This window comes from Janthinobacterium sp. BCJ23, from assembly GCF_059617945.1.
In genome coordinates this window covers 910,436-968,106 of sequence record NZ_JCAQAW010000001.1, presented here as the reverse complement: position 1 = coordinate 968,106, position 57,671 = coordinate 910,436, and the positions used below count along the sequence as shown (strand labels likewise).

Sequence of the window (57,671 nt, the reverse complement as noted above, 5' to 3'; positions counted from 1 at the left end):
ACGAGGATATCTTCGAGCGCTTCCGCATTGCTGGCGGGGTGGCCGAAGATGCCGGGAGAAATCAAACCATAGCCGGCCCACAATAATTCCTTGCGCAGCGCTCCCCGCTCGGCCGCGCCGATGCTGCCGGCCGGTCCGATCACCAGGGTCCAGCTGCCATCCCAATGCACGACCAGCGGCGCATAGATGCGGCGGTAGGCGCGTTCGAAGCGGGCCAGCGCCTCCGGGCGTATCGTATAGGCGCTGCGGCGGCCGTCGCGCTGCGAGCTGAGCCAGCCTTCCTGCGCCAGGCGGAACACGCTGGTGCGCAATAGCCGGTCATTGACGCCGAAAGGCGCCAGCAGTTCGATCAGGCTGCCCAGCCAGATGGCACCGCCGCGCGGCACGATGGCGTCGCCAAAGATGGTCATCACCAGGGACTTCGAGCGCGGTGGGTCGCTTTCCAGGAAATCGGCTATCCATGCCGTGCAGCGGGTGTTCTTCATGTGGTTCCGGTCTGGCCGTGTTGCGGTCGAATCAATAAAAGCAGCAGTTTACTTGGCTGCGCGGGTAGCGCGGCAATAATTTGCCGGAAGCGCTGGTGGCGCTCCATAGTGTTTTCTCATAAGCAATATCATACGCACAAAAAAGCTGCACAAGATACGAAATTTTAAAATGATTCATATCAAGTGTATGCAAATCGTTTTTTGTATCGTATTATCTGTTCATCGCACCGCGTTGCTGCGCAAAATCAAAGACATGGGAGACACATCATGTACGCACAAATGGTTGAAACCGGCCTCAAGAACGTCCGTTCCCTCGACGACATGGGTCAAGAAGAGCGCGCTTTTCAGGCGCGCATCGACGAAGGCATCAAGATCGAGGCCAAGGACTGGATGCCGGATGCCTACCGCAAGACCCTGATCCGCCAGATTTCGCAGCACGCGCACTCGGAAATCGTCGGCCAATTGCCCGAAGGTAACTGGGTCACGCGCGCCCCGACCCTGAAACGCAAGTCCATCTTGCTGGCGAAGATCCAGGACGAAGCGGGCCATGGCCTGTACCTGTACAGCGCTGCGGAAACGTTAGGCGTGTCGCGCGACGACTTGCTGGCCGCCTTGCACTCGGGCAAAGCCAAATATTCGAGCATCTTCAACTATCCTACCCTGTCGTGGGCCGACATGGGCGCCATCGGCTGGCTCGTCGACGGCTCGGCCATCATCAACCAGATTCCCCTGTGCCGCTGCTCATACGGTCCATATGCGCGAGCCATGATTCGCGTCTGCAAGGAAGAATCGTTCCATGCGCGCCAGGGCTACGACATCATGATGTCGCTGTGCAAGGGCACGCCCGAGCAGAAAGCCATGGCGCAGGATGCGCTGAACCGCTGGTGGTGGCCATCCTTGATGATGTTCGGCCCGTCCGACGCCGCCTCCGTCAACAGCGCCCAGTCGGCGCAATGGCGCATCAAGCTGTTCTCGAACGACGAACTGCGCCAGCGCATGGTCGACCAGACCGTGCCGCAAATCGAATACCTGGGCTTGACCGTGCCCGATCCCGACCTGAAGTTCAATGCGGAAACGGGCCACTATGAATTCGGCGAGATCGACTGGTCCGAGTTCAACAATGTCCTGAAGGGCAATGGCCCATGCAACCGCGAACGCCTGCAAACGCGCGTCAAAGCGTATGAAGACGGCGCATGGTTCCGCGATGCCTTGGTCGCGTATGCAGACAAGCAAGCTGCTAACAAAGCGGCAGCGTAATTACATAAGACAGATAGGGGATAGCAACATGAGCAAAGAATGGCCATTGTGGGAAGTTTTCATCCGCAGCCAGCACGGCCTGGCGCACAAGCATGTGGGCAGCCTGCACGCTTCCGACGCCACCATGGCGGTCAACCATGCGCGCGACGTCTACACGCGCCGCAATGAAGGCGTGAGCATCTGGGTGGTGCGTGCGGCCGATATCGTCGCCAGCAGCCCCGGCGACAAGGGCGCCCTGTTCGAGCCGTCGAACAGCAAGGTGTACCGCCATCCCACCTTCTTCCCGATGCCGGAAGAAGTCAAGAACCTGTGATGGGAGCGCCTGCAATGGATGACAAGGTCAACTACCTCTTGCGCCTGGGCGACAACGCCCTGATCCTCAGCCAGCAGCTGTCGCAGCTGTGCGGCAAGGGGCCGGCGCTGGAAGAAGACATGGCGCTGACCAATGTGGCGCTGGACTTGCTGGGCCAGACGCGCTTGTGGTTCAGCTATGCGGCCGAACTGGAAAACGCGGGCCGCGACGAGGACGACATCGCCTTTTTGCGCGACGCCCACGACTTCAAGAACTGCCTGCTGGCCGAACAGCCGAACGGCAATTACGCCGACACCATGATGCGCCAGTTCTTCTTCGACAGCTGGCATTACTTCCAGCTGCTGGAACTGACGAAATCGGCGGATGCACGCATCGTCGAAGTGGCGCAAAAGTCGATCAAGGAAGTGACGTATCACTTGCGCCGCAGCGGCGACCTGATCGTGCGCCTCGGCGACGGTACGGCCGACAGCCACGCGAAAACGCAGGCCGCCGCCGACAAGCTGTGGATGTACACGGGCGAGATGTTCACGTACGACGCCGTCGACCAGGCCATGGTCGCCGCCGGCATCGCGCCGCCATCGGACGTGCTGCGCCGCGCTTTCCTCGAACACGTGGCCGAGATCTTCGCCGAAGCCACCTTGACCATGCCGGCGCCCGACGCCTGGATGCAAAAGGGCGGCAAGCAGGGCACGCACACGGAGCACCTGGGCTTTATCCTGGCCGAGATGCAGTTCCTGCAGCGCGCCTATCCCGGGGCGGAGTGGTAATGAACACGGTCGCTGGCGCCGCGGCGCTGGATGCCGCCCAGGTCTGGGCCTGGCTCGGCGACGTGCCGGACCCGGAAATCCCCGTCATTTCGGTGGTGGACCTGGGCATCGTGCGCGCCGTCGATGTGGTGGCTGGCGACGAATGCATCGTGACGATCACGCCCACGTATTCGGGCTGTCCAGCCATGCAGGTGATCGCCGACGCCGTCACGGAGGCCTTGCGCAGCCATGGCGTGGCCAAGGTGACCTTGGTGAACCAGCTGGCGCCCGCGTGGACGACGGATTGGATGAGCGAATCGGGCAAGGCCAAGCTGAAAGGCTATGGCATCGCCCCGCCGCAGCAGCAGGTGATCGATATCAGCGGCCTGCGTGGCGGCGTCAAGCGCCAGGCGATGCCCAAGCTGGACGTGATCTGCCCGAACTGCGGCTCGACGCACACGCAGCTGACCAGCCAGTTCGGCTCCACGCCGTGCAAGGCCCTGTACAAATGCATCGATTGCCGCGAACCGTTTGACTACTTCAAGTGCCACTAAAAAAATCAGGCACACGTTCCGAAGAAACTGGAGATGAAGCATGAGTAAATTTTATCCGCTGTGCGTAGCGAACGTGCGCAACGAAACGCGCGACACTATCGCCGTCACGTTCGACGTGCCATTTGAATTGCAGCAGCAGTTCCGCTTCCAGCAAGGCCAGCACCTGACCCTGCGCGCCAATATCAATGCGGAAGACGTGCGTCGCTCGTATTCGATCTGTTCGGCGGTGCAGGACGGCACCCTGCGCGTGGCCATCAAGCGCACGCCGGGCGGCGCTTTCTCTACCTGGGCGAACGACACCCTGAAGGCGGGCGCCACCATCGACGTGATGCCGCCCATGGGCCATTTCAACGTGCCGCTCGACTGCGTCAACCGCAAGCACTACCTGGCCTTTGCGGCAGGCAGCGGCATCACGCCCATCCTCTCCATCATCAAGACGACCCTGCTGACGGAACCCCTGAGCCGCTTCACTTTGTTCTACGGTAACCGCGCCTCGTCGTCCGTCATCTTCAAGGAAGAATTGACGGACTTGAAAGACGTGTACCTGGAGCGCCTGAACCTCGTCTACGTGATGAGCCGCGAGCAGCAGGACATCGAATTGTTCAACGGCCGCATCACCCAGGAAAAATGCGAGCAATTCCTGCAGCACTGGATCAAGGTCGAAGACTACGACAATGCGTTTATCTGCGGCCCGGAAGACATGATGCTGGGCGTCTCCGCCGCCCTGCAGGCGGCCGGCATGCCCAAGCAGAACATCAAGATCGAACTGTTCGCCGCCAGCATCCCGAAAAATGCCCACAAGCCGCGCGCCCAGTTGGCCGCCGACGCCGTGCAGGAAACGGAAGTGACCGTCATCATGGACGGCAACCACACCACCTTCACGATGGACAAGGACAAGGAATCCATCCTCGACGCGGGCCTGCGCGCCGGGCTGGACATGCGCTACTCGTGCAAGGGCGGCGTATGCTCGACCTGCCGCTGCAAGATCCTCGACGGCAAGGTCGAAATGGACGTCAACTACGCGCTGGAAGACTACGAAGTGGCGCGCGGTTTTGTCCTCAGCTGCCAGAGTTTTCCTGTCACCGACAAGGTGATTGTCGATTTCGACCAGGCTGAATAAATGCCGGGGTCAGACCCGCCGGGTCTGACCCCAGATTTCCGCTGCGGGCCAATAAATAAAATAGCGAGACACGCCATGACCTACCAAAACATCCTCTTCACCATCGAGCAGGGCATCGCCACGTTGACCCTGAACCGTCCCGACAAGCTCAATAGCTTTACGCAAGCCATGCACGAGGAAGTGCGCGACGCGATCGCCAAGGTGAACGCCGACAGCACCGTACGCGTCTTCGTGCTGACGGGCGCGGGCCGCGGCTTTTGCGCGGGTCAGGATTTGTCCGACCGCGCCGTGGAGCCGGGTTCGAAGGGCGTGGACCTGGGCGAATCGGTGGAAAAGAACTATGCGCCGCTGGTGCTGGCCTTGAAGGCTTTGCCCATGCCCGTGATTTGCGCCGTCAACGGCGTGGCTGCCGGCGCGGGCGCCAACCTGGCGCTGGCCTGCGACATCGTCATCGCCGGCAAGTCGGCCAGTTTCGTCGAAGTGTTCTGCAAGCTGGGCCTGATCCCGGACACGGGCGGCACCTTCTTCCTGCCACGTTTGATCGGTTCGGCGCGCGCCATGGGACTGGCCATGCTCGGTGAAAAACTGACGGCGGAAAAAGCGGAAGACTGGGGCCTGATCTGGAAATGCGTCGAGGATGCAGAACTGGCGCAGGAAACGCGCAAGCTGGCCGTGCACTTTTCCACGGCGCCGACCAAGGGCCTGGCCTACACCAAGCAGGCGCTGGCCGCCAGCGGCGCCAATACCTTGCCGCAGCAGCTGGCGCTGGAAGCGCGCATGATGAGCGATCTCGGTAACAGCGACGATTACCGCGAAGGCGTGGCCGCCTTCATGGAAAAGCGCGCACCGCAATTCAAGGGACATTGATATGGCAGCTCTGGACAACAACAGTATCGTCGCCGTCATCGGCAGCGGCGCCATGGGCGCCGGCATCGCGCAGGTGGCGGCCGCCGCCGGCTACCGCGTCAAACTGTACGATACGCGCGCGGAAGCCGTCAGCAAGGCCTTGCTCGACATCGGCAAGATGTACGCGAAGCTGGCCGAGAAGGGGCGCATGACGGCAGACGAAGCCACGGCCGCCACGGCGCGCCTGCAGGCGGCCGGCAGCCTGGCCGATGTGAGCGATTGCGCCCTGGTGGTGGAAGCCATCGTGGAAAACCTCGACGTCAAACGCGGCCTGTTCGCCGAACTCGAAGCGCTGGTCGGCGACGACTGCATCCTGGCGACGAACACGTCGTCGATTTCCGTCACGGCGATTGCCGCCAAACTGCGCCGCCCGGAACGCCTGGTCGGCATGCATTTCTTTAATCCCGTGCCCCTGATGGCGCTGGTCGAAGTGATCAGTGGCCTGGCCACCAGCGAGCAGGTGGCCGCCACCGTCTACGACACCTCGCTTGCCTGGGGCAAGAACCCCGTGCATGCGAAATCGACACCGGGCTTCATCGTCAACCGCGTCGCCCGTCCGTTCTACGCGGAAGGCTGGCGCCTGCTGAACGAGCAGGCGGGCGACGCCGCCACCATCGACACGGTGCTGCGCGAAGCGGGCGGTTTCCGCATGGGGCCCTTTGAATTGATGGACCTGATTGGCCATGACGTGAATTTCTCCGTCACGCAATCCGTGTTCGGCGCCTATTTCAACGACCCGCGTTTCACGCCATCCGTGCTGCAACAGGAAATGGTCAACGCTGGTTTCCTCGGCCGCAAATCGGGCCGCGGCTTCTACCCGTATGGCGAAGGCGCCAGCGCGCCTGTGGCGCAGGCGGAAGGCGCGCAGCCGACACCGGAATTCGTCGCCTTGTCGGCCGCCATCGGCGGCGATGGCCGTGGCCACAGCGGCATCATCCACAGCCTGGTGCAGCGCCTGGAGCAGGCCGGCATCACCGTCAGCCGCCGCGTGACGCAGGAAGGGCAATCGCACGACGAAGCGCCGGCCCTGCATTGCCATGGCGCCGCGATTTATCTGACCGATGGCCGCAGCGCCACCCAGCGTGCGCACGACAACCAGCATCCGGATACGGTGCTGTTCGACCTGGCGCTCGATTACGCCGGCGCCAAACGCATCGCCGTGGCCCGTGCCGACCAGTGCAGCGACGCCGCCTACGCGGCCGTCGTCGGCCTGTTCCAGGCGGCCGGTTTCATCGTCACGCGCCTGGACGACGTGCCTGGCCTGGCCGTCATGCGCACGGTCGCCATGCTGGCCAACGAAGCGGCCGACGCCGTCAACCAGGGCGTATGCACGGTGGCCGCCGTCGATATCGCCATGCAGAAGGGCGTCAACTATCCGCGCGGACCGCTGGCCTGGGCCGATGCCGTCGGCGTCCAGCACATCGTCACCGTATTGCAGCATCTGGCGCTGGGCTATGGCGAAGACCGCTACCGGGTCTCGCCGCTGCTGCGCCGCAAACTCGCCAATGGAGCACCGTTTCATGCCGAATGATATGTCAAATAAGGACCACAACATGACCGCGCAAGCCCTGGCCGAAGCGGCCGCCGCCTCCATGCTGTCGCGCGATAACGCCACCGCCGCCATGGGCATCGCCCTGGCCGATGTAGGCCCCGGTCATGCGCGCATGACGATGACGGTGCGCGCCGACATGCTCAACGGCCACCAGACCTGCCACGGCGGTTTCATCTTCGCTCTGGCCGACAGCGCTTTCGCCTTTGCCTGCAACAGCTACAACATGAATACCGTGGGCGCCGGCTGCACCATCGACTACCTGGCGCCGGGCCGCGAAGGCGACGTGCTGACGGCGCATGCCGTCGAGCAGGCGCTGGCGGGCAAGAGCGGCGTCTATGACGTCAAGGTCAGCAATCAGGAAGGCCGCGCCATTGCGCTCTTCCGCGGCAAGTCGATCCGGGTGGCCGGCGAAGTTATTAGCGTTTGAAATTACAAGAGCAGGTTTGAACTGCCGGTACAAATTACACAGTGATAGAAACGATTCAGGAGACAATGATGGTCCAACGTACGCCTTCCCCGAATGACCTCGAGCCGATCGAGCGCGCCAGCAAGGATGAACTGCAGGCGCTGCAGCTCGAACGCATGAAATGGACGCTCAAGCACGCGTATGACAACGTGCCCCATTACCGCGCCGCTTTTGACGAAGCGGGCGTGCATCCGGACGACCTCAAATCCCTGGCGGACCTGGCCAAATTCCCGTTCACCGATAAGAAGGTCTTGCGCGACAATTACCCGTTCGGCCTGTTCGCCGTGCCGCGTGAGCAAGTGGTGCGTATCCACGCGTCGAGCGGCACCACGGGCAAGGCCACGGTGGTCGGCTACACGCAGAACGACATCGACACCTGGGCCAACGTGGTGGCGCGCTCGATCCGTGCAGGCGGCGGGCGCGCCGGTGACATGGTCCATATCTCGTACGGCTACGGCCTGTTCACGGGCGGCCTGGGTGCGCACTATGGCGCCGAGCGTTTGGGCTGCACGGTCATCCCGATGTCGGGCGGGCAGACGGAAAAGCAGGTGCAGCTGATCCAGGATTTCAAGCCTTCGATCATCATGGTCACGCCATCGTACATGCTCAACATCATCGAGGAATTCACGCGTCAGGGCCTGGACCCGGCGGAATCGTCGCTGAAGGTGGGCATCTTCGGCGCCGAGCCGTGGACGGACGCCATGCGTTCGGAGATCGAAGCGCGCGCCGGCATCGACGCCGTCGATATCTACGGCCTGTCCGAAGTGATGGGTCCTGGCGTGGCATCCGAGTGCATCGAAAGCAAGGACGGTCCCGTCATCTGGGAAGACCATTTTTACCCGGAGATCATCGACCCGGAAACGGGCGAAGTGCTGCCGGACGGCGAAGAGGGCGAGCTGGTGTTTACCTCGCTGTCGAAAGAGGCGCTGCCCATCATCCGCTACCGCACGCGCGACCTGACCCGTTTGCTGCCGCCGACGTCGCGCTCGATGCGCCGCATCGGCAAGATCACGGGCCGTTCCGACGACATGCTGATCATCCGCGGCGTGAACGTCTTCCCCACGCAGATCGAAGAGCTGATCCTCAAGATGCCGCGCCTGGCGCCGCAATACCAGCTGGTGGTAACGCGCGACGGCCACCTCGACAAACTGGAAGTGATCGCCGAGCTGCGTATCGACCTGACCGCCACTATCTCGGCCAGCGAAACGGACGCGCTGGCGCGCGAACTGGAACACCGCATCAAGACCCACGTGGGCGTGAGCACCCGCGTGCGCCTGGTGGCCGCCGCCGGCATCGAGCGCACCTTGACGGGCAAGGCCCGCCGCGTGGTCGACCAGCGCCCGAAGATTTTCTCCTGATAGCCCGAACAAGGAAGCAGACATGAACGAAGCCTTTATCTGTGACGCCGTACGTACCCCGTTTGGCCGCTACGGCGGCGCGCTGTCCAGCGTACGCGCGGACGACCTGGGCGCGCTGCCGATCGCGGCGCTGATCGCCCGCAACCCGTCCGTCGACTGGTCCGCCATCGACGACGTGTTCTACGGCTGCGCCAACCAGGCGGGCGAAGACAACCGCAACGTGGGCCGCATGGCCGCGCTGCTGGCCGGCTTGCCGGTCGACGTGCCGGCCAATACCATCAATCGCCTGTGCGGCTCCAGCCTGGATGCCGTGGGCCTGGCGGCGCGCTCGATCAAGGCGGGCGAAGCTGAGCTGATCATCGCCGGCGGCGTGGAAAGCATGACGCGCGCGCCGTTCGTGATGGGCAAGGCCGACAGCGCGTTTTCGCGCGCGGCGAAAATCGAAGACACGACCCTGGGCTGGCGTTTTGTGAACGGCAAGATGAAGGCGCAGTACGGTATCGACACCATGCCGGAAACGGCGGAAAACGTGGCCGTGGAATTTGGCATCAGCCGCGCCGACCAGGATGGTCTGGCCTTGCGCAGCCAGCAGCGCTGGGCCGCCGCCCATGCTGCCGGCGTGTTCGAGCGCGAAATCGTGCCCGTCGCCGTGCCGCAGAAAAAGGGCGATCCTAAGATGGTCACCAGTGACGAACATCCGCGTCCCGATACCTCGCTGGAGATGCTGGCAAAGCTCAAGGGCGTGGTCAAGCCGGATGGCACGGTCACGGCCGGCAATGCCTCGGGCTTGAACGACGGCGCTTGCGCCATCCTGCTGGCGTCCGCCGCCGCCGTCGACAAATACAAGCTGACGCCGCGTGCAAAAGTGCTGGGCATGGCCACGGCCGGCCTGGCGCCGCGCATCATGGGCTTTGGCCCTTCGCCCGCGTCGCGCAAGGTGCTGGCGCAGACGGGATTGACCATAGAGCAGATGGACGTCATCGAACTCAATGAAGCGTTTGCGGCGCAGGCCCTGGCCGTCACGCGCGACCTGGGTCTGGCTGACGATGCGGCCCACGTGAATCCGAATGGCGGCGCGATCGCCATCGGCCACCCGTTGGGCGCATCGGGCGCTCGTCTGGTGATGGCGGCGCTGAACCAGCTGGAACGCACAGGTGGGCGTTATGCGCTGTGCACCATGTGCATCGGCGTGGGGCAGGGGATTGCCGTCGTGATTGAACGCGTATAACAAAGTAAAAACAAAAAAGGCGCTGGCTTGTAAAAAAAGCGCCAACCAAAATTGACCGTAGTGCCAACCTGGTGGAGACCATAATGATTGCCAATATCTTCAAGAAAACCCTGATCGCCGGCGTGCTGGCCATGTCCGCCACGGGCGCGTACGCGGCCGATAACATCAAGATCGGTTCCGTGCTGTCCGTCACGGGACCGGCCGCCTTCCTGGGCGACCCTGAACTGAAAACCCTGCAGCTGTACATCGAGAAGATCAACGCAGCCGGCGGCGTCCTGGGACGCAAGCTGGAACTCGTGCATTACGACGACGGCAGCGATGCTGCCAAGGCCAACGGCTTTACCAAGCGGTTGATCGAGTCCGACAAGGTCGATGTGCTGATCGGCGGCACGACCACGGGTGCGACGATGGCGATGGCGCCGCTGGTGGAGCGCGCCAGCATGCCGTTCATCTCGCTGGCGGGCGCCGTGGTGATCATCGACCCGGTCAAGAAATGGGTGTTCAAGACGCCGCACACGGACCGCATGGCGGCCGAGAAGGTGTTCGAGGACATGAAGAAGCGCGGCATCAGCAAGGTGGGCCTGCTGTCGGAAACGAGCGGCTTTGGCGCCTCGGGCCGCAAGGAATCGCAAATCGTCGCCTCCAAATACGGCATCACCCTGGTGGCCGATGAAACCTACGGCCCGAAAGACACGGACATCACGGCGCAGCTCACGCGCATCAAGAATACCAAGGGTGTGCAAGCCGTCTTCGTTTTCGGCCTGGGCCAGGGGCCGGCCGTCGTGACGAAGAACTATGGCCAGCTGGGCATGGCCGCGCTGCCGCTGTACCAGTCGCATGGCGTGGCGTCCGACGAATACCTGAAACTGTCGGGCAAGTCAGCAGAAGGCGTGCGCCTGCCAACACCGGCCCTGTTGATCGGTGCCATGCTGCCGGACAGCGATGCCCAGAAGGCCGTCGTCGTTGGCTACGACAAGACGTATAAAGACCGCTACAAGATCGATCCATCGACCTTTGGCGGCTATGCGCTCGACGCCCTGAACCTGTCGGTCGACGCCATCAAGCGTGCCGGCGGCACGGACCGCGAAAAAGTGCGCGCGGCGCTGGAATCGACCAAGGGTTTTGTGGGCACCACCGGTGTCTTCAACATGTCGGCCAAAGACCACATGGGCCTGGACCTGTCGGCGTTCCGCATGGTCGAAGTGAAGAACGGCGAATGGCAATTGTCGAAGTGATGTTCGAAACAAGGTAAGCCAGAAGTACCTGCGCGAGGCCGCCCTCGAAGGCGGCCCGCGCATCGCCGAACATATTGGAGACACCATGGAAGTCGCACAATTTCTACAATTTCTGTATTCCGGGATGACGGTCGGTTCCGCCTATGCGCTGGCGGCGCTGGGCTTTACCATCATCTACAACACCAGCGGCGTGATCAACTTCGCCCAGGGCGAATTCATCATGCTGGGCGGGATGCTGGCCGCCGTGATGTCGGCCGCCGGCGTGCCGCTGCCGCTGGCCATCATCGTGGCCGTCATCGCCACCGGTATCGTTGGCCTGCTGATGGAAAAAACCGTGATCGAGCCGGCGCAAAATGCGCAGGTCATCACGCTGCTGATCATCACCATCGGCGCCTCGCTCGTGTTGCGCGGCCTCGTGCAAATCTGGCTGGGCAAGGATACGCACTCGCTGCCAGCGTTTTCCGGCGACGCGCCGATCGAATTTTTGGGCGCCAGCCTGCTGCCACAAAGCCTGTGGGTGCTGGGCGTGACGGTCGTCATCGTGCTGGTGCTGGGCTGGTTCTTCGGCCGCACCTTGATGGGCAAGGCCATGCTGGCCACCTCGCACAACAAGCTGGCCGCGCAACTGGTGGGCATCAACACGCGCAAGGTACTGCTGTTCTCGTTCGGCTTGTCGGCCCTGCTGGGTGCTGCCGGCGGCATCCTCGTCGCACCGATCACTTACACGTCCTACGACGCGGGCATCATGCTGGGCCTGAAAGGCTTTGTCGCCGCTGTTCTCGGTGGCCTCGGTGGCGGCGCGGGCGCGATTGCCGGTGGCCTGATCCTCGGCATCGCCGAAGCCATGACGGCTGGCTACATCTCGTCGGCCTACAAAGATGCGGTGCCTTTCGTGCTGATCCTGCTGATCCTGTTCTTCCTGCCGCAAGGCTTGTTTGGCGCTAAAAATTCGGAGCGTGTATGAAGAATTTATTTACCCGCTCGCGCCATTGCGGCCTGCTGGTGCTGGCGCTGATCCTGGCCATCCTGCCTCTGTTCCTCACCAACGCGTTCTACTATGACGTGGCGATCCGCATTGCGCTGAACGCCATCGTCGTCATCGGCCTCAATCTGCTGATGGGCTACACGGGCCAGATCAGCCTCGGTCACGCGGGTTTCTATGGCCTGGGCGCGTATGCGTCGGCCGTGCTGACCACGCACTATGGCTGGCCGCCGCTGGCCGCCCTGGCCGCCGGTGCCGTCGCGACTGGTCTGCTGGCACTGCTGCTGGCCCGCCCCGTCTTGAAGCTCAAGGGCCATACGCTGGCCATGGCGACCCTGGGCCTGGGCATCATCATTTCCATCGTCATCAACAACGAGACGCAGTGGACGGGTGGCCCGGACGGCATCGGCGTGTCCGCCTTCAGTGTCGCCGGCCTGGAAATCGCCGGTGAAAAATCGTGGTACCTGGTGTGCGCCGTGCTGCTGTTGCTGGTCACCTGGCTGGCCCTGAACCTGATCGACTCGCCCGTCGGCCGCGCGCTGCAGGCGATCCATGGTTCGGAAGTGGCAGCCCGCGTGGTCGGCGTCGATACGACGCGCTTCAAGGTGCGCGTGTTCGTGCTGTCGGCCGTCATTGCCAGCATCGCGGGCAGTATCAGCGCCCATTACATCGGTTTCATCACGCCCAACCTGGCCGGCTTCTTCCACTCGATCGAGCTGGTGACGATGGTGGTGGTGGGCGGCATGGCGTCGATCTTCGGTTCCATCATCGGTGCGGCACTGCTGACGATTCTGCCGCAGCTGCTGTCCAGTTTCGAGGGCTGGGAAACGGTGGTGTTTGGCGTGATCCTGATGGCCACCATGATCTTCATGCCGAAAGGCCTGGTGCCGAGCCTGGCCAGCCGTTCGCGCAAGCGGGCAGCCACGCCGAAAGCACCGCCTAAATCTGCACAGGAGGTCTGAGATGCTGACAATTAACAAGCTGAGCAAGAGCTTCGGCGGCGTGCACGCGGTGCAGGACGTCAGTTTTACGGTCAAGAAAGGCAATATCCACTCCGTGATCGGGCCGAACGGCGCAGGCAAGACGACTCTGTTCAACCTGATCACCGGTGTCTACACGCCAACAAAGGGCGAGATTTTGCTCAATGGCGAGAACGTGGCCGCCATGTCGCCCGATGCGCTGGCGCGGCGCGGCATGAGCCGCACCTTCCAGAACCTGCAAGTGTGCATGAACATGACGGCCATCGACAACGTGATGGTGGGCGCGCACCTGCGCCTGAACCAGAACCTGTTCGCTTCCATGCTGCGTTTGCCATCCGTGCGCCGCGCCGATGCGGCCTGCCGCGATGAGGCGGCGGGCCTGATGGAATTTGTCGGCGTGGGCCGGCATATCGATGACGAAGCGGGGCAGATGTCGTATGGCGCATTAAAACGCCTGGAAATCGCCCGCGCGCTGGCGGCCAAGCCGAAGGTGCTGCTGCTCGATGAACCGGCGGCGGGCTTGAACCACACGGAGACAGGCGAGATCGAAGCCCTGATCCGCAAGGTGGCGCAATCGGGCGTGACGGTGGTGCTGGTCGAGCATGACATGAAACTGGTGATGAATCTGTCGGACCATATCCTGGTGCTCGACTATGGCAAGAAGCTGGCCGAAGGGACTGCCGCCGAAGTGCGCGCGAACCCCGACGTGGTGGCGGCGTATCTGGGAGTGGCGGCATGATGAAGATGGAAAAACCCCAGGCACCGCTGGTGCTCGATATCGCCGGCTTGACCAGCCATTACGGCCGCATCCAGGCCTTGCACGGCATCGACCTGCAGGTGCGCCAGGGCCAGCTGGTGGCGCTGGTGGGCGCGAACGGCGCCGGCAAGACGACCCTGCTGCGGGCGATCTCCGGCGTGCAGCCGATCAGCGCCGGCAGCATCACCTTCGCCGGCCAGGACGTCAGCCGCATGAGCGCCGACAAGCGCGTGCGCAGCGGCATCTGCCAGGTGCCGGAAGGGCGCCAAGTGTTCGGCCCCATGACGGTGGAAGACAACCTGCGCCTCGGCGCGTTTACACGTCCGCCGCAAGACGTGGCCGGTGACATGGAGCGCATGTACGGCCTGTTCCCGATCCTGAAGGAAAAGCGCTTGCTGCTGGCCGGGACCTTATCGGGCGGACAGCAGCAGATGCTGGCCATGGCGCGCGCGCTGATGGGCCGTCCGCAACTGCTGCTGCTCGACGAACCGAGCATGGGCCTGGCGCCGCTCCTGATCGCGGAAATCTTCCGCATCGTGGCCGAACTGCGCGACCAGGGCATCACCATCTTCCTCGTCGAGCAGAACGCCCATGCGGCCCTGTCGATTGCCGACGTGGGTTATGTGATCGAGACGGGCGCCATCACTTTGTCCGGTCCCGGGCCCGAATTGCTGCATAACGAGCAGGTGCAAAGCGCCTACTTGGGTATGTGATGACGTAGGTCGGATTAGCGCTTGCGCGTAATCCGACATCAGCCGCTACGGCTGGCAATAATGTTTTGGAGAGCAATATGGTCAAAGTCTACGAAATCAACGGCATCATCCCCGTCGTCCACCCCAGCGCCTACGTGCATCCGTCGGCGGTGCTGATCGGCGACGTGATCATCGGGCCGCGCTGCTATATCGGCCCGCTGGCATCGATCCGCGGCGACTTCGGCCGCCTGATCCTGGAAGAAGGTGCGAACCTGCAGGACACCTGCGTCATGCACGGCTTTCCCGGCTGCGACACGGTGGTCGAAGTCGACGGCCATGTCGGCCACGGCGCCGTGCTGCACGGCTGCCGCATCGGTCGCAATGCGCTCGTCGGCATGAACGCCGTGGTGATGGACAACGCCGTCATCGGCGAGGAATCCATCGTCGCCGCCATGAGTTTCGTCAAGGCGGGCATGATCGTCGCGCCGCGCAGCATGGTCGTCGGCACGCCCGCCAAGATCATCCGCGCACTGACCGACGATGAAATCAAATGGAAAAGCTCGGGCACGGGCCAGTACCACGAACTGGCCGTGCGCTCCATGCAGACGATGCGCGAAGTGGAAGCCCTGACGCAAGTCGAGGCGAACCGCCAGCGCCTGAATTTCGAATCCGCCTTGCCGCTGCACCTGCACAAGAACGCAGCGGCGCAGTAACCTTTAACCCTTTAAATGCTGGGGTCAGTCCTTTCAGGATCGGAATAGATGCCATTGGCATCCATTCCCCCGACGGGTCTGACCCCTAACGGAGAAACCACATGGCTCAAATATCCACCCTGCAAAGCCTGATCGCCGGCCGCTGGCTGGGCGAAAGTGCCGCCGTGCCCCTGCACAGCGCCTTGAACAACCGCGTCATCTATCACACGCATGCGGAAAAGATCGACTTCGACGAAGCCGTCACCTATGCGCGCAAGACGGGCGTGCCGGGCCTGATGGCGCTGGACTTCCAGCAGCGCGCCGCGCGCCTGAAGGCGCTGGCCCTGTACCTGGTCGAGCGCAAGGAAGAGCTGTACGCGATCTCGCACCTGTCGGGCGCCACGCGCGCCGACAGCTGGGTCGATATCGAAGGCGGCACGGGCACCCTGTTCGCCTACGCCAGCATGGGCAGCAACGAGCTGCCGTCGTCGAACGTACTGCACGAAGGTCCGGCCATCGCGCTTGGTAAAAAAGGCGGTTTCGCCGGCACGCACATCCTGGTGCCGCGCGGCGGCCTGGCCGTGCATATCAACGCCTTCAACTTCCCCATCTGGGGCTTGCTGGAAAAATTCGCGCCCAGCTTCCTGGCGGCCATGCCCTGCATCGCCAAGCCGGCCACGGCGACGAGCTATCTGACGCAGGCCGTCGTGCGCATGATGCATGAATCGGGCTTGCTGCCGGCCGGCAGTTTGCAGCTGGTGATCGGCTCCACGGGCGACTTGCTGGACCGCCTGAACGGCCAGGATTTCGTGACATTCACGGGTTCGGCCGCGACGGCCGCCAAGTTGCGCACCAATCCCAACCTGATTGCTCAGTCCGTGCCCTTCAACGGCGAAGCCGATTCGCTCAATTGCGCCATCCTGGCACCGGACGTCACGCCAGACGATGTGGAATTCGACCTGTTCGTCAAGGAAGTCGTGCGCGAGATGACGGGCAAGTCGGGCCAGAAGTGCACGGCGATTCGCCGCATCATCGTGCCCGAGCACCTGATGGACGCCGTCGGCACGCGCCTGCGCGAGCGCCTGGCCAAGGTGGTGGTGGGCGATCCGTCCATCGAAGGCGTGCGCATGGGCGCGCTGGCGTCGAAAGAGCAGCAGAACGACGTGGCCGAACGTGTCGCCACCCTGTCGCAGGGTAATGAAGTGGTGTTCGGCGCGGCCGACGGTTTCAATCCGCTCGGTGATGGCGCGCAGGACGGCAGCTTCTTCTCGCCGACCTTGCTGATGTGCCGCGACGCCTTCGGCAACGACGCCGTGCACGACGTGGAAGCGTTCGGCCCTGTCAGCACCATGATGGGTTACCACGATATCGACGAAGCGCTGGCCCTGGCCGCGCGCGGCAAGGGCAGCCTGGTGAGCACCCTGGTGACGCGCGATCCGAAGATCGCCGCGCGCGTGGTGCCGCAAGTGGCGGCCACGCATGGCCGCGTGCACGTGCTCGAGCGCGTCGCTTCCGTCGATTCGACGGGCCATGGCTCGCCCTTGCCGCAACTGAAGCACGGCGGCCCTGGCCGCGCGGGCGGCGGCGAAGAGCTGGGCGGCGTGCGCGCCGTGCGCCATTACCTGCAACGGGCGGCCGTGCAAGGCTCGCCGACGATGCTGGCGGCCATCACCGGTGAATATGTGCGCGGCGCGGACGTCAACGAAAGCCCGATCCACCCGTTCCGCAAGCACTTCGAGGACTTGAAGACGGGCGACTCGCTGCTCACGCACCGCCGCACCGTCAGCGAAGCGGACATCGTCGCCTTCGGCGGCATCTCGGGCGACTTCTTCTACATGCACTTCGACGAAATCGCGGCCAAGGAATCGCAGTTCGGCAAGCGCATCGCCCACGGCTATTTCGTGCTGTCGGCCGCCGCCGGCCTGTTCGTCTCGCCCGGTGTCGGTCCCGTGCTGGCCAACTATGGCCTGGACAACCTGCGCTTCGTCGCGCCGGTGGCGATTGGCGACACCATCCGCGCCCGCCTGACGTGCAAGCGCAAGGTCGACCGCAACCGCAAGGACGTCTTTGGCGTGGGTCAGGGCGTGGTCGCGTGGGACGTGCAGGTGACGAACCAGAACGAGGAACTGGTGGCCAGCTATGACATCCTGACCCTGGTGTCGAAGCGCGAATAAGCTTCTGCTGCAGCACTGGTGTGAATGGCGCCGCCCGCGATCTTCGCGCGGGCGGCGCTTTTTTGCGCACGGCGATTTAAAGATGATTTAAGAATATTAAATGTTAATATTATGGAATGCTAAAAATACTACAAGCTGGGAGGGCGCTGGCGGCCATCAGTGTCGCCGCCTTTCATCTGTCGATCGCCATGGGAGTGCCGCGTTACGGTGGCGAGCCGGTTTTTTATGAATGGACACGCCACATCGGCGGGGTACGGTTTTTCTTTGTCCTTTCCGGCTTTATTATTCTATTTGCCCATTACCACGAGATAGGCCAGCCGTCGGCGTGGCGGCCCTTTATCTTCCGGCGCTTTATTCGGCTGTATCCCATTTATTGGCTATATACCGTCCCATTTTGCCTGCTGGTGGCTGCCGGCCTGGGCACCGATGCGCGCATTCCCTCTGGCTGGGCCGATTGGCTAACATCATTGACCTTGATACGATTCACCGCTGCCGTGCCGCCATTGACGGTGGCTTGGAGTTTGTTTCATGAAGTGGCTTTTTATGCGATGTTTTCGCTGTTGATTCTTAACCGGCGCCTGGGCATGGCGGGATTTGCAGCGGTCGCCCTGTTCAGCGTTATTTACTATAACTATCCGGCTGTAGCGCAGCGCAGCGCGGGCAATGTTTATACTGCTGCCTATAATTTGTATTTCCTGTTCGGCATGGGGGCCTTCTACCTATACCGGCGCGGCGGGCGCGGCTGGATCGAGCTGGCGGTGGGGAGCGGGATATCGGCAGCCGCATTATTGGTCGCGCCACTGCCCCACGAATTATCGTATCTGCTACTGATACTGGGCTTTGCTTTCTTGCTGGCCGGCGCGGCCAAGCTGGAGACGGCACAATATATCCGCGTGCCAACCGTCCTGGTCGCGCTGGGAAATGCCTCGTATACCATTTACCTGATCCACGAGCAGCTCCAGGGCTTGCTGCTGAAGCTGCTGATCAAGAGCCAATTGGCGGCGCTGCTCGGCCCCCGTTGCACCTATCTGCTGGTACTGCTGGGTGCCATCGGTCTGGGGTATGTGGCGTACCTGCTTATCGAGCGGCCGCTGACGGCGGCTTTGCGCCGACGCTTTCAACCAGCTCGCGGTAGCGCGAGTGTAGCCTATGCAGTATCGTCTGGGCCGTGTACGGAGCTGCCTGCTGCTGACAGGCCCAAGGATCCGACGGCTGCGACAAAATCTGCATGATCGCCAGCATGAAGGGCAGGGGTGCGTGCTCGCGCACGAGGCGCCCGATGTTGTCGTTGGGAATCAGGCGGGCTGCCTCGCCAGCATCGGTGCTGACCACCGGCACGCCGCAATAGAGGGCTTCCAGGAGAACCACTGGCATACCCTCGAAGGCCGATGACAGGCAAAGGCAATCAACGGCATTCATCCATTCTGAAATCTGCTGATGGGAACGGGGAGCGAGTATGCGAACGTCTGCCCCCAGCCCTTGCTCGAGGATAAAGCGTCGCATGTCCGATTCCAGCTCGCCCACACCTATCATGATCAGAATGGTGTCGTCGCGATGGCGTTTGAATTCCTGGTATGCCTGTAACAATAACAGCGGATTTTTTTGACCGACAAAGCGCCCCACGAACAGCAGTATTTTTTTGCCCCGGTCAAATTGGTGCTGGCGGGCGAATTGCTGTTTCAACTGCCGGCGTCCGCTCACCGGCAACGGATGGAAGACCGTCTCATCGACCCAGGTGGGAATGAATTGAATGCAATCGCGCATGGCCGGATAATGTTGTTGGTAATGCGTGACCGCGTCGGCTCTGACGATATAGACCTGCTTGATCCGTGCGATCAAATGGCGTTCGAGCCAAAAATAGATGGCCGGGAAGCGTGACCATTTCACTTCTGATTTTGGATTGTAATAGTCTTTCCCGTGATGGCCGTGCAGGAACAGAATTTTATGGTTGGACGCCAGCCAGAATACGGCGCTGGGCTCGATCCGGTGAAATTCCAGCAGGGCGCCGTGCAAATCAATTTGCGCGCGATGACGCCACAAGGCCCAGGCGAATTTCAGCGTGCGCGGTATCTTTTCGCGCCGGCCGATAGGGGTCTCCATCACCGGGAGGAAATGAAAGCTGCGTCCATCCAGTTCCAACTGTTGCCAGCGGCCGACCGGGTGGAGCTGAATATCGACGCTGACGCCGACGAAATAGATATCGAAGTCGTGCGGTGCAAATTTAATCAGTGCGCGAATAATGCTGCCTATGCCGCCCACATTGGGGTGGGTTGGATCATAAGGATGAAATTGAATCACGCGTATCTTGGCCATATTTTCTCCCTGGATGGCCATTACATCAGAATGTGGTAAAAATGTAAATTAATTATTTGAAAGTTAACTTATATTTATTGGTAATATCGCCGCACCAGGAGGCGGCAGGCCGTCAAGCTGCATGAAAAACTGGCCGTCTTTGCAGCCATTCCCGGCCAGCATGAGCATGACGCGTAGCTGGGCGGGGAATTCGATGCCGGATATGCCGCGGTGGCATCCGAAGTGCGCAACTTGGCGCGGGGAGGCGCGCCAGTGGCTGCCACCGTGCCGGCGGCACGGCGGCTGGCGTTAACGAAGGCTGCTTAAGCCCGCAGCCCGAACGGATCGTCGATGCTGTGCGCGGGCTGCGTGAACCAGCGGGGACCGTTTTCCGTCATGTAAAAATGGTCTTCGTGGCGAATGCCGAATTCGCCGGGGATGCAGATCATCGGTTCGTTCGAGAAGCACATTCCCACGTCGAGCGGCGTCGTGTCGTTGCCCACCAGGTAAGGCCACTCGTGGATATCGAGGCCGATGCCGTGGCCCGTGCGGTGCGGCAGGCCGGGCAGCTTGTAGCCGGGACCGTAGCCGTCCGCTTCCAGCGAGACGCGGGCGGCGCGGTCCACGTCGCCGCAGGGCACGCCCAGCCGGGCGGCGGCGAATGCGGCGGCTTGCGCGGCCTTTTCGCTGTTCCACACGCTGCGCTGGCGTTCGCTGATGGCGCCAAACACATAGGTGCGCGTGATGTCGGAGATGTAGTTCATCACTTGGCAACCCGTGTCGATCAGCACCGTGTCGCCCGCTTTCAGGGTTTGCACGTAGTTGACGCCATGCGGGTAGGCCGTCGCCTCGCCGAACAGCACGATGCAGAAATACGAGCGGGGCGCGCCTACCTTGCGGTGCGCGCGCTGGATGAATTCTTCCACTTCCACCGTCGTGATGCCTTCGACCAGCATGCTGGCCGTGGCCACGTGCACGGCCAGGGTCATGTCCATCACGCGCTGCATCAGGGCGATTTCCGCTGGCGACTTGCGGCTGCGGCAGTAGGCCGTGACGGCGCGCGCGTTTTCCAGCGCATAGCCGGGGGCCAGCGGCTTGATGCCGTCGTAGATGAAGAAGGCGGCGCTTTCGCAGATGCCCACGCGCGGCGGCGCAGCCGCATCCTGAGCCACGCCCATGCGCGCCAGCACGTCGACGAACAGCTGGTACGGGCTTTCATGCTCTTCCCAGCAATTGACACGGCCTTCGATGAGCATGAAGCCTTGCAAGGTGCTTTCCTCGAAGGCGGGGGCGATGTATTCGATGTCGCCGCTGGCCGGCAGGATGGCGCCCACCATGCGTTCGCTGGCATACCATTTGGTGCCCGTGAAATAGGTGAGGTTGGCGCCCGCGTTCAGGTAGATCGCGGCGATGCCCTGCTGGCGCATGAACGCTTGCGCCCTGGCGATGCGTTGCGCATGTTCGTCCTTGCCGATGGCGACCATGCCGCCCGTCATGTCCGACAGCGATGCCAATGCCTGTTCGATGGAAGTGCCACCTATGCTCATGCCTGCTCCTTTGTTCGATGCTGAATATGGAATGCGGGCATGATATCAGTTCGCGCCTTTCGGCTTGAGCCCGGGCGCGCCGCCTGCCGCATCGGGCGGTGCCAGCACCAGGTCGTGCGGATACGTGAAGTGCCAGTCCGCGTAGCGCTGCTTGCGGCGCAGGCTCGCGTCTTCGTCGAGAAAATTGTCCTGCTTGATGGGCAGCTGCGGCGACAGCGAATGGATGCCGACGATGCGTCCCTCCTGCCGCAGCAACCCCCATTCCGCCTTGCCCGTGACGGGATCCGCATACAGGCGGCGCAGATGCCGCCGGGCGTTGGCAAAGCGTGGGTCGCGCAGCAGTTCCTGCAGGGTCAATGGATAGCGGGGCCGCCCGTCGCCCGGCGTGCTGTCGTAGTAGCGGCCCAGCGCATTGCGGAATTCATGGCCGATGAACAGCAGCTCGCGCTCCTTGTCGCGCCGCGCGGCCGTGGCATGCAATTCGCTGGCCAGTACCAGGCCTACGCCCATGAAGGCCACCAGCATCAGGGTCCAGATATACGCGAAGCCCCGTGCGCGGCGTTGAAAACTAGAGCTGCTCAAAGGGGATGCCCTCGCGCGTCTTGCCCTTGGCGCCGCTGCGCACGTCGGCCACGCCGCCGATCTCGCCATTGGGCGAAGGGATCAGCTGCCAGGTGGCGGCGGACTCCGTGACGGGGTCGAGCGGCACGCTGCGGAAATAATGGTGGGTCACCAGGTCGGCCAGCGCGGCCGGATACTCGCCCTTGTCGGCATAGTATTTATCGAGGCCGCTCCTGAGTACTTGCAGGTTTTCCTTCAGCGCGACTTCCTTCGATTTTTCCACGGAACCGAAATAGCGGGGGATGGCGATCGTCAGCAGCAGCGAGATGATCGCCAGCACCACCAGCAGTTCGACCAGGGTGAAGCCGCGACGTCGAGAGGAGGCAGGCATCGGGTTCACCATTGATTGAGCGGCACGCCGTTCAGGCCCACCTTGGTCGAGCGCGAGGCGACATCGAACACGTCCTCGCCTTCGCTGGGATTGTCGGGCGGCGAGGCATAGGCGCGCTTGCTCCAGCTGTCGGCGGCGCCGCCTTCTTCCCTGGGCTGGAACGGGTCGCGCGGCAAGCGGCGAAGGAAATAGATGTTTTGCTTGGACGGGCTGCGCTGGTCGGGCACGCCCTCGACCAGTTCCTCGAGTTTTTTCGGATAGCCGGAGGCGCCCAGCGACAGCTTGATGCGGCCATTGTCCGAAGCGCGCTTGTAGGCATCGATCGCTTCGCGCATCTCGATCAGGGCGCTGCGCAATTGCTGTTCCTTCGCCCGTTGCAAGGCCACCTGCGCCATCGGCACGGCCACCGTGGCCAGGGTCGCCATGATGGCCAGGGTGATCATCAGCTCGATGAAGGTAAATCCCCTTGGTTTCACTGGCCACCTTTGCCTGATTTTTCGCTGGCCGCAGGCGCTTCGTCGCCGCCCGTCATGGGCGAGCCGGCGCGTGGCGCGGCCTGCTCGGGCGCGGCGATGGCCTCGGGAGTGCCGCCCACGCTGGCGCGGCCGCCCACGGATGCTTCGGTGCCGGAATTGAATTCGGCCGTCATCAGGTCCGGACGGCGGATGCTGCGCAGCAGGCGTGGCGTGATCGACAGCACGATCTCGCTGCGCATGGCGTCGTCCTTCTGGCTGCCGAACAAACGGTTCAGCACGGGCAGTTCGCCCACGCCCGGCACCTTGTTGGCCGTACCCCGGTCTTCATCGCTGATCAGGCCTGCCAGTACCTGCGTTTCGCCATCCTTCAGGCGCAGCACGGTCGACGCGCTGCGCGTGCCGATCTGGTAAGCCTGCGTGCCCGTCTTGCTGATGACTTCCTTGACGACGTTCGACACTTCCAGGTTGATCTTGATGGCCACCTCGTCGTCCAGGTAGACGTTCGGTTCCACGTCGAGTTTCAGGCCCACGTCGATGTAGTTGACGCTGTCGGAGCTGACGCCGTTATTCGTCGTGACGGTAATGACGGGCACGCGGTCGCCGATGAGGATCTTGGCTTTTTCCTTGTTGCGCACGCGGATGCGCGGATTGGCGAGGATATTGCTGTCGCTGTCCGTCTTGTTGGCGTTCAGGGTGACGCCGCCGATGCCCAGGTTGATATTGTCGCCATTGATGCGGTGCAGGTCCGCCACTTTCAGGCCACCCAGGCCTCCCGTGCTGCCTGCAACGCCGGCCAAGGTCAGGCTGGCCTGGTCCGGCCAGCGCACGCCCAGCTCCATCAGGCGCGTACGCTTGACTTCCAGCACCTCGACTTCCAGCATCACTTCCGGATCGGCCAGGTCCTGCACATTGATGATGCGCTCGGCCATGCGCACCATTTCCGGCGTATCGCGCAGCATGATGATGCCCAGGCGTTCATCGGTGACGACGTCCTTGGCCTTGAGCAGGGTCTTGATGGAAAACGCCACCGTCTTGACGTCGGCATTGGCGAGGAAAAAAGTGCGCACGACGAGCTGCTGGTAATCCTTCACCTTTTGCGGCGTGTTCGGATAGATCGTGATCGATTTGTCGCTGGTGACGCTTTGTTCCAGCTGGTTCGCGCCCAGCAGCATGGCAATCGCCTCTTCGATGCTGGTGTCGCGCACGGAGATGGTGGCGCGCAGGGCCGGGTCGACTTCCTTGTCGAAGACGAAGTTCAGGCCCGACACCTTGCTGATGAAATCGAACACGGAGCGCAGCGGCGCGTCGCGAAACTCGAGGGTGACGGGTTTCCTGTAGGCGGCCGCCAGCTTGCCGCCGGCCGGCAGGCTTTTCGACTGCGCTTCGCCGATGCGGCTTTTCAGGGCCAGCGCCTCGCGCTGCGCGGGGCGTTCCTGCAGCACCTGGCGCAAGGCTTCCTGCGCCTGTGCGACATTCGCTTCGCCACCGCGCAGGTAGCTGGCCTGCGCTTCCTGCACCAGCTTGCGGTGCCGTTCATCCTGCGCCACGCCGGCCAGGCCCCGCTGCGCCACGTCGTTGCTGGCGTCCAGTGCCAGTGCCTGCTGGTACAGCGCTTGCGCTTCGGGCAGCTTGCCCTGCTGGCGCAACGCCTCGGCGCGGCGATTCAGATTGTTCAGCGCGCGCATCCTGCCATTCGTGACGGCGATGCGGTACTTGGCGTTGGTCGGTTCGGCCTGCGCCGCCTGTTCCAGCAGGGCCAGGCCCTGTTCCGTGCGGCCCGCGCCCAGCATGGCCTGGCCATCGTTGTAGGCCTGGTTGCCGGCGCAGGCGGCCAGCAAGGACAGCACCGGCAGCAGGGTGATGAGATTACGAGAAATACGTGCGGCGCATCGTTTCAATTGAGGTCCCCTACGGCGAGTGTCTGTTTCTGGTTGAGCGGCAGATAGGTAAATTGCAGGGCGCCTTGCACCACGCCGTCGAAGCGGTAACGCTCTTCGAGCGTGTCGCCGGGGCGCGCCACCACGTTGCGTTCGCCCGCTTGCAGGAAGTAGGCCGCCTTGCCTTCGTCGACAAAGCGGCCGAGGAATTGAAAGGGCAGCGGTGGCGGCGCATTCGCATCGACGCGGGCGGCGGGCAGCGCGGCCTGGGCCGCCTGCTGGTCGAGCATGATCTTTTTCGGCGTCTCCGGCTGCCAGCTTTGCTTGGCGAACAGGGTGGCCGCTTCCTCGTCGTCGAGGCCCCGGCGCGGTTCGATGGCCAGTGCGCGATTGGTTTGCGCAGCAGCAGTGGCGGCGACGAGGGGGGGCGGCGCCACCCGCTCCACCTGGCGCGTGGTGGCCGTGGCCGGTCCCACGATGCTGCCTTCGTCCTCGGGCGCGAACAGGGCGGCCAGCAAGGTCGCCACGGCGGCGCCTCCCAGTACGGCTTTTTTCATCGGCGCACCTCCGCCTTCTTCACCAGCAGGATGAACTGGATGCGCGCGTCGATCTCGCCCGCCTCGATCTGCTCGCGCTTGAAGAGCACGGAGTCCAAGGTCAGGGTGGGCAGCGCCTGCAGGGCGTCGACGATAAAGGTTTGCAGCTGCGCGTATTCGGCCTTGACGGGCAGGGTGATCTGGTAGCGCAAAAAGGCCGTGTTGCCGTCTTGCTGCGGCTTGTAGTCGGCCTTGGCCAGGGTGACGCCGCTCTTTTGCGCCACTTCCAGCAAGGCCTTCAGCTGGTCGGGAATGCTGTCATGCGCAGGTAGGTAGGCGTGAAAGGCGGCCAGGCTGCCGGCATCCGCATCGAGCGTGACGGGTGCCGGCGGCAGCGCCGCCTGTTTCGCCATCATGGCCAGCTGCGCGCGCAATTGCTGCTGGCGTCCGGCCAATGCATCGCCCTGCTGCACGGCGAAAGCGGCCAGTGCCAGACAGGCCGCACCGATGGCGCTGGGCCAGCCCAGCATGCGCCACAGACGCGCGGCTTCCCACGCCAGCCGCGGCGGCACGTGTAGCTGCAGACGCGCGCGGGCCACGGGCGTGCCGGCTTTTAACACGGGTTTTATTGCCGCCATTGCGCCTCCAGCTGAAAACGGTAAGGGTGTTCCGGAGTGTTCGCGTTCATCTCGTGCTTGAGCAGATACACGGAGCTGAACATCGGTTGCTGGTTCAGGAAGGCCAGGTAATTGAGCATGTCCTGCGGCGTTTCCGCTTCGGCGGCGATCTTCAGGACGCTGGCGCCATCCTGTCCCTGCTGCGCGTTCAGGTCCAGCCCCAGCAGGGCCACGCGCACGTCGCGCGGCGCCTGCACCGTCTTGACCAGGCGGGTGACGGGCAGGTTAAGCTGGCGCACGGCGGCAGCCACCTGTTTCAGTTCGAGGTCGCGTTCGCGCTGCTGGCTCGTCGAGAGGGGCGCGCGTACGGGACGCGCGGGCTGCAGCTGCGCCAGTTGCGCTTCCAGGCGCCGCGTTTCCTGCGTCTGCACCAGCCAGTACACGGCGGCCGGCAGCAGCATCAAGCCGCCCGCCAGGCACAGGGCCAGGCGCCAGCCCTTGAAGGTTTGCGCCGCTCCAGGCGGCAGGAACTCCAGGCGGCTCAGGCCCATGCGGCCTCCCGCATCAGGTGGGCGCCGCTGGCCACGGAGACGGGCACGAAGCGTTCCGGCACGTTCGTTTGCGGGACGCCGCTCAAGTCGATCAACGCCACCTGGTCGATGGCGTCAAGCTGTGGCGCACGCAAGTTCCAGCGCCGCCAGGCCCGGTCCAGTTCATCGCCCCAGTCCGTGGCGCAGGACTGGCTGTGCAGGGCCGTGATGCGCCCGCCGCTCGCCGTTGCCAGCAGCAGCCGTCCCGCTTCCACCAGGGCGAAGGCGTCGGGCTTGGCACCGGCGATGCTGCGCCAGGCCGGTCCGGCGATCGGTTCGATGGACAGGCAGCGCCGGCCATGTGCTGCCGCCGCATCCTGCACGCCTTGCAGCAGGGCCGCATCGATGCCGCAGGCCAGGCGCGGCTTGCCATAGGGCGCGTCGTCGGCGGCCACGCGCCAGGCGCGCGCGCCATCGCCGTAGACGGCGGCGAACTGGCTATGCAGGAAGCGCTGCGCGCTGGCCCGGTCGAGCAGGGCGCCGCTCCACGGCACCACTTGCATGGCGCACCAGCGGCTGGCCAGGCTGACGGCCAGCGGCAGTTTTTTTTCACTATGCTGTTCGAGCCAGCCACGCAGGGCGGCCAGCGCCACTTCCCAGCTGGCGTCGGGATTCGCAATGGGCAGGTGGAAGGCGCTGTCCGCCACGGGACGACCGGCGCGGCGCAGCTCGCCGTGCAGCCCGTGCGGGGCCAGGTGCAGGCACACGGTGGCGCGGGCAAGGTGTTCAATAAGTGACACGATTGAGCTCCGCTAAAGTGGTTTCCCCGCGCCGCACCAGATCCAGGCCCGCTTCGCGCGCCAGGCGAAAGCCGTTGCGTGCCGCTTCATCCTTCATCTGGCTCAGGGGGGCGCGTGTGCAGATCATTTCGCGCATCGCGTCGCTGAGCATCAAGACTTCGGCGACGGCCTTGCGGCCCTTGTAGCCGGTGCCGCGGCAGTGGCCGCAACCCTTGCCGGCCATGAACTGCCAGTCCTGCACCTGGTGCAGGGCCAGGCCGCTGTCGCGCAATTGCTGCGCATCGGCCAGCACTTCGGCGCTGGCATCGATGGCGCAATGGGCGCAATTGAGGCGCAGCAGGCGCTGCGCCACGATGCCGTTCAGGGCGGCCGCAAAGCTGTAGGCGTCCACGCCCATGTGCAGGAAGCGGCCGACCACATCAAAGACGTTGTTCGCGTGCACGGTGGTAAACACCAGGTGGCCCGTGAGCGCGGCCTGCACGGCGATCTGCGCCGTTTCATCGTCGCGGATTTCACCGATCATGATCTTGTCGGGGTCGTGGCGCAGGATGGAGCGCAGGCCGCGCGCGAACGTCAGTCCCTTCTTTTCGTTGACGGGGATCTGCAGCACGCGCGGCAAGCGATATTCGACCGGGTCTTCGATGGTGACGATCTTGTCGCGTCCTGTGTTGATTTCCGTGATGGCCGCGTACAGGGTGGTGGTCTTGCCGGAACCCGTGGGTCCCGTCACCAGCAGCATGCCGTGCGGCTTGGCGGCCAGGCGGCGGATCTGCTCGATGGCGTCCTCGTTCAGGCCCAAGCTTTCCAGGCGCAGCGCCTGCGCCGCTTCCGTCAGCGCGCGCCGGTCCAGCAGGCGCAGCACGGCGTCCTCGCCAAAAATATTGGGCATGATGGAGACGCGGAAATCGATCTCCGCCCCTTTCACTCGCACCTTGAAGCGGCCATCCTGCGGGACGCGCCGCTCGGCGATGTCGAGATCGGCCATGACCTTGATGCGCGAGATGATCTGCTCGGCCATCGCCAGCCCCTGCACCTGGCCCGCCTGCACCAGCACGCCGTCGACGCGGTATTTGATGACCAGGCTGGCCACGTCGCATTCGAGGTGGATGTCGCTGGCCTGGAATTTCAGGGCGTCGTAGATGGTGGAGTTCACCAATTTGACCACCGGGCTGCTGTCCTCGCTGATGCGGATCAGCGAGATGTCTTCGATGCTCTGGTCCAGGCCAGGCACATCGCCCCCATGCTGCATTTCCTGCATTTCCTGCATCGCCTGCTGCACGCTTTCCTGCTGCAGCAGATAGGCGGCCAGATCGTCCGGATGCGCCAGCGCCACCGTAAACGGTGTGGACAGGGCGAAGTCGGCCCACTGCAGCAAGTCTTCGGCAAACGGGTTGCCGATGACGAGCACGGGCGGCGCGCCGGGAACGCCAGGCTGCAGCAGCACGCAGTCGCGCTGGGCGCAATCCGTGTAGGGCAGCAGGCCGAAAGCGGGCAAGGCGGCCTGCAGCTCGGCCATCGTCCACGCCGGGTAGCGGAACAGGGCGGCCAGCTGGCGCAAAAAGACTTCGGGCGGCAGGGCCGCCGTTTCCTGCAGCACGGCCATCTGCGGGCGGCCCTGTTCCAGCGCGCTGGCGTGGGCGCGGCGCAGCATGGCCGCATCGAGCACGGCCCGTTCTTCGTCGCGTGCGTTCATGGCATGCTCCTCACGATAAGCTCCCGGCCAGTTCAAAGATCGGCATGTACATCAGCACCACCACGCCGCCGATGACGACGCCGATGATGGTCATCAAGAGCGGTTCGAGCAGGCGCGACGCCCAGTCCACCCAGCGGGCGAATTCCTCGTCGTGGAACTTGGCCGAGCGTTCCAGCATGTCGCCCAGTCGGCCCGTGTTCTCTCCCACTTTCAGCAGCGATTGCGCCACCGGCGTGGCCATGCCGGCCTGTTCCAGCGCCGTGGAAAACGGCATGCCTTCCTGCACCGAGCGGCGGGCCTGCGCCAGTTGCTCCTGCTGCGCCGGCAGCAGCATGGGCGCCACCATGGCCAGTGCCTTGTGCAGCGGGATGCCGGCGTGCAGCAGCAGGCTGAGGGCGCGGTAGAAGCGGGCCAGGCGAAATTCCGCCGCCTTCCCGGCCAGCACGGGCAGGCGCAAGAGGCGCAGCACCAGCGCCATGCGCATGGCGCGGTTGGCGATGCCGAAGACCACGGCGCCGACCACGGCGGCCAGCGCGCCGGCGCACAGCAGCGGATGCGCGGCCAGGGTCTGGCCAAAGCCGAGCAGCATTTGCGACATCCACGGGATCTCGCGGCCCGAGCTTTCGTAGACGACGCTGAACTTGGGCACTACGTAGCCGAGCAGGAACAGGGTCACGAGGCCGCCGACGACGAGCAGCATGCACGGATAGATGGCGGCGGAAATGAGTTTTTTGCGGATGGCGTCGAACTGCAGCTGGTAGGCGACGAAGCGCGCCAGCGCCTCGGGCAGGTTGCCCGAGCGTTCGGCCGCGTGCACGGTGGCGATGTAAATGTCGGGGAAGATGTCGGGAAAACCGGCCAGGGTGTCGGAAAAGCTTAGGCCCTGCTGTAGGGTGAGCACGATGGCGGCCAGGGTGGCCTTGGCGCCCGCGCGCGTTTCCTTGTTGTGCAGGGTGGCCATGGCCTCGCCCAGGTTCAGGCCCGCTTCGAGCAGGGCCAGCAGCTCCTGGCTGAATTGCAGCAGGGGCAGGCCCTGCTTGCCGGGACGCAGCGCTGCGGCGCCCGTGTCTGACGTGGCGCCAGCGTCGACGGCCAGCACGCGCCAGCCGCCGCGCACGGCCGCGCGGATCGCCTCGGCCTCGCTGGCGGCGTCGATGGCCAGCGCCTGGCTGCCCGCCGGGCCCTGCACCTGGAGGTGGAACTGCATCGTCGGCTCAGGCGAGCATGGTGATGGCCTGGGGCGTGAAAATGGGGTGATGTGAAAAGGGGACAGCGCGTGCGGACAAGGTCGAAGTAGGCATCGGTCAGGAACAATCCAAAAAAAGTTCAATTCGTCGCGGGTACCGGCAGCAGGCAAGAGGCAATCACTGCCTCAGGGTAGACTGGAATTGCCAGGAAATCAATCGTGCCGTGCGGGCAAGCCTTGTATCGATGGCTTGCCCGCAATTCAGCCGCTTACTGGGTAACCAGGCTGACCTTGTCGATCACGAACGAGGTTTGCAGCGATGCATCCTCGGTAGCGGCAAACGAAATCTGCACGGTCTGGCCCTTGTAGGCGATCAGGTCGAAGGTGCGGATCTGGTAGCCGGCGGCCTTGTTCACGTTCGAATACGAGGCCAGGGTGCCCAGCACCGTACCGGCGCTGTTCTTCACGGTGACGACCAGCTTGTCGTACACGGTGCTGCCCGTTTCTGCCGTGTCGATATGCAGCGCGAAGCTCAAGCTGGCGGACGTGGCGGCGGCCGGAATGGCCACGCTTTGCGTCAGCGATTCGCTGGCCGTGGTGCCATTGCCGCCCAGCCAGGCGTACTTCGTGCCTTCGTACGCGGTTTGGCCCGTGAAGGTGCCGATGGCGCCCGTGGTGCCGCTCCAGCCCGTGGCGCCGGACTCGAAGCCGCCGTTCGTCACGCGCTCGGTGGCGCTGCTCGTGCCGACCGTCAGGGTGGCGTTGTTCGACGTGGCCGTCACGGCGGGCGACGAGGAATCCGTCACCGTGGCCTTGAAGACGGCGCCGCTGTCGGCCGCTACGGCCGTGAAGCTGTAGGCCGGCGACGTGGCGCCACTGATCACGGCGCCGTTGCGGAACCATTTGTAGGTGTACGGTGCCGTGCCGCCGCCCGCGCCCACGGCGAACGAGGCGGTGGCGCCTGGTGCGACGGTGATGCTGGCCGGCTGGCTGGTGATCGTCACCGCGCCGCCCGTCGTCGATTCATCGACATCGGCGCCCACGTTGATGGCCGCATACGCGCGCTTGACGGCGATAGACTCGGCGCTGCCCACGCCATACAGTTCCTCGGCTGCCTGCAGCACCTTGTTGCGCGCGTCGGCGTAGTTGGTCGACGAGGTGAACTTGGTGGTGGCTGCCTTGAACCAGATGCGGTAAGCCTTGTCGCTGCCGATGCCGGTCATGGCCAGCGGGCTTTTGTTCAGGTAGGAGCTGTAGTAATCGCTGCTGGACGTGGAGTTCGAACCTTGCGACAGGAAGTAGAACATGCGGTTGTTCGGGCCGCTGCTGTAGTGGACGTCGAGGTTCTTGATGGTGCTGCTCCACGCATTCGGGCTGCTGCCATCCTTGCTTGGCTTGTACAGCCAGCGCAGCGGCTGGCCATTCTTGGCGATTTCCTTGCCCGTCATCCAATCGTTGCCCGTGTTGGGAATCGTGGTGCCCGTGCCGCCGGCGCGCGCATACGCTTCCACCATTTCGCCGGCGATGTCCGAGCTCGATTCGTTCAAGCCGCCCGACTCCTGCGAGTAGATCAGGCCCGAGGTGGCGTCCGTGATGCCGTGGCCCATTTCGTGGCCGATCACGTCGATGGAACCGAGGTTGTTGAACGAGCTGCCGCCGTCGCCGATGTACATGCACTTGCAGCTGCTGTCGTAATAGGCGTTGTCGTAGGCCGTGTTGACGTGGGCGGCGATGTGGGTGGCCGTGTTGTTGCCGTCCAGGCTGGACCAGCCCAGCACATTCTTGTGCGTGTCGTAGGTATTCATCAAGCCCCACATCGCGTTCACGGCCGCCGTCTGGCCGTTGGCGTTGGTGGTGCTGCCGCCGTTGATGTATTGCTGTCCGTCGCCCCAGGTATTGCTGGTGCTGCTGTACACGCTGCCCGAACTGGTGCCGTGGTTGGCATTCGTGATGGCCATGCCGCCGAAGCTGCCGCCCGTGCCGCGGCTCGGGTCCTTCATGGTGTAGGTGCTGCCCGTGAGCGTGGTGTTGAGCGGCACCTGGCCGTTGTACTGGCTGTTGCCGATGCCGGCCACGGTTTTCAGGGCTTTCCATTGACGCAGGATGCGGCCATCCTTGGCGCTGACGACTGTATCGTAGTAGACCGGCTTGTTACCGCTGATCATGCGCGTCTGCACCAGGTAGGCCAGCTCGTAATGGTCGACCACGTCCTGCACGTCGAGGGCGTTCAGCGCGGCTTCCGACTTGTTCTCGGCGCCGGCCACGCGCACGGTTTTCATGACGGGATAGATCAGCAGCTGGGCATGCGGCGGCACGTGGTCGACGGCCCGCACGCCGATGTTATTCACGGCGGCGGCGATGGCGGCTGCCGCGCTGATGGCGGGCGTGGTGTCGATATCGGTGGTGGCGCTGCGGGTGACGGAATTGACGCCGCCGCTACCGAGGCCGGACGCGCGGTCCGACACGGATTCGCTGACGATGTCGCCGGCGCTGTTGCTGACCACGACCGTTTCGGAACCGAAAACGGGCAAGCCCTTGTAGGTGTGCTGTACGCGGCTCACGCGCGTGCCGCTGACGCCAGGATGCTGGGCGCCGACGGCAAAGCCATGTTCGGTGTTCAGGCCACGGCTGCGCGCTTGCGCGGCCAGCTTGTTGACCAGGCTGGCGGTCTCTTGTGGAGAAGCCAGGGCGACCGGGGCGGCCATCAGGGTCTGTGGCAGCGGCGTGGCGGCGTCTGCCGTGGTGGCCATCAGCGGCAGGGCGGCGATGGATGCGGCAACTATTGTCAAACGTAAATTCATTTCTGCTCCAGGGTATCGGTTAAGGAAATGGTGAATGAGCTGGCCGCGATGCCTGATGGCCACCCCGGCGTGCCTGGCGGCGGGCGGATAGCCTGCCGTTTTGTTGTGGCATGACGCCGGGTAGGGGGACACTAAACTTGTCGAGATCGCCATGTCAAAAAATTCAAGAAATGGGTCACTCCGCGATTTTTTGTTAAGAATTGAACATTTATCGGCATCGCATCGGTGGAAAGTTTGATCTACCACAAGCTGCAACTTTTGTTATGGACTACTTCCCCTAATGGAGCGTTCTGTTGGAAAAACACTGTTGCCTTTTCTAAATGTTGCGATCTACACTAGCTCTTCGCGTTGTTCCCTGCGGACCACGCGAAGACAAAAAAAGCGCACGCGGCAATGACCGCGTCCAGATACAGCGCATCGGGAAAAAAATCGGGAGTTTCACATGACGTCAGTTCTGTTTTCTGCTGTTGGTTTCAGCCATTTCCCCTCTGGAGCGGCATTCATGCTGCATCCGCCTTCCTAGCCGCCGCCAGCCGGCTCTTCCCCCGCGAGGGGGATCTTTTCCGCGAGTCCGACCGCGCCGCCCGGCGTGGCCGCTGGCGCAGTGCATCCTTTTTTCAGGAAGGGTTGCCGGCTCCTGGTGCGTGCACCGGAATCACCGGCCCGAAGAACTATGCTTTCGATAGCGACCAAAGTGGAACAGATCGTGATGGAATCGGCCTTTCTCAGCGAGGGATTGGGCCGTGGCTTGCTGAACCTGTCGGAACTGGCGCGCCAGCTGCAGCCGCAATTGCAGACCGACTTGTGGAAACCGGTGGGGCAGGCCGCCGTGGTGATGGCGCTGCGCCGCCTGGCCGAACGGATGCCGCAGCAGAAAAGCGGCGAGATCGTGCTGGCGCACCGCGCGGGAGAGCTGTCCACACGCAGCGAATTGATGATTTTTACCTACCGCTATTCCGACCAGACCTATGACTGCCAGCGCCAGTTGCTGGCGCTGGCCGCACCCCAGCGCGGCACCTTCATTACCGTGACGCGCGGCGTCAACGAGGTGATGGTGATCTGCAGCCGTTCGCTGCATGCGCTGGTGGAAGAGGTGTTCGGCGAAGAGCAGGAACTGGCGCGCCTGGAGCGGGTGACGGCCGTGACCCTGCACCTGGCGCCAGAGACCTGCTACACGCCGGGCGTGTATCACGCCATCCTCAAGCGCCTGGCGTGGGAGCGCATCAATTTGATCAACATCATCTGCACGTATACGGAGCTGACTTTGTTGCTGGAAGCGTCGCAGACGGGGGCGGCTTTTTCCGTGCTTTCGAAAATCGTCGCGCAATGAAAAAGGCTCTGTCTCCGCTAAGTAGGGGAACTCCAGGAATCTTCCTGTGTCCCTGCTGTCTGACTATGTATACCAGACAAACGGGAGCCTTCCATGCAGCCAGCCCAATGGAAAACGTTCATCGCCCAGTTCGCCGAATTGAGCCGCCGCCAGCGCCTGGCGGGCATCACCCTGCTGCGCGGGGTCGCATCGCAAGACGTCATCGTGGCATTGGTCGAAAGCGTGGCCCGGCAGCGATTGCACTGTCCTGCCTGCAATAGCAACCATGCTCACCGGCATGGCCATGCACACGGACTGCAGCGATACCGTTGCGTGCCGTGCGGGCGCACCTTCAATGCGCTCACCGGCACGCCGCTGGCGCGCTTGCGTCATAAATCGCTGTGGCTCGACTACGCCGATTGCCTGCTGGCATCGGATTCCGTGCGCAAGGCAGCCACTCAACTGGGCGTGCACCGCAACACCACGTTTCGCTGGCGCCACCGGTTTTTATCGTTGGCAAAGACAGACCGGCCGCATGGCTTGCACGGCATCGCCGAGGCCGACGAGTTATATCTGCTGGAATCGGAAAAGGGAGCGCGGCAGATGACGCGTCCGGCCCGCTGCCGGGGCGGCCATGCCCACAAGCGCGGCATATCGAACGAACAGGTCTGTATCCTGGTGGCGCGCGACCGCACGGGACAGACCCTCGATTTCGTCACGGGCAAAGGAGCGCTGACCAAGGCGCATCTGCATCACTGTTTGTTGCCCGTCATCGACAAGGATGTGCTGCTGGTCACCGATGGTCATGCGGCCTATCGGGCCTTCGCCAGGGAAGCGGGCATCAGCCACCAGGCCGTCAACTTGCGCGCCGGCATCCGTGTGCAGGGTGCCGCCCATGTGCAGAACGTCAACGCCTATCACAGCCGACTGCGGCAATGGCTGGGTCCCTTTCACGGCGTCGCGACGCGCTACCTGCCGAACTACCTGGGCTGGCGCTGGATACTAGATGCCGGGCGCATCCGTTCGCCAGAAACATTATTGAAGGCAACGCTGGGAGCTTTTCCACACCTGACGGTGACATAGCCATGAAAAACGCCCCGCTGCATCGCTGCGGCGGGGCGTCAGGCAGAGTAGTCCCTACTTATTTTTCCAGCTGCTTACGCACGCGGGCGATCGCGGCGCGTACCTGGCGTGGCGCGGTGCCGCCCACGTGGTCGCGCGCGGCGACAGAACCTTCCAGGGTCAGCACGGCAAACACGTCTTCGTCCGTCAACGGGGAAAACGCGCGCAGCTGCTCGAGCGACAGGTCGGCCAGGTCGCAGCCCGCGTCGACGCAGGCGCGCACGGCCAGGGCCACCGCTTCATGGGCGTCGCGGAACGGCAAGCCCTTCTTGACCAGGTAGTCGGCCAGGTCGGTCGCCGTGGCGTAGCCTTGCAGGGCGGCCGCGCGCATCGCTTCCGGTTTCACCGTGATGCCGCCAGCCATGTCGGCGAAGATGCGCAGGGTGTCGATGACGGTGTCGACGGTGTCGAACAGCGGTTCCTTGTCTTCCTGGTTGTCCTTGTTGTAGGCCAGCGGCTGGCCTTTCATCAGGGTCAAGAGGCCAGTCAGGTGACCGTAGACGCGGCCCGTTTTGCCACGCGCCAGTTCCGGCACGTCCGGGTTTTTCTTTTGCGGCATGATCGACGAGCCGGTGCAGAAGCGGTCGGCGATGTCGATGAAGCCGATGCGTGGGCTCATCCAGATCACCAGTTCTTCGGCCATGCGCGACACGTGCATCATCAGCACGGCGGAGGCGGCGCAAAATTCGATGGCGAAATCGCGGTCCGAGACGGCGTCGAGCGAGTTGTGGCACACGTCGTCAAAGCCCAGCGTTTTTGCCACGCGCAGGCGGTCGATCGGGAAGGTGGTGCCGGCCAGCGCGGCGGCGCCCAGCGGCAGGCGGTTGACGCGCTTGCGGCAGTCGGCCATGCGTTCGGCGTCGCGGCCGAACATTTCGACATACGCCAGCATGTGGTGGCCGAAGGTGATCGGCTGGGCCACCTGCATGTGGGTAAAGCCCGGCATGATGGTGTCGGCATGCTGCTCGGCCAGGTCCGTCAGCGCGCTGCGGAACGTCGCCAGCAGGGCGGTGATGTCGTCGATGGCGGAGCGCACATACAGGCGGATGTCGGTGGCCACCTGGTCGTTGCGCGAACGGCCCGTGTGCAGGCGCTTGCCCGCATCGCCTACCAGTTCGGTCAGGCGTTTTTCAATATTCAGGTGGACATCTTCCAGGTCCAGCAGCCATTCGAACTGGCCGGCGGCGATTTCCTGCGAGATTTGCGCCATGCCGCGCTGGATTTCCGCGTAGTCGGCAGGGCTGATGATGGCTTGCGCATGCAGCATTTCCGCATGGGCCAGCGAACCTTCGATGTCGAACAGCGCCAGGCGCTTGTCAAAAAATACAGAAGCTGTGTAGCGCTTGACGAGGTCCGAGACCGGTTCGGAAAACCGGGCCGACCAGGCTTCGCCCTTTTTGGAGAATTGATCAGTCATGAAAGAAGTCCTTTAGTGTACGGCGATTATAAACAAGGTTGGCCGGCGGTAGGGCTTTTAGGGGCTTGCAAGGCGCTGAAATGGCCAGGAATGGGGCCGGCAAGCGTCAAATGCCACGGCGATGGCCTGTTGCGCGTTCCATCCGGGCTGTTTGTATTCTGTCCCGCAAATCGTGCGTTTGGTCGCAATCCGATGGCAGTTCAGGGGGGATCGGCCTACAGTTCAATCATCGCAGCACACAACCAGCCACTCAAAGGACACCATCATGAACATCGCTAAAAACATGGAAGCCATCTTCGTTGCCATCATCGCCGTCGCCGCCGCCACGAGCCTGGCCACCGCCGCCGTGCCGAAGTTCCGCGCCGCGCCAGCCGCTTCCGCCGCCCTTGTCGCCAGCGCCGATCAAGCCACCATGCACACCGTGTACGTCAGCGCCAAGCGTTTGAACGCGGAAGAAAAAGCCGCCCTGTAAGCGCGGCCATGCCATCGAGGCAGAATAAGCAGCATCCGTAGTCACCATCACACAGGCAGCAAGCATTACAGCATCAGCGGCAATCGGAACGGGCGGCGCCCCCGTTTCCTTTTCAGCTCAGGCGGAACGCGAGCTTCCCGCCATCCACAGCATTTTTCAGCCTGCCATCGGCATCGGCCAATGGCGTGTTCCGTTTTACTGCCAGTGCATCAGGCACGGTGGTATCAATAGCAGCAGCGCCAGCACCAGGTAGATCAGCTGCAGCGGGATCATCCACTTGGCCCACGTGATCCACGGCACGCGCGCCAGCGCCAGCACGCCGACGGTGATGCCGGAGGTGGGGATCATCGGCGTGGTGAATTCGCCGAACTGGAAGGCCAGGATGGCCGTCTGGCGCGTCACGCCCACCAGGTCGGCCAGCGGCGCCATGATGGGCATGGTCAGCGCCGCCTGGCCGCTGCCGGAATGGATGAAGAAGTTGATCACCGACTGCATGAAGAACATCTTTTGCGCGGCGAAGACGGGGCTCGACGAGGCCACCAGCGGCGTCAATGCATGCAGCATGGTGTCGATAATCTGCGCGTCGCGCGCCAGGATCATGGTGCCGCGCGCCAGCGCGATGACCAGCGCCACGCTGACCATGTCGCGTGCGCCCTGCACGAACGACGCCACCAGGCTGTCCATGTCGAGCCGGCCGACCAGGCCGACGACGATGGCCATCACCAGGAACAGGGCGGCGATTTCATCGATGAACCAGTCGTACTTGACGACGCCGACGACCATCGTCAGCAAGGTCGCCATGAAGATCCACAGCACGGCGCGGTGCGTGCGCGTCATGCCGGCAAAGCTGTCCAGGTCCATCGAGTGCTCGTTGCGCTTCTCGATATCGAGCAGGTAGGTCGGGCTTTTTTCCGGATGGCGCTTGATGCGCGCCGCATACCACATCAAGAACACGATGCTGACCGCCGTGGCGATGGCCCACACGATCAGGCGGTAGCCGATGCCGGAAAAGATCGGCACGCCCGCGATACCTTGCGCGATGCCGACGTTGAACGGGTTCAAAAAGGCGGCGGAAAAGCCCACCTGCGAGCCGATGAAGGGAATCGACACGCCCGTGATGGTGTCATAGCCCAGGGCCAGAGCCAGCGGCACGAAGATCAGGATGAAGGGGATCGCTTCCTCGTTCATGCCGAAGGTGGCGCCTCCCAGCGAGAACATGGTGAAGAAGACGGGGATGATGGCGGCGCGCACGAAGCGCGAACTGGTGTGCGCCTTGGCGATGGCCTTGATCAGCGAATCGAAGGCTTCCGTTTTTTGCAGCACGGCGAAGGCGCCGCCGACGATCAGCACGAAGCCGATGATCAGACTGGCGTCGACGAAGCCCTTGATGGGCGCCATCATCAGCGCGGCCAGGCCCTGCGGCTTGTTGTCGACGTAATGAAACGTGCCGGGGATGATCAACTGCTTGCCGTTCACCAGCTGGGTGTCGAATTTCCCGCCCGGCACCAGCCACGTGGCCACGGCGATCATGGCCAGGATGCCGCACAGCAGGACGAAGGTATTGGGTAGCTTGAATTTTCTCATGGGCGTCACTTATTGGCTCAGGAGGCTGCCGCCGCGGTAGGCAACGGCGCCTGCGACCTTGCCCACGTTCATGCCGCGCAAAACGTGGCGGTGGGCGCTGCGCGCAAAAAAGACACCGGCGACCGTGCAGCGCAAGGTCGTCGTCTCGCCGCTGACGGGGTCGATCAGGTCGGCCACCGCATCGCCGGCGGCCAGCACCTCGCCCATTTCGCGGAGGTAGACCAGCACACCGTGATGCGGCGCGAGGATCGGCTCCACGCCGGCCAGCGGCGTCGGCTCGCATTGCGGCGCGGGCAGGTCGTCGCCTGCACCATCGATTTCCAGTACGCCCTCGATGGCGAGAAAGCGCAGCAGGGCGGCGGCGTCGCGTTCGGCCAGGGCGTAGCTCACTTCCACTTCGCCGCGCAGTTCGACGGTGGTCGACAGGCAGGCGGCGGGAATCGGATAGCGGCCGCCGAAGTGCGCGTCGAGATCCCACCACAAGCGGCTGCAGGCTTCGTCGAACGGCTCTTCGCCGGCCGCCAGTTCCAGCAGCACGGCGCGCGCGCCCAGGAGCGCGGACAGGGGCGCGATCTGCGCCGCCAGCGGCGTGCCCGTATAGATGTGCAGGGCCGCCTCGTTATCGCAGTGCAGGTCGAGCACAATGTCGGCGTCGATGGCCATGCCCAGCAGGGTTTTCTTCAAGGTTTCCGCATCCGTGCCCGGCCGCCAGGCGGCGACCGCGGCGCGCGCATACTCGCGTATCAACGCCACGTTGGCTTGCGCATCCTGTCCCAGCTGGCCAGCCAGCGTGGTTTTCAGTTCATCGGCCACGTGGCGGTAGGCGCGGTTGAAGTTGATGCCCGTGCTCAGGTCGAAGCGGCCGAACGGTGCGCCATGGATGGCTTGCGCCAGGCCGATCGGGTTGGCAGCCGGCACCAGGATGATTTCGCCGTGGACCTTGCCCGCTGCTTCCAGCGCCAGCAGTTCGCGGCGCAAAAACTGCGACACCAGCATGCCCGGCACCTCGTCCGCGTGCAGGGCAGCCTGGATATACACCTTCTTGCCGCTGCGGCTAGTGGCGGCCGCGGCGCCGAAGTGGAAGCTGCTCAATTGGCACGACATGCTGGCGTGCGCGGTGGAGATGGGATGCTGTTGTACTTGCATGGTGGGCGCCCCGGAAAGGTGCATGGTTGATGGATTCCGGTCGATTATGTAGCAATATTTTCACGAAGTAAATCAATGAAAATCCTTTTACAAATATTTGTTGAGTTTTCTTTTTGATATGAGTACAGTAAGTTCCAGCGACCCGATTTCGCCTTCCGTCAGTGATCCGCAGTGCCCAAGAATACAGGCCGCCAGTGATATGAGAGCATCCGCCAGTCCTGCCAGAAGCAACGCCCCCATGCCATTTGCTACCACGCTGGCGTCGCCCGACGCCGCGTTCGCGCAATCGCCGCTGGGGCAGGCGCTGCTGCACGTGCTGGCTGGCGGCTCGGCTTCGCAGCGGCAGATCGCCGATTACCTGCTGCGCAACCAGATGCGCGTGACGGCGCTGGGCATCGAGGAACTGGCCGACAGCTGCCAGGTGTCGACGGCCACCATCAGCCGCTTCGCACGCGATATCGGCCAGAAGAATTATTCTGCCATGCGCGGCGCCATGGCAGAAACCCTGCAATCGCTGTTGCAGCCGGTCGACAAACTGCGCCGCACGATAGAACGGCGCGCGCGCGCCACCTCGCCCATCACGCAAAGCCTGGAATATGCGGCCGCGAATATCGCCGCCACGTCCGATGCCCTGTCGCCGCCCGCCATGCAGGCCGTGGTGCGCCGACTGACGCGCGCCAGGGTGGTGTATGTGATGGGTTTTGGCCTGTCGGCCAACCTGGCGGGTATGCTGGTGCAGCACCTGCAACCGTTTTGCCCGCATGTGGTGGAAGTGGTGGGCATCGGCGGCTCGGAAGTAGCGGCCGGCCACCTGGTCAACCTGACGGCGCACGACGTGCTGGTGGTGATCGCGTTTCCCCGCTATACGCTCGACTGCATCGGCCTGGCCAGCTTCGCGCGCGACCGCGGCGCCTGCATCGTGGCGATCACCGACTCGCCCGCGTCGCCGCTGGCCGAACTGGCCGACCACGCGCTGTACGCGCAAAGCACGCATCCTGTCCTGCCCAGCAGCGCCAGCACGGCGCTGGCCATGATCGAGGCGCTGGCCGTGGCGCTGATGGTATCGAACAAAAAGAACGTAGAAAAAGCGGCCCGCTTGAGCGACGTCATCTCCGCCTATCTGTATGGCGGCGAACATGGCGTGCAGGGCCCACGAAAAACAGCGGTGAAGCAGCGCAAGGCAGTCCCAAAATCATTATAAAAATCAGGCATCAACATCAGGGGAGATTGACAATGCAGATGAAAAGACAGGACGGCGCCTTGCCACGCGAGTCGGTGCTGGCGCAAGGCGTGCGCGTGGCGCTGGGCGCCCTGAGCGTATCGACGGCGCTGGGCATGCTGGCCGGCGGCGCGCAGGCACAGGAGCAGGATGGCGAACCTGCGCCGAAAAAAATGCAGCGCGTGGAGATCACGGGGTCGGCCATCAAGCGGCTGGAATCGGAAACGGCGCTGCCCGTGCAGATCATCACGCGCGCCGCAATCGAAAAGGCGGGCGTGACGACGGCGGCCGAGCTGATGGCGCGCGTGTCGGCCAACGTGGGCGGCCTGACGGACGGCGCCAGCATCAACGTGGGCGGCGACCAGCGCGGCTTCAACAGCGCCAACCTGCGCGGCGTGGGCACCTCGTCGACTCTGGTGCTGCTCAATGGCCGGCGCATGGCCAACTTTGCCTCGCCCGGCGACGATGCGGGCGTGGACCTGAACAACATCCCGGCCGCCGCCCTGCAGCGCGTGGAAGTGCTGCTCGATGGCGCATCGGCCCTGTACGGCACGGACGCCATCGGCGGCGTCATCAATTTCATTACGCGCAAGGATTACCAGGGCGTGGAGCTGAACGTCTACGGCAGCCGCACCGATGAAGGGGGCGCGGGCAAGCGCACGGCCAGCATCACGGCCGGCACGGGCGACCTGGCTGCGGATGGCTACAATATCTTCGCCGTGGTCGACCTGCAAAAAACGGACGGCCTGCGCTCCTCGCAGCGCAAGTTCATCCCGAACCTGCAGATTCCGCAGCGCCTCGGGCATTTGCTGTCGAACTTTACCAGCCCGGCGAATATCCGCCTGTCCAGCGCCCAGCGCGAGCACCTGCAGGACAACGGCTTCCTGCTCAATGGCCAGCCGATCACCAACCGCCAGATCAATTTTGGCATTCCGAACTGCGCGCCGCCGGCCAATTTGTACCTGCCGGCGGGCACGGGTGGCGTCGATGCCTGTACCTATAACTATATGGGCGACACGGAGCTGTATCCGAAGACGGACAAGCAGAACCTGCTCACGCGCGGCGTGCTGAAATTGAATAACGATCACCAGCTGTATGCGGAAGTGGCGCTGAGCCGCTCGCGCAGCCATTACGTGGGCTCGTCGGCGCGCGTGATCGGCTACCTCGATTACAGCAAGGTGCCGCAGCTGGCCAATGCGGGTTTCGACACGCTGCTCGATGACGATGGCAAGCAGGTGGAGCGCGAACTGGAACTGCGCATGCGGCTGAACGAGGCGGGCATGCGCACCAGCCAGCTGACCAGCGAGAGCCAGCGCTACGTCGTGGGCGCCACCGGCACGCTCGCCGGCTGGGATTACGACGTGGGCTTCAATCACAGCGTCAATGTGGTGAAGGACCGCGATACCCACGGCTACGTCTTGTACGACAAGCTGCAGGCAGGGATCGCGGCCGGCGACATCAATCCCTTCGGGCCTTCCGGCGCGAAAGGCCGGGCGCTGCTCGACAGCATCCAGGTCGACGACGAGGTGCGCCATGCGCGCGGCGTCATGGACTCGCTCGATTTCAAGGTGTCGCGCGCCTTGATGCCCATGGGCGGCGGCGACATGGCGCTGGCCGTGGGCGGCGAAGTGCGGCGTGAACGCACCGAGTTTCGCCCATCGGCGCTGCTCATGAGCGACAACATCAGCAACGATGCGGCGCCGGAAGGCGGCAGGGGTACCAGCGACAGCCGCAATGTACAAGCCGTCTACGGCGAATTGCTGCTGCCGTTGACCAGGCAATGGCAGGCGCAGTTGTCAGGCCGCTACGACCATTACGAGCAGGTGGGCGGCGCCCTCAGTCCCAAGGTGGGCCTGACCTACATGCCCAGCAAGCAGGTGCTGCTGCGTGCTTCGGCCGGCAAGGGCTTCCGTGCGCCGTCGATGTCGGACTTGCACCGTCCCACCGTCTACAGCAGCACGGCGACCCTGCCCGATCCCGTGCTGTGCGCCACCGTGGACAACAATTATGCCGATTGCGCGCAAGACTGGGATACGCGCCGCTACAGCAACGACAAGCTGAAACCGGAACGCAGCCGCCAGTTCTCGGTGGGCCTGGTGCTCGAACCGAGCCAGCACTGGACCTTCAGTGCCGATTACTGGAACATCAGGCGTACGAACCTGATCAGCGAAATCGGCGACGACATCATCCTGGGCAACCTGGCCAAGTACGGCAACCTCGTGCACCGCAACGAGGTCAATGAAATCGACTATATCGAGCTGCGCAAGGAAAACCGCGGTGCGCAAAAAGCCTCGGGCATCGATATCACTGCCGACCTGCATGGCGTGCAAACGGCGTGGGGACGCTTTGGCGGCCACCTGAGCGGCACGTATGTGCTCGGTTCAAAAATCCAGACCAGTCCCGGCGACGATTTCATCAGCAATCTCAATCGCTTCGTCACGGACGGCGTGGTGCAGCGCTGGCGCCACACGATCACGCTCGATTGGGATAGCGGCCCGTATTCGGCCAGCCTGTCGAACACGTATTCGAGTGGCTACGATGACCAGAACTCGGCCATCAACATCGATGACGGCAGCGTCGTCAAGCCGAACCGGGTGAAGGCGTACACCTTGTGGGACATGTCGGCGGCCTATGCGGTGAGCAAGCAGTTCAAGCTGCGCGCGGGCATACAGAATCTGTTCAATACCAGTCCGCCATACTCGAACCAGGCCTATTTTTTCCTGTCCGGCTATGATCCCAGCTACACGGACCCGCGCGGCCGGCGCTTCTATGCGAGCGCCAATTACAGCTTCAAGTAAAAAAAGTCGGGGATGCCGCAACAACGCTGTCATATGCGGCAGGTAGTATCGTCGTTCGCTGGAGTCGGGTTGCAAGCAGCAGTTTGGCAGCAAGGGCGCGCGCCGGTATCGACAAGTGCGCGCCACTTTTCTTGTATTCGAAAGGCACCATGAAATCATCTTCAAGCCTGTACCACACCTTCCGCGCCGCGCTGCTGTTCGTGCTGGCATTGTGCAGCGTCCATGCCGTGGCGGCGCCGGCCGGCAGTGCCATCGGCAGCGCGCCGCAGGGCACCCTCGTCATCATCGGCGGCGGCCTGCGCGCCGACAATGCCGAAGTCTGGCAACGTATCGTCAAGCTGTCGGGCGGGCCGGGCGCGCGCATCGCCGTGCTGGCGTCGGCCGCGATGAACCCGGAAAAATCCGGTGAAAACATCATCAAGAAACTCAATCAATATGGCGCCGAGGCCTTTTTCGTGCCGCTGGCCGTCAAGCTGGCCAATCGCGATTACCGCAAGGCGGCCGAAGACCCTGCCATCGTCACGCAGATCAAGTCGGCCACCGGCATCTATTTTGCCGGCGGCGACCAGGGACGCATCACGCAAGCCCTGCTGCGCCCGGACGGCAGCCGCACGGCCGCGCTGGAAGCCATCTGGTCGGTCTACCGCAACGGCGGCGTGATCGCCGGTTCCAGCGCCGGCGCTGCCATCATGAGCACGACCATGTTCTACGATGCCAAACCCGTGCTCGACATGCTCAAGATGGGCGTGACGGATGGCCGCGAGATCGCGCCGGGCCTGGGCTTCATCGGCAGCGACGTGTTCGTCGACCAGCATCTGCTGGTGCGTGGGCGTTTTGCCCGCATGATTCCCGTGATGCTGAAAAAAGGCTATCACCTGGGGCTGGGCATCGATGAAAACAGCGCCATGGTGGTCGACGCCATGCGCGACGTGGAAGTCATCGGCTACAGCGGCGCCCTGCTGATCGACCTGTCGGGCGCCATCAGCGACCGTGGTGTGAAAAATTTCAATATCAGCAACGCGGCCATCAGCTATCTGGACCGTGGCGACAAATTCAATCTTGTCACGCGCGTGTTTACGCCGTCGCCGGACAAGGCCGACAACAAGCTCGATCCGAACCAGCCCGACATGCGCGAACCTGTGTTTACCAACGATATCCTCGGCAATAACGCCGTGCTGGACCTGATGGGCAATTTGATCGACAACGCCCAGCAGGAAGCCATCGGCATCGCCTTCGGCAATCCGCGCGACCCGTACCCGGACCTGGGCTTCGAGTTCCGCTTCAGTAAAACCGTCAACAGCGTCGGCTACAGCTCGACCGAGGCGGAAGCGTACTCGGTGCTGAAGCTGCGCCTCGATATCCGCCCGATCCAGCTGCGCCAGCCCCTGTACCGCTACAAGTAAGTGGCGCGTTAGCGCCGCCAGCGCGGCCACGCGGCGACCGTCAGGGCCCGCAGCAGCCACTCGACAGGGCCATAAGCGTGGCCGCGCAGCCACCAGCGGCTCAATGGCAGCTGCGCGCCAAAGATGATGGCGGCCAGCGCCAGCGCGCCCAGCGGCGAGACGCTGCCCATCAGCCGCATGCCATACGCGAGGAACAGCACGGCGCAGATGGCCGACTGCAGCAGGTAGTTCGACAGGGCCATGCGGCCCGTATCGGCCAGCAGCGCAAACAGCGTGCCGTCGCGCAGACGCTCGAACAGAGATAGGGCTAATGCCAGGTAGGCGCCCGCCAGCAGCGGCGCGGTGGCCAGTCCCACGGCCAGTCCCGCCACCTGCCATGCCTGGCTGTCGCCATACACGGAGGTCCACGCATAGAAGGTGGCGCCGGGCAATCCCGCCAGCGTGCCGGCCCGCAGCAGGCGGCGGCGCAGCGGCAGATAGTCGCTCGCATGCAGCAGCATCTCGCGCTTGCCGGCGGCCAGGCCGCACAGGAACATGGCCAGCGCGCACGGGGCCTGCACCAGCAGCAGGACGAGCCAGATGTCACTGAGTTCGCGCAGATGCTGATGGATGACGGCGGCCGGCGTGGCGCGGTAGGCGGCCAGCGCGCTTGCCGCTTTTTGCGCCATGTCCACGGCCAGCTGCGCGTCGTCGCCGGCCGGCTGCAGGCTTTGCAACCATGCCATGCCTGCCCAGAACGCGACGCAGACGGCGACGAGCGTCAACGCCAGGGACAATGCCTGGCGTTCGCCGCAGCGGTGCAGCGCCAGCAGCACGATGCCCAGCAGAGCGTAGGTGGTCAGTATGTCGCCATGAAACAGGAACACGGCGTGCAGGGCGCCGATCAGCCACAGGCCCGCTTGTCGGCGCAGCATGCGCGGCACGAATGGCGCACCGGCACGCGCGGCCGCCTGCAACTGCAAGGTGAAGCTGTAGCCGAACAAAAAGGAAAACAGCAGGTAGAACTTGGTTTCGAACAGCAGGGCGACGAGGAAGTGCGTGGCGCGGTCCACGCCGCCGTGAAAGGCGGGATCGGTCAGACCCAGGCCGAACCAGGGCGTGGCGAAGGCGCCGATATTGACGACCAAAATGCCGAACAGGGCGCAGCCGCGCAGGGCGTCGACGTCGGCGATGCGCGCGGGCGGCGTACTCGGTGAGCGGCTCATGGTGCCGCTCATGCCAGGGCAGGGCGCAGGAAGCGCGCCAATAACAGGTGCAGGCTTGCCCGCTGCGCCAGCGGCGCGTAATCGGGATCGACGGCGACGCGGTTGAAGATGCCATCGATCAGCGCAGCGATCCAGCCGGCCGTTTGCGCGGGGGCCAGCGCGGCGTCGACCTGGCCCTGCGCGGCCGCCTCTTCGAGCAAGGTTTGCACGCCGCCGCGCAGGCTGGCGTCGTTGCGCGCCACCCTGGCCGCGATGTCCGTATCGCGCATCGCCTCGGCGGCGATGTCCAGCGCCAGTCCCGCAAAGTCCGCGTCGGCCGCCAGCGCCAGCACCACGTCCATGAAGTCGAGCAGGGCGCCGTAGGCATCGGCGCTGCCTTGCACGCCCGCGAAATAGGCGGCCGTCTCGCTGCCTTCCTGGTCGACGATGGCGGCGATGATGGCTTGCTTGGTGGGGAAGTAATGAAACAGGTTGCCGGGGCTCATGCCCGCCTGCGCACAGATGGCGGCGGTGCTGGTCTGGTGAAAGCCCTTGTGCGCGAAGCAGTGGCGCGCGGCGGCGAGAATGGCGTCGCGGCGTGCCGCGTGTTTATCGGGATCGATGGTGCGCATGACTTACCTTTAATTAATCGACTGGTCAGTCTAATATAAACCGATTGCCTTGCCGGGTCAAGCTGGCCACTTTGCACGTCCCCTTCCTGTCGCTACAATGTGTCGCAGCGGTTTTCCCCGCGCCTGGCGGCAGGCCCGCCGATTGTTTGGAAAACCGTTCCCTTCACCTGTTTTTCTACCGTTTTAGGAATGACATGCAGCAGACCCCGATTCGATCCTTCCTCTGCGCGCTGGCGCTGGCCGCCGGCATCGCCCCTGCCGCGCAAGCGGCCAGTGCCGCCCAGCCGGCCACCATGCGCCTCGATTACCAGCACAGCGGCAATGCGCTGGGCGAGCATTATGCGGTCGAGCGCGTGCTGGTCGAGCCCCTGCCATGGGCGGGCAACCTGGCGCGCCCCATCGATGACAGCAACCGCGGCAACAATATGCTGGAAGTGGTCGACATCAAGTCGGGCAAGGTGCTGTATTCGCGCGGTTTTTCCACCATCTTCGGCGAATGGGCCAGCACGGATGAAGCGAAAACCACCACGCGCGCGTTCCAGGAATCCGTGCGCTTCCCGCAGCCCGAGCAGCCCGTGCGCGTGCGCATCCTCAAGCGCGACGAGCGCGGCCTGTTTTCCATTGTGTGGAGCACGGACGTTGATCCGGCGGCGCAGGACGTGATCCGCAAGCAGCCGCCGGCGCCCGTCAAGCCGATCCCGATCCGCATCAGTGGACCTTCCAGCGACAAGGTCGACCTCTTGATCATGGGCGATGGCTATACGGCGGCCGAAATGGCCAAGTTCGAAGCGACGGCGCGCAAATTGGCCGAGCATCTTTTCACGGTGTCGCCGTTCCGCGAGCGGGCCAATGACTTCAATGTGTGGGCCATGGCCGCGCCGACGCTGGAGTCGGGCGTGTCGCGTCCCTCGACGGGCGTGCATCATGCGTCGCCCTTGGGCACGCGCTACGATATCTTCGGCAGCGAGCGTTACGTGCTGACGACGGACAACCGCGCGCTGCGCGACCTGGCCCAGTACGCGCCGTATGAATTCATCGAAATCCTCGTCAATAACGATACCTACGGCGGTGGCGGCATCTTCGGCCAGTTCAGCACGGCGGCGGCCAACAGCGACTGGGCCAATTACCTGTTCGTGCACGAATTCGGCCACCATTTCGCCGGCCTGGCCGACGAGTACTACACTTCGCCCGTGGCCTATCAATCGAATGGCGAGCGCCAGGAACCGTGGGAACCGAACGCCACGGCGCTGCGCGATCCGGCCAAGCTGAAATGGAAAAACCATGTGAAGGCGGGCACGCCGCTGCCGACGCCATGGCCGAAGGAAGCGTACGACAGCCATGCGCGCGAATACCAGAAGCAGCGCGCGGCTTTGCGCGCGGCCAACCGCCCGGAAAGCGAAATGAGCACCTTGTTCAAGGCCGACCTGGCGTACACGCAGCAGCTGTTCTCGAAAGCGCCGCAGCGCCATGCGTTGGGCGCTTTCGAAGGCGCGCACTACGAGTCGTCCGGCTACTACCGGCCCGAGATGCAGTGCATCATGTTCGACCGCAGCGAGACATTCTGCTCCGTTTGCCAGGATGGCATCAGCACCATCATCGACCTGTATTCGCGTCCGGCATCGGCGCCGGGCAAATAAGGCCGCTCCTGTCATTCCAGTAGTGCATGGGGGCCATGTTGCATCGCAATAGCATGGCCCCGATTTTTCCCACTCCCCGCCTGGCGCCGCGCGCCAAGTCGCCCCACCGCTTGTTTTCCAGGCAATCTCCCTTTCTTTTTGCACGGCTGCTTTTCTGTGCGCCAGCCCCACGGAGTTATCAAAAAGGCACCGCGATTCGCTTGCTTGTCAATTAGTTCATTTAAATAATATTGATGTAGAATTTGATGTATATCAATGTTGCATTGCCGCAATCGCACTTATAGTTGACCTAGCTCAAAACGATAAGCATGCGGACCGGACTCATCGCGAATCACGTATCTAAATGCTGTAGAGTAATTTTCGCCCTGTACCAGTTCCCCGAGAATGCACTGGTGCCGGCCTCGAATTTCAGTGACGGAAGCCAGATTCATGAAGATGCAGCCCCCCGCGCCTGACGCGTGCAGTACCCTCCATCCCCACACTCCGATTGCCTTGCCGTATGCGCGTGCTGGCGGCGTTACCCTGGCCATGTGCGCCGCCGCCATGCATGCGGGCGCCGTGCGCTGCGTGCATGCGGCTACGCCGTGGCCCGCCCTGCGTCCAGTCCCGGCATGACGGCCGGCTTGCGCCCATCCTTGCCTTTGCAGGGCAAGCGGGGGCTGGTGGTGGGCATCGCCAACGCGCAAAGCATCGCCTGGGGCTGCGCCAGCGCCCTGCGTGCGGCCGGCGCCGAACTGGCCGTGACCTGGCTCAATGACAAGGCGAGAACGCACGTGGAACCGCTGGCGCAGCAAGTGCAGGCGTCGATCATGGCGCCGCTCGACGTGGCCGTGCCGGGGCAATTGGAGGCGCTGTTCGCGCAGATCGAACGGCAGTGGGGGCGGCTCGATTTCCTTGTTCATTCCATCGCCTATGCGCCGAAACACGATTTGCATGGCCGCGTGACGGACAGTTCCGCCGACGGCTTTGCGCAGGCGATGGATGTCTCCTGCCACTCCTTCATGCGTATGGCGAAACTGGCCGAACCGTTGATGCCGGATGGCGGCAGCTTGATGACCATGAGTTACCTGGGCGCCGAGGAAGTCATCGCCGATTATGGCCTGATGGGGCCCGTGAAGGCGGCGCTGGAAGCGTCCGTGCGTTACCTGGCCGCCGAACTGGGCCCGCAAGGCATCAGAGTCAACGCCATTTCGCCGGGGCCACTGGAAACGCGGGCCGCTTCCGGCATCGCCCATTTCGACCGCCTGATGGCCGACGCCATCGAACGTTCGCCCATGCGCCGCCTGGCCACCATCGAGGACGTGGGCGCGCTGTGCGCCTTCCTCGCCGGCGACGGCGCGCGCGCCATCACGGGCGGCACCCTGTACGTCGATGGCGGCTACAACATTCTGAATTGACTGGAAGATGATGACCATGGCTGTTTTTACCTTGCCACACCGCGCCATGCTGGCCGCCCTGGCAGCCACGCTGGCCCTGGCCGGCTGCGCCTCGATGGCGCCGCCGTATGCGCCACCGCCGCTGCCCGTGGCGGCGCAGTATCCGGAAACCGATCCGGCCGGCGCGCACGCGCCCGACGTCGCCTGGCAAAGCTACTTTGCCGACCCGCGCCTGCAGGCGCTGATTGCGCAGGCGCTGGCCAGCAACCGCGACATCCGCATCGCCGCGTTGCGCGTGGAAGAGGCGCGCGCCGCGTATGGCATCCAGCGCGCGGAGCAATTTCCCACTATCGCGCTGGGCGCCTCCGGCAGCCGCGCACGCGTGCCAGATGACCTGAGTCCGACGGGCCGCGCCATGACGAGCGCGCAGTACCAGGCGGGCTTGAACGTGAGCGCGTGGGAACTCGATTTCTGGGGCCGGGTACGTAGCCTGAAAGACAGCGCGCTGCAAACCCTGCTGGCCAGCGACGAGGCGCGCCGCGCCGTCGGCGTGGCCCTCGTGGCGCAGGTGGCCAATGGCTACCTGGGCTTGCGTGAACTCGACGAAAGGGTGGAACTGGCGCGCGCCACGGTCGACAGCCGCGCCGAATCGCTGCGCATCTTCACGCGCCGCTTTGAGGTAGGCTCGATTTCCAAGCTGGACCTGACGCAGGTGGAAACCCTGCTTAGCCAGGCCCTCTCGCTGTCGGCCCAGCTGGAACAGGCGCGCGCCGTGCAGGCGCACGCGCTGGCCCAGCTGGTGGGCGGCCCCGTCGATCTGACGCCGGTGGCTGGTGAGGTGCGCCGCTTCGACGACGCCAGCGTGCTGCAGCCGCTGCATGCGGGCCTGTCCTCGGCCTTGCTCACGCAGCGCCCCGACCTGATCGCGGCCGAACACCAGCTGCGCGCCGCGCAAGCCAATATCGGCGCCGCGCGCGCCGCCTTCTTCCCGACGATTTCACTGACGGCCGCCTACGGCACGGCCAGCGCGGAATTGAGCGGTTTGTTCGACTCGGGCAGCGGCACCTGGAATCTCGCGCCGCGCCTGGTGCTGCCGATCTTTGACGCGGGCCGTTTGCGCGCCAATATGGACCTGGCCGAGGTGCGCCGCGATGTGGCCGTGGCCAATTATGAAAAAAGCGTGCAGGGCGCGTTCCGCGAAGTGGCCGACGCGCTGTCGAACCGGCGCTGGCTGGCGCTGCAGGTCGACATCGGCAAGACGACGTTGGCCGCGCAGAGCGAACGGGCACGCCTGGCCAAGCTGCGCTACGACAATGGCGCCGCGCCCTACCTGGAAGTGCTCGACGCGCAGCGCGACCTGCTGACGGTCGAGCAGCAGCTGGTGCAGACGCGCCGCGCGCTGCTCTCGAGCCAGGTCAGCCTGTATGCGGCCCTGGGCGGCGGCGCGCCCGTCGCCTCCGCCGCCGCTTCCACCCACTAATTTGATCGCCCCGATATCATGAATGCTCAACTGAAGAAAAAACTCATCCCCGCGGCGCTCGTCGTGGCCGTTCTCGTGCTCGGCTATGTGGCCTGGCAAAAAATGCGTCCCACCGGTCCTGGCGAAGGTTTTGTCAGCGGCAATGGCCGCATCGAAGCGACGGAAATCGACGTCGCCACCAAGCTGGCCGGCCGGGTCAAGGAGATCCTTGTGCGCGAGGGCGACTTCGTCAAGGCGGGCCAGCCGCTGGCCACCATGCAGGTGGACTCGCTGGCGGCCCAGCGCGACGAGGCGCGCGCGCGCCAGCAGCAGGCATCCGATGCGGTGGTCGGCGCGCAGGCGCAGGTGGCCGTGCGCGAGAGCGACAAGGCGGCCGCGCTGGCCATGGTGGCGCAGCGCGAAAGCGAACTCGATGCGGCCAAGCGCCGCCTGGTCCGCTCCGAGACCCTGTCGAAAGAAGGCGCTTCCTCGGTGCAGGAACTCGACGACGACCGTGCCCGCGTGCGCAGCGTGGCCGCCGCCCTGAATGCGGCCAGGGCGCAAGTGACGGCGGCGCAGGCGGCCATCGACGCGGCCAAGGCGCAGGTGGTCGGTTCGCGTTCCGCCGTCGTGGCGGCCGAGGCGACGACGGCGCGCATCGATGCCGACCTGGCCGATGGCCAGCTGGCGGCGCCGCGCGACGGCCGCGTGCAATATCTGGTGGCGCAGCAGGGCGAAGTGCTGGCCGGCGGCGGCAAGGTGCTCAACCTGGTCGACCTGTCGGACGTCTACATGACCTTCTTCCTGCCCGAGACGGCGGCCGGCAAGGTGGCGCTGGGCGGTGAAGTGCGCATCATCCTCGACGCGGCGCCCCAGTACGTGATTCCCGCGACGATCTCGTTCGTCGCCGCCAGCGCGCAGTTCACGCCGAAGACCGTGGAAACGGCCAGCGAACGCCAGAAACTGATGTTCCGCGTGAAAGCGCAGATCAGCCGCGAGCTGCTGCAAAAGCATCTGGCGCTGGTGAAAGTGGGCTTGCCTGGCGTGGCCTGGGTGCGTCTCGACGGGAAGCAGGCCTGGCCCGCTGAACTGACGGCGAAGGTTCCGCAGTGACTGTGGCTTCCACTTCCCCTGTCGTCAGCATCCGCGGCGTCAGCCAGCATTACGGCAAGACGGTGGCGCTGGACGGCATCGACCTCGATGTGCCGGCCGGCCGCATGGTGGGCTTGATCGGTCCCGATGGCGTGGGCAAATCGAGCTTGCTGTCGCTGGTGGCGGGCGCGCGCGCCGTGCAGCAGGGCAGCGTAATGGCGCTGGGTGGCGACATGCGCGATGCGCGCCACCGCGACGACGTCTGTCCGCGCATCGCCTACATGCCGCAAGGCCTGGGCAAGAATCTGTATCCGACCCTGTCGGTCGAGGAAAACCTGCAGTTTTTCGCGCGCCTGTTCGGCCACGACGCGGCCGAGCGCCGCCGCCGCATCGACCAGCTGACCCGCAGTACGGGTTTGCAATCGTTCCTCGCGCGCCCGGCCGGCAAGCTGTCGGGCGGCATGAAGCAGAAGCTTGGCCTGTGCTGCGCGCTGATCCACGATCCCGACCTGCTGATTCTCGACGAGCCGACCACCGGCGTCGATCCGCTGGCGCGCGCCCAGTTCTGGGACCTGATCGCCGGCATCCGCGTGCAGCGCCCGCAAATGAGCGTGATGGTGGCCACGGCCTACATGGACGAGGCGCAGCGCTTCGATTGGCTGGTCGCCATGGATGACGGCAGGGTGCTCGATACGGGCACGCCGGCCGAACTGCTGGCGCGCACGGACAGCGGCAACCTGGAAGCGGCCTTCATCAAGCTGCTGCCGGAAGCGAAGCGCGCGGGCCACCAGCCCGTCGTCATCACGCCGCTCGATGCCGCCAGCGCGCAGGACGTCGCCATCGAGGCGCAGGACCTGACCATGCGCTTCGGCGATTTTACGGCCGTCGACCATGTGAATTTCCGCATCGGCCGCGGCGAAATCTTCGGCTTCCTGGGCTCGAACGGCTGCGGCAAGTCGACCACCATGAAGATGCTCACGGGCTTGCTGCCCGCGACCGAGGGCAAGGCCTGGCTGTTCGGCAAGCAGGTCGATTCCAGCGATATCGACACGCGCCGGCGGGTCGGTTACATGTCGCAGGCGTTCTCGCTGTACAGCGAACTGACGGTACGCCAGAACCTGGTGCTGCACGCGCGCCTGTTCCACGTGCCAGAGGGCGAGATACCTGCGCGCATCGACGAAATGGCGCAGCGCTTCGACTTGGGCGCGGTGATGGACGACTTGCCCGACAGCCTGCCGCTGGGCATACGCCAGCGGTTGTCCTTGGCAGTGGCCATGGTGCACAAGCCGGAAATGCTGATCCTCGACGAGCCGACGTCCGGCGTCGACCCCATCGCGCGCGACAATTTCTGGCGCCTGATGATCGAGCTGGCGCGGCGCGACCACGTCACCATTTTCATTTCCACCCACTTCATGAACGAGGCCGAGCGCTGCGACCGTATCTCGCTGATGCATGCGGGTAAAGTGCTGGTCAGCGATGCGCCGGCCGAACTGGTGCGCAAGAAGGGCGCGCCCTCGCTGGAAGCGGCTTTCATCGCCTACCTGGAAGAGGCGGGCGGCGGCACGGCGCCGGCGGTGCAGGAAAGCGAGGCGCCCGTGCAGAAGGCGGAAGCGGTCGCACCGCAACAGGAGCGTAGGCGCAGCCGTTTCAGCCTGGGCCGCATGCTCAGCTACATGTGGCGCGAAACGCTGGAATTGCGCCGCGATCCCGTGCGCCTGACCCTGGCGCTGGGCGGCTCCGTGCTGCTGCTATTCGTTATCGGCTTCGGCATCAGCCTCGATGTGGAAGACTTGAGTTACGCGGTGCTCGACCACGACCAGACGACGTTGAGCCAGAATTACACGAACAACCTGGCCGGCTCGCGCTATTTTATTGAGAGAGCACCGCTGCGCGACTATGCCGATATCGACAAGCGCATGCGCAGCGGAGAGTTGTCGCTGGCCATCGAGATCCCGCCCGGCTTCGCGCGCGACGTGCAGCGCGGCGCGCCGGCCCAGGTGGGCGCGTGGATTGACGGCGCCATGCCGATGCGCGCGGAAACCGTGCAAGGCTACGTGCAGGGCATGCATCAGCTGTGGCTGGCCGACCAGGCCTTGCACCGCTATGGCATCACGATGAGCAACCCCGTCGCCATCCAGACGCGCTACCGCTACAACCCCGACGTGAAAAGCCTGCCGGCCATGGTGCCAGCCGTGATTCCCTTATTGCTGCTGATGCTGCCGGCCATGCTGGCGGCGCTGTCCGTCGTGCGCGAAAAGGAACTGGGTTCCATCATCAACCTGTACGTGACGCCCGTCACGCGCCTGGAATTCTTGCTCGGCAAGCAGGTGCCCTACGTCGTGCTGGCCATGTTCAACTTCCTTCTCATGGCGCTGCTGGCGGTGACCGCTTTTGGCGTGCCGGTCAAGGGCAGCCTGGCGACCCTGATCGGCGCCACGTTCATCTTCAATATCTGCGCCACCGGCATCGGCCTGTTCGCCTCGACCTTTACGCGCAGCCAGATCGCGGCGCTGTTCGTGACCATGATCGGCACCATGATCCCGGCCATCCAGTTTTCCGGCCTGCTCAATCCCGTCTCGTCGATGGAAGGCGTGGGCAAGGCCATCGGCCTGATGTACCCGGCCACGCACATGCTCAATATCAGCCGGGGCGTGTTCAACAAGGCGCTGGGACTGGGCGACCTGCACGCCTCGTTCTGGCCATTGATCATCGCCATCCCCGTGATCCTCGGCGTGACCGTGGCGCTGCTGAAGAAGCAGGAGAGCTGATATGCGCCATCTTGAAAACATCTACCGCCTGGGCGTGAAGGAAATCTGGAGCCTGATCCGCGATCCGATGATGCTGATCCTGATCCTCTACACGTTTACTTTGGCGATCTACGTTGCCGCCACGGCCAAGCCGGAAACGCTGCACATGGCGTCGATCGCCATCGTCGACGAGGATGGCTCGCCGCTGTCCGGGCGCATCGCCTCGGCCTTCTTCCCGCCCCAGTTCACGCCGCCGGCCATGATCAACCAGAGCCAGGTCGACGCGGGCCTCGACGCGGGACAGTACACCTTCGTGCTGACGATCCCGCCCAAGCTGCAGGCCGACGTGCTGGGCGGACGCCAGGCGGAACTGCAGCTGAACGTGGACGCCACGCGCATGAGCCAGGCTTTCAGCGGCAGCGGCTACATCCAGCAGATCGTCGCCGGCGAGATATCGGAATTCGCCAAGCGCTACCGGGGCGCAACCGTCTCGCCCGTGGAGCTGGTGATGCGCGCGCGCTTCAACCCGTCGCTGAGCCAGGCCTGGTTTGGCTCGCTGATGGAGCTCATCAACCAAGTGACGATGCTGTCGATCATTTTGACGGGCGCGGCGCTGATACGCGAGCGCGAACACGGCACCATCGAGCATTTGCTGGTGATGCCCGTGACGCCTGCCGAAATCATGCTGGGCAAGGTATGGTCGATGGGCCTCGTGGTGCTGCTGGCCGCCGCCTTGTCGCTGAACCTCGTGGTGCGCGGCATGCTGCACGTGCCCATCGAAGGCTCGATCGCGCTGTTCCTGTGCGGCGCCGCGCTGCACCTGTTCGCCACCACGTCGATGGGTATTTTCCTCGCCACCGTGGCGCGCAGCATGCCGCAGTTCGGCATGCTCCTGATCCTCGTGCTGCTGCCGCTGCAGATGCTCTCGGGCGGCAGCACGCCGCGCGAAAGCATGCCTGAACTGGTGCAGAACATCATGCTGATCGCCCCGACCACGCATTTCGTCGAATTGAGCCAGGCGATCCTGTACCGGGGCGCCGGCATCGACGTGGTGTGGAAACCGTTCCTGGCCCTGCTGGCCATCGGCACGGCCCTGTTCACGTTTGCCCTTGCCCGTTTTCGCAAGACCATCAGCCAGATGGCGTAGCTCCCGCGCCGGAATGGTCCGGCGTTTTTTGCATGAAAAGGATAGCCATGAAAACCGAAGCTGCACCATTTTTCTCCACTGGCGGCTTGCCGTCGCTGGGCGTGCTGGGCGACTATGCGCGCGATTCGTGGCAGCGCATCGTGCTGTACGCGGACGTGATGCGCCGGCGCGGCAACCAGTACCAGGAACACATGGCCGAGGAAGTGCCGAACGTGCTCGACTTCCCCGCCGAACTGGTGATGTCGGGCCTGGAACTGGCGCGTCCCGTCAACTACGGCCTGGCGCGCATCCTGACGCCCGATGCGCCCGAACCTGATCCATCGAAGCGGCCCTTCGTCGTCGTCGATCCGCGCGCCGGCCATGGTCCCGGCATCGGCGGCTTCAAGGCCGAGAGCGAGATCGGCGTGGCCCTGCGCGCAGGCCATCCGTGCTACTTCATCGGCTTCCTGCCCGATCCCGTGCCGGGGCAGACGGTGGAAGACGTGATGCACGCCGAGGCGGCCTTCCTGGAAAAAGTCATCGCCCTGCATCCGCACAGCGAGGGGAAACCCGTCGTCATCGGCAATTGCCAGGCGGGCTGGCAAATCCTCATGACGGCGGCCATGCGCCCGGAATTGTTCGGTCCCATCATCGTGGCAGGCGCGCCCGTCTCGTACTGGGCCGGCTGGCATGGCCGCAATCCGATGCGCTACGCGGGCGGCCTGATGGGCGGCAGTTGGGCCACGGCCCTGGCGGGCGACCTGGGCAACGGCCGCTTCGACGGCGCCAGCCTGGTGCAGAATTTCGAGAAGCTCAACCCGGCCAACACGCTGTGGAGCAAGCAGTACAACTTGTACGCGAACATCGATACGGAAGCGCCCCGTTACCTGGAATTTGAAAAATACTGGGGCGGCCACGTTTTCCTCAACGACGTCGAGATGCAATACATCGTCGACAATCTGTTCATCGGCAACCGCCTGGCCACGGCCGAATTGATCACCTCCGACGGCGTGCGCCTGGACTTGCGCAATATCCGTTCGCCCATCGTCGTGTTCTGCTCGAATGGCGACAACATCACGCCGCCGCCGCAGGCGCTGGGCTGGATCACGGACCTGTACCGCGACGACAAGGACGTGCTGATGCA

General features: G+C 63.9%; 50 protein-coding genes and 1 pseudogene (2 of these 51 running past the window's edge). 32 read left to right on the top strand and 19 right to left on the bottom strand.

Annotated features, from left to right (window positions below; genetic code table 11):
• A protein-coding gene (gene paaX / locus AC54AG_RS04345; RefSeq protein WP_456129950.1) for a phenylacetic acid degradation operon negative regulatory protein PaaX crosses the window boundary here: on the bottom strand, positions 1-485 show its 5' portion. 445 nt of this gene lie to the left of the window's left edge; the window shows 485 of its 930 coding nt (coding positions 1-485); the start codon lies at positions 483-485; its stop codon lies off the left edge, out of view.
• Positions 486-752: 267 nt separating this feature from the next.
• Between paaX and paaA the strand changes: the two genes are divergently transcribed.
• From paaA to AC54AG_RS04255, 18 genes and pseudogenes are all read left to right on the top strand, one after another.
• On the top strand, positions 753-1,742 hold the full coding sequence (paaA, locus tag AC54AG_RS04340; protein ID WP_034746354.1) for a 1,2-phenylacetyl-CoA epoxidase subunit PaaA: 990 nt from the start codon (positions 753-755) through the stop codon (positions 1,740-1,742).
• A 28-nt stretch (positions 1,743-1,770) separates the two neighbouring features.
• On the top strand, positions 1,771-2,055 hold the full coding sequence (paaB, locus tag AC54AG_RS04335) for a 1,2-phenylacetyl-CoA epoxidase subunit PaaB (protein ID WP_034746356.1): 285 nt from the start codon (positions 1,771-1,773) through the stop codon (positions 2,053-2,055).
• Between the two features lie 14 nt (positions 2,056-2,069).
• On the top strand, positions 2,070-2,822 hold the full coding sequence (gene paaC / locus AC54AG_RS04330) for a 1,2-phenylacetyl-CoA epoxidase subunit PaaC (protein ID WP_034746358.1): 753 nt from the start codon (positions 2,070-2,072) through the stop codon (positions 2,820-2,822).
• Positions 2,822-3,355 carry a 1,2-phenylacetyl-CoA epoxidase subunit PaaD gene (gene paaD / locus AC54AG_RS04325; RefSeq protein ID WP_034746360.1) on the top strand — a complete coding sequence of 178 codons (534 nt, stop codon included), beginning with the start codon at positions 2,822-2,824 and terminating at the stop codon, positions 3,353-3,355. The genes paaC and paaD overlap by 1 nt, the downstream gene beginning before the upstream one ends.
• Positions 3,356-3,395: 40 nt before the next feature.
• The gene (gene paaE / locus AC54AG_RS04320) at positions 3,396-4,475 is read left to right on the top strand and encodes a 1,2-phenylacetyl-CoA epoxidase subunit PaaE (RefSeq protein WP_034746362.1); all 1,080 of its coding nucleotides are present in this window, start codon (positions 3,396-3,398) and stop codon (positions 4,473-4,475) included.
• Between the two features lie 75 nt (positions 4,476-4,550).
• On the top strand, positions 4,551-5,342 hold the full coding sequence (gene paaG, locus AC54AG_RS04315) for a 2-(1,2-epoxy-1,2-dihydrophenyl)acetyl-CoA isomerase PaaG (protein WP_034746364.1): 792 nt from the start codon (positions 4,551-4,553) through the stop codon (positions 5,340-5,342).
• Between the two features lies 1 nt (position 5,343).
• Positions 5,344-6,912 (top strand): 3-hydroxyacyl-CoA dehydrogenase PaaH, encoded by a 1,569-nt coding sequence (gene paaH, locus AC54AG_RS04310; protein WP_034746366.1) that lies wholly within the window; start codon positions 5,344-5,346, stop codon positions 6,910-6,912.
• Positions 6,913-6,934: 22 nt separating this feature from the next.
• On the top strand, positions 6,935-7,360 hold the full coding sequence (gene paaI, locus AC54AG_RS04305) for a hydroxyphenylacetyl-CoA thioesterase PaaI (protein ID WP_496629575.1): 426 nt from the start codon (positions 6,935-6,937) through the stop codon (positions 7,358-7,360).
• 68 nt (positions 7,361-7,428) lie between these two features.
• Positions 7,429-8,757 (top strand): phenylacetate--CoA ligase PaaK, encoded by a 1,329-nt coding sequence (paaK, locus tag AC54AG_RS04300; RefSeq protein ID WP_034746368.1) that lies wholly within the window; start codon positions 7,429-7,431, stop codon positions 8,755-8,757.
• A gap of 22 nt (positions 8,758-8,779) precedes the next feature.
• The gene (gene pcaF / locus AC54AG_RS04295; RefSeq protein WP_034746370.1) at positions 8,780-9,985 is read left to right on the top strand and encodes a 3-oxoadipyl-CoA thiolase; all 1,206 of its coding nucleotides are present in this window, start codon (positions 8,780-8,782) and stop codon (positions 9,983-9,985) included.
• A gap of 83 nt (positions 9,986-10,068) precedes the next feature.
• Complete coding sequence (locus AC54AG_RS04290) at positions 10,069-11,220, top strand: ABC transporter substrate-binding protein (protein WP_496629574.1); 1,152 nt, start codon at positions 10,069-10,071, stop codon at positions 11,218-11,220.
• Between the two features lie 85 nt (positions 11,221-11,305).
• Positions 11,306-12,184, top strand: coding sequence for a branched-chain amino acid ABC transporter permease (locus tag AC54AG_RS04285; RefSeq protein WP_496629573.1), 879 nt, complete (start codon positions 11,306-11,308; stop codon positions 12,182-12,184).
• On the top strand, positions 12,181-13,164 hold the full coding sequence (locus tag AC54AG_RS04280) for a branched-chain amino acid ABC transporter permease (protein ID WP_034746374.1): 984 nt from the start codon (positions 12,181-12,183) through the stop codon (positions 13,162-13,164). The genes AC54AG_RS04285 and AC54AG_RS04280 overlap by 4 nt, the downstream gene beginning before the upstream one ends.
• 1 nt (position 13,165) lies before the next feature.
• Positions 13,166-13,921: an ABC transporter ATP-binding protein gene (locus AC54AG_RS04275; protein ID WP_496629572.1), complete on the top strand. Its 756-nt coding sequence runs from the start codon at positions 13,166-13,168 to the stop codon at positions 13,919-13,921.
• Positions 13,921-14,652, top strand: a complete 732-nt coding sequence (locus AC54AG_RS04270; RefSeq protein ID WP_080698401.1) for an ABC transporter ATP-binding protein — start codon at positions 13,921-13,923, stop codon at positions 14,650-14,652. The genes AC54AG_RS04275 and AC54AG_RS04270 overlap by 1 nt, the downstream gene beginning before the upstream one ends.
• Before the next feature lie 77 nt (positions 14,653-14,729).
• The gene (gene paaY / locus AC54AG_RS04265; protein ID WP_496629571.1) at positions 14,730-15,344 is read left to right on the top strand and encodes a phenylacetic acid degradation protein PaaY; all 615 of its coding nucleotides are present in this window, start codon (positions 14,730-14,732) and stop codon (positions 15,342-15,344) included.
• Between the two features lie 101 nt (positions 15,345-15,445).
• Positions 15,446-17,497 carry a phenylacetic acid degradation bifunctional protein PaaZ gene (paaZ, locus tag AC54AG_RS04260; RefSeq protein WP_219327972.1) on the top strand — a complete coding sequence of 684 codons (2,052 nt, stop codon included), beginning with the start codon at positions 15,446-15,448 and terminating at the stop codon, positions 17,495-17,497.
• Between the two features lie 116 nt (positions 17,498-17,613).
• Positions 17,614-18,558 (top strand): annotated as a pseudogene (locus AC54AG_RS04255) (acyltransferase family protein); the annotation flags it as partial.
• Between the two features lie 16 nt (positions 18,559-18,574).
• Here the strand turns inward: AC54AG_RS04255 and AC54AG_RS04250 are convergent.
• The 13 genes from AC54AG_RS04250 to AC54AG_RS04190 form a co-directional block, all read right to left on the bottom strand.
• A complete protein-coding gene (locus AC54AG_RS04250) occupies positions 18,575-19,810 on the bottom strand; it encodes a glycosyltransferase (protein WP_496629570.1) in 1,236 nt (411 codons plus the stop codon).
• A 302-nt stretch (positions 19,811-20,112) separates the two neighbouring features.
• Positions 20,113-21,336, bottom strand: a complete 1,224-nt coding sequence (locus AC54AG_RS04245) for a M24 family metallopeptidase (protein ID WP_496629569.1) — start codon at positions 21,334-21,336, stop codon at positions 20,113-20,115.
• A 45-nt stretch (positions 21,337-21,381) separates the two neighbouring features.
• Positions 21,382-21,918, bottom strand: a complete 537-nt coding sequence (locus tag AC54AG_RS04240; protein ID WP_235194153.1) for a type II secretion system protein — start codon at positions 21,916-21,918, stop codon at positions 21,382-21,384.
• On the bottom strand, positions 21,905-22,288 hold the full coding sequence (locus AC54AG_RS04235; RefSeq protein WP_331777151.1) for a type II secretion system protein: 384 nt from the start codon (positions 22,286-22,288) through the stop codon (positions 21,905-21,907). Before AC54AG_RS04235 ends, AC54AG_RS04240 begins: the two co-directional genes overlap by 14 nt.
• A gap of 5 nt (positions 22,289-22,293) precedes the next feature.
• Entirely contained in the window at positions 22,294-22,764 is a 471-nt protein-coding gene (locus tag AC54AG_RS04230) for a type II secretion system protein (protein ID WP_496629568.1), read from the bottom strand.
• A complete protein-coding gene (locus AC54AG_RS04225) occupies positions 22,761-24,662 on the bottom strand; it encodes a secretin GspD/PilQ domain-containing protein (RefSeq protein WP_496629567.1) in 1,902 nt (633 codons plus the stop codon). Before AC54AG_RS04225 ends, AC54AG_RS04230 begins: the two co-directional genes overlap by 4 nt.
• The gene (locus AC54AG_RS04220; RefSeq protein WP_496629566.1) at positions 24,659-25,198 is read right to left on the bottom strand and encodes a hypothetical protein; all 540 of its coding nucleotides are present in this window, start codon (positions 25,196-25,198) and stop codon (positions 24,659-24,661) included. Before AC54AG_RS04220 ends, AC54AG_RS04225 begins: the two co-directional genes overlap by 4 nt.
• Complete coding sequence (locus AC54AG_RS04215; RefSeq protein ID WP_496629565.1) at positions 25,195-25,815, bottom strand: hypothetical protein; 621 nt, start codon at positions 25,813-25,815, stop codon at positions 25,195-25,197. Before AC54AG_RS04215 ends, AC54AG_RS04220 begins: the two co-directional genes overlap by 4 nt.
• Entirely contained in the window at positions 25,803-26,345 is a 543-nt protein-coding gene (locus tag AC54AG_RS04210; RefSeq protein WP_072455000.1) for a hypothetical protein, read from the bottom strand. The genes AC54AG_RS04215 and AC54AG_RS04210 overlap by 13 nt, the downstream gene beginning before the upstream one ends.
• Complete coding sequence (locus AC54AG_RS04205) at positions 26,336-27,124, bottom strand: hypothetical protein (RefSeq protein WP_496629564.1); 789 nt, start codon at positions 27,122-27,124, stop codon at positions 26,336-26,338. The genes AC54AG_RS04210 and AC54AG_RS04205 overlap by 10 nt, the downstream gene beginning before the upstream one ends.
• Positions 27,111-28,817, bottom strand: a complete 1,707-nt coding sequence (locus AC54AG_RS04200) for a GspE/PulE family protein (protein ID WP_496629563.1) — start codon at positions 28,815-28,817, stop codon at positions 27,111-27,113. Before AC54AG_RS04200 ends, AC54AG_RS04205 begins: the two co-directional genes overlap by 14 nt.
• Before the next feature lie 10 nt (positions 28,818-28,827).
• Entirely contained in the window at positions 28,828-30,024 is a 1,197-nt protein-coding gene (locus AC54AG_RS04195) for a type II secretion system F family protein (protein WP_496629562.1), read from the bottom strand.
• A 248-nt stretch (positions 30,025-30,272) separates the two neighbouring features.
• On the bottom strand, positions 30,273-32,804 hold the full coding sequence (locus tag AC54AG_RS04190) for a M4 family metallopeptidase (protein WP_496629561.1): 2,532 nt from the start codon (positions 32,802-32,804) through the stop codon (positions 30,273-30,275).
• 673 nt (positions 32,805-33,477) lie between these two features.
• Here AC54AG_RS04190 and AC54AG_RS04185 point away from each other — a divergent pair.
• Together AC54AG_RS04185 and AC54AG_RS04180 are read left to right on the top strand one after the other, a co-directional pair.
• Positions 33,478-34,134, top strand: coding sequence for a hypothetical protein (locus tag AC54AG_RS04185; RefSeq protein ID WP_034746413.1), 657 nt, complete (start codon positions 33,478-33,480; stop codon positions 34,132-34,134).
• A gap of 93 nt (positions 34,135-34,227) precedes the next feature.
• A complete protein-coding gene (locus tag AC54AG_RS04180; protein ID WP_319990660.1) occupies positions 34,228-35,196 on the top strand; it encodes an IS1595 family transposase in 969 nt (322 codons plus the stop codon).
• A gap of 58 nt (positions 35,197-35,254) precedes the next feature.
• On the opposite strand, the gene argH is transcribed toward AC54AG_RS04180, so the two are convergent.
• Positions 35,255-36,652: an argininosuccinate lyase gene (gene argH, locus AC54AG_RS04175; protein WP_496629560.1), complete on the bottom strand. Its 1,398-nt coding sequence runs from the start codon at positions 36,650-36,652 to the stop codon at positions 35,255-35,257.
• Positions 36,653-36,917: 265 nt separating this feature from the next.
• Between argH and AC54AG_RS04170 the strand changes: the two genes are divergently transcribed.
• Complete coding sequence (locus tag AC54AG_RS04170) at positions 36,918-37,124, top strand: hypothetical protein (protein ID WP_034746421.1); 207 nt, start codon at positions 36,918-36,920, stop codon at positions 37,122-37,124.
• A 195-nt stretch (positions 37,125-37,319) separates the two neighbouring features.
• On the opposite strand, the gene AC54AG_RS04165 is transcribed toward AC54AG_RS04170, so the two are convergent.
• Both AC54AG_RS04165 and AC54AG_RS04160 read right to left on the bottom strand, forming a co-directional pair.
• Positions 37,320-38,708 carry a YfcC family protein gene (locus AC54AG_RS04165; RefSeq protein WP_496629559.1) on the bottom strand — a complete coding sequence of 463 codons (1,389 nt, stop codon included), beginning with the start codon at positions 38,706-38,708 and terminating at the stop codon, positions 37,320-37,322.
• A 9-nt stretch (positions 38,709-38,717) separates the two neighbouring features.
• Positions 38,718-39,854 carry a succinylglutamate desuccinylase/aspartoacylase family protein gene (locus tag AC54AG_RS04160; RefSeq protein WP_496629558.1) on the bottom strand — a complete coding sequence of 379 codons (1,137 nt, stop codon included), beginning with the start codon at positions 39,852-39,854 and terminating at the stop codon, positions 38,718-38,720.
• A 238-nt stretch (positions 39,855-40,092) separates the two neighbouring features.
• Between AC54AG_RS04160 and AC54AG_RS04155 the strand changes: the two genes are divergently transcribed.
• The 3 genes from AC54AG_RS04155 to AC54AG_RS04145 all read left to right on the top strand — a co-directional run bounded on the left by AC54AG_RS04155 (position 40,093) and on the right by AC54AG_RS04145 (position 45,274).
• On the top strand, positions 40,093-41,055 hold the full coding sequence (locus tag AC54AG_RS04155) for a MurR/RpiR family transcriptional regulator (RefSeq protein WP_496629557.1): 963 nt from the start codon (positions 40,093-40,095) through the stop codon (positions 41,053-41,055).
• A 32-nt stretch (positions 41,056-41,087) separates the two neighbouring features.
• Positions 41,088-43,871 (top strand): TonB-dependent receptor, encoded by a 2,784-nt coding sequence (locus AC54AG_RS04150; protein WP_496629556.1) that lies wholly within the window; start codon positions 41,088-41,090, stop codon positions 43,869-43,871.
• 149 nt (positions 43,872-44,020) lie between these two features.
• A complete protein-coding gene (locus tag AC54AG_RS04145; protein ID WP_070301465.1) occupies positions 44,021-45,274 on the top strand; it encodes a cyanophycinase in 1,254 nt (417 codons plus the stop codon).
• 8 nt (positions 45,275-45,282) lie between these two features.
• Here the strand turns inward: AC54AG_RS04145 and AC54AG_RS04140 are convergent, their stop codons facing one another.
• Both AC54AG_RS04140 and AC54AG_RS04135 read right to left on the bottom strand, forming a co-directional pair.
• The gene (locus AC54AG_RS04140) at positions 45,283-46,479 is read right to left on the bottom strand and encodes a DUF418 domain-containing protein (protein WP_496629555.1); all 1,197 of its coding nucleotides are present in this window, start codon (positions 46,477-46,479) and stop codon (positions 45,283-45,285) included.
• A gap of 8 nt (positions 46,480-46,487) precedes the next feature.
• Positions 46,488-47,090 (bottom strand): TetR/AcrR family transcriptional regulator, encoded by a 603-nt coding sequence (locus tag AC54AG_RS04135; RefSeq protein ID WP_496629554.1) that lies wholly within the window; start codon positions 47,088-47,090, stop codon positions 46,488-46,490.
• 194 nt (positions 47,091-47,284) lie between these two features.
• Between AC54AG_RS04135 and AC54AG_RS04130 the strand changes: the two genes are divergently transcribed.
• The 8 genes from AC54AG_RS04130 to AC54AG_RS04095 form a co-directional block, all read left to right on the top strand.
• Entirely contained in the window at positions 47,285-48,727 is a 1,443-nt protein-coding gene (locus AC54AG_RS04130) for an IgA Peptidase M64 (protein WP_496629553.1), read from the top strand.
• A 429-nt stretch (positions 48,728-49,156) separates the two neighbouring features.
• A complete protein-coding gene (locus AC54AG_RS04125; protein ID WP_139248410.1) occupies positions 49,157-49,342 on the top strand; it encodes a hypothetical protein in 186 nt (61 codons plus the stop codon).
• The gene (fabI, locus tag AC54AG_RS04120; RefSeq protein ID WP_072455012.1) at positions 49,339-50,124 is read left to right on the top strand and encodes an enoyl-ACP reductase FabI; all 786 of its coding nucleotides are present in this window, start codon (positions 49,339-49,341) and stop codon (positions 50,122-50,124) included. The genes AC54AG_RS04125 and fabI overlap by 4 nt, the downstream gene beginning before the upstream one ends.
• 10 nt (positions 50,125-50,134) lie before the next feature.
• Complete coding sequence (locus AC54AG_RS04115; protein WP_496629715.1) at positions 50,135-51,583, top strand: efflux transporter outer membrane subunit; 1,449 nt, start codon at positions 50,135-50,137, stop codon at positions 51,581-51,583.
• A gap of 18 nt (positions 51,584-51,601) precedes the next feature.
• Positions 51,602-52,675 (top strand): HlyD family secretion protein, encoded by a 1,074-nt coding sequence (locus AC54AG_RS04110; protein ID WP_034746446.1) that lies wholly within the window; start codon positions 51,602-51,604, stop codon positions 52,673-52,675.
• Between the two features lie 2 nt (positions 52,676-52,677).
• Complete coding sequence (rbbA, locus tag AC54AG_RS04105; RefSeq protein WP_496629552.1) at positions 52,678-55,422, top strand: ribosome-associated ATPase/putative transporter RbbA; 2,745 nt, start codon at positions 52,678-52,680, stop codon at positions 55,420-55,422.
• Position 55,423: 1 nt separating this feature from the next.
• Positions 55,424-56,548 carry an ABC transporter permease gene (locus AC54AG_RS04100; protein WP_034746452.1) on the top strand — a complete coding sequence of 375 codons (1,125 nt, stop codon included), beginning with the start codon at positions 55,424-55,426 and terminating at the stop codon, positions 56,546-56,548.
• Positions 56,549-56,706: 158 nt separating this feature from the next.
• Positions 56,707-57,671, top strand: partial view of a DUF3141 domain-containing protein gene (locus AC54AG_RS04095; RefSeq protein ID WP_496629714.1) — the start only. The gene runs 1,189 nt beyond the window's last position; the window shows 965 of its 2,154 coding nt (coding positions 1-965); it begins with the start codon at positions 56,707-56,709; its stop codon lies off the right edge, out of view.

Excerpts from the sequence above, each read along its gene's own strand:
- paaA (WP_034746354.1), top strand. The coding sequence starts at position 753 with ATGTACGCACAAATGGTTGAAACCGGCCTCAAGAACGTCCGTTCCCTC.
- paaB (WP_034746356.1), top strand. The coding sequence starts at position 1,771 with ATGAGCAAAGAATGGCCATTGTGGGAAGTTTTCATCCGCAGCCAGCAC.
- paaC (WP_034746358.1), top strand. The coding sequence starts at position 2,070 with ATGGATGACAAGGTCAACTACCTCTTGCGCCTGGGCGACAACGCCCTG.
- paaD (WP_034746360.1), top strand. The coding sequence starts at position 2,822 with ATGAACACGGTCGCTGGCGCCGCGGCGCTGGATGCCGCCCAGGTCTGG.
- paaE (WP_034746362.1), top strand. The coding sequence starts at position 3,396 with ATGAGTAAATTTTATCCGCTGTGCGTAGCGAACGTGCGCAACGAAACG.
- paaG (WP_034746364.1), top strand. The coding sequence starts at position 4,551 with ATGACCTACCAAAACATCCTCTTCACCATCGAGCAGGGCATCGCCACG.
- paaH (WP_034746366.1), top strand. The coding sequence starts at position 5,344 with ATGGCAGCTCTGGACAACAACAGTATCGTCGCCGTCATCGGCAGCGGC.
- paaI (WP_496629575.1), top strand. The coding sequence starts at position 6,935 with ATGACCGCGCAAGCCCTGGCCGAAGCGGCCGCCGCCTCCATGCTGTCG.
- paaK (WP_034746368.1), top strand. The coding sequence starts at position 7,429 with ATGGTCCAACGTACGCCTTCCCCGAATGACCTCGAGCCGATCGAGCGC.
- pcaF (WP_034746370.1), top strand. The coding sequence starts at position 8,780 with ATGAACGAAGCCTTTATCTGTGACGCCGTACGTACCCCGTTTGGCCGC.
- AC54AG_RS04290 (WP_496629574.1), top strand. The coding sequence starts at position 10,069 with ATGATTGCCAATATCTTCAAGAAAACCCTGATCGCCGGCGTGCTGGCC.
- AC54AG_RS04285 (WP_496629573.1), top strand. The coding sequence starts at position 11,306 with ATGGAAGTCGCACAATTTCTACAATTTCTGTATTCCGGGATGACGGTC.
- AC54AG_RS04280 (WP_034746374.1), top strand. The coding sequence starts at position 12,181 with ATGAAGAATTTATTTACCCGCTCGCGCCATTGCGGCCTGCTGGTGCTG.
- AC54AG_RS04275 (WP_496629572.1), top strand. The coding sequence starts at position 13,166 with ATGCTGACAATTAACAAGCTGAGCAAGAGCTTCGGCGGCGTGCACGCG.
- AC54AG_RS04270 (WP_080698401.1), top strand. The coding sequence starts at position 13,921 with ATGAAGATGGAAAAACCCCAGGCACCGCTGGTGCTCGATATCGCCGGC.
- paaY (WP_496629571.1), top strand. The coding sequence starts at position 14,730 with ATGGTCAAAGTCTACGAAATCAACGGCATCATCCCCGTCGTCCACCCC.
- paaZ (WP_219327972.1), top strand. The coding sequence starts at position 15,446 with ATGGCTCAAATATCCACCCTGCAAAGCCTGATCGCCGGCCGCTGGCTG.
- AC54AG_RS04250 (WP_496629570.1), bottom strand. The coding sequence starts at position 19,810 with ATGGCCAAGATACGCGTGATTCAATTTCATCCTTATGATCCAACCCAC.
- AC54AG_RS04245 (WP_496629569.1), bottom strand. The coding sequence starts at position 21,336 with ATGAGCATAGGTGGCACTTCCATCGAACAGGCATTGGCATCGCTGTCG.
- AC54AG_RS04235 (WP_331777151.1), bottom strand. The coding sequence starts at position 22,288 with ATGCCTGCCTCCTCTCGACGTCGCGGCTTCACCCTGGTCGAACTGCTG.
- AC54AG_RS04220 (WP_496629566.1), bottom strand. The coding sequence starts at position 25,198 with ATGAAAAAAGCCGTACTGGGAGGCGCCGCCGTGGCGACCTTGCTGGCC.
- AC54AG_RS04215 (WP_496629565.1), bottom strand. The coding sequence starts at position 25,815 with ATGGCGGCAATAAAACCCGTGTTAAAAGCCGGCACGCCCGTGGCCCGC.
- AC54AG_RS04210 (WP_072455000.1), bottom strand. The coding sequence starts at position 26,345 with ATGGGCCTGAGCCGCCTGGAGTTCCTGCCGCCTGGAGCGGCGCAAACC.
- AC54AG_RS04200 (WP_496629563.1), bottom strand. The coding sequence starts at position 28,817 with ATGAACGCACGCGACGAAGAACGGGCCGTGCTCGATGCGGCCATGCTG.
- AC54AG_RS04195 (WP_496629562.1), bottom strand. The coding sequence starts at position 30,024 with ATGCAGTTCCACCTCCAGGTGCAGGGCCCGGCGGGCAGCCAGGCGCTG.
- AC54AG_RS04190 (WP_496629561.1), bottom strand. The coding sequence starts at position 32,804 with ATGAATTTACGTTTGACAATAGTTGCCGCATCCATCGCCGCCCTGCCG.
- AC54AG_RS04185 (WP_034746413.1), top strand. The coding sequence starts at position 33,478 with ATGCTTTCGATAGCGACCAAAGTGGAACAGATCGTGATGGAATCGGCC.
- AC54AG_RS04180 (WP_319990660.1), top strand. The coding sequence starts at position 34,228 with ATGCAGCCAGCCCAATGGAAAACGTTCATCGCCCAGTTCGCCGAATTG.
- argH (WP_496629560.1), bottom strand. The coding sequence starts at position 36,652 with ATGACTGATCAATTCTCCAAAAAGGGCGAAGCCTGGTCGGCCCGGTTT.
- AC54AG_RS04170 (WP_034746421.1), top strand. The coding sequence starts at position 36,918 with ATGAACATCGCTAAAAACATGGAAGCCATCTTCGTTGCCATCATCGCC.
- AC54AG_RS04165 (WP_496629559.1), bottom strand. The coding sequence starts at position 38,708 with ATGAGAAAATTCAAGCTACCCAATACCTTCGTCCTGCTGTGCGGCATC.
- AC54AG_RS04160 (WP_496629558.1), bottom strand. The coding sequence starts at position 39,854 with ATGCAAGTACAACAGCATCCCATCTCCACCGCGCACGCCAGCATGTCG.
- AC54AG_RS04155 (WP_496629557.1), top strand. The coding sequence starts at position 40,093 with ATGCCATTTGCTACCACGCTGGCGTCGCCCGACGCCGCGTTCGCGCAA.
- AC54AG_RS04150 (WP_496629556.1), top strand. The coding sequence starts at position 41,088 with ATGCAGATGAAAAGACAGGACGGCGCCTTGCCACGCGAGTCGGTGCTG.
- AC54AG_RS04145 (WP_070301465.1), top strand. The coding sequence starts at position 44,021 with ATGAAATCATCTTCAAGCCTGTACCACACCTTCCGCGCCGCGCTGCTG.
- AC54AG_RS04140 (WP_496629555.1), bottom strand. The coding sequence starts at position 46,479 with ATGAGCCGCTCACCGAGTACGCCGCCCGCGCGCATCGCCGACGTCGAC.
- AC54AG_RS04135 (WP_496629554.1), bottom strand. The coding sequence starts at position 47,090 with ATGCGCACCATCGATCCCGATAAACACGCGGCACGCCGCGACGCCATT.
- AC54AG_RS04130 (WP_496629553.1), top strand. The coding sequence starts at position 47,285 with ATGCAGCAGACCCCGATTCGATCCTTCCTCTGCGCGCTGGCGCTGGCC.
- AC54AG_RS04125 (WP_139248410.1), top strand. The coding sequence starts at position 49,157 with ATGAAGATGCAGCCCCCCGCGCCTGACGCGTGCAGTACCCTCCATCCC.
- fabI (WP_072455012.1), top strand. The coding sequence starts at position 49,339 with ATGACGGCCGGCTTGCGCCCATCCTTGCCTTTGCAGGGCAAGCGGGGG.
- AC54AG_RS04115 (WP_496629715.1), top strand. The coding sequence starts at position 50,135 with ATGACCATGGCTGTTTTTACCTTGCCACACCGCGCCATGCTGGCCGCC.
- AC54AG_RS04110 (WP_034746446.1), top strand. The coding sequence starts at position 51,602 with ATGAATGCTCAACTGAAGAAAAAACTCATCCCCGCGGCGCTCGTCGTG.
- AC54AG_RS04100 (WP_034746452.1), top strand. The coding sequence starts at position 55,424 with ATGCGCCATCTTGAAAACATCTACCGCCTGGGCGTGAAGGAAATCTGG.